The sequence below is a fragment of the Corallococcus sp. AB032C genome, from assembly GCF_003668935.1.
GTDB lineage: Bacteria > Myxococcota > Myxococcia > Myxococcales > Myxococcaceae > Corallococcus > Corallococcus exiguus.
Genome location: NZ_RAWP01000072.1, coordinates 1 through 52,467, shown reverse-complemented (window position 1 = coordinate 52,467; position 52,467 = coordinate 1). Strand labels below are relative to the sequence as shown.

Genomic DNA, 52,467 nt, shown 5'->3' with positions numbered 1-52,467 from the left:
CGCTGGGACGCCGCCGGCCGCCCCGGAGCCCCGGGCGCCACGCCCCCCGTGGGCCCGGTGGAGACGGGGCTCCTGGCCCAGCTGGCCCCGGCCGTGGTGCCCCAGGTTCACTGGCTACCCGGGGGTGGCGCGGTGCGGATCCTCGAAGGAGGGCCTCCCGAGGGCGCCCGCTCCACGGTCGTCTTCCTCCACGGACGTGGGAACGCGGCGACCCACTGGTTCCCGTACCTGACGGCGCTGGCCCGGCACCACCGGGTGCTGGCCCTGGACCTGCCCGGTTTCGGTCAGTCCACCCCGGCGGACGTGCACGTGAAGTCCGCGGAGGACGCGGTGCGCTTCTTCACGGCGCCCGTGGAGGAGGCGCTGGGGATGGTGGCGCCGGGGCCCGTGGCGGTGGTCGGCCACTCGCTGGGCGGACTGGTGGCGCTGGAGCTCGCGCTGCGCGGAACGGTGCCGGTGGAGCGGCTGGTGCTGGTGGACGCGATGGGCCTGGGTCCGGAGATGCCGCGCGCCTCGCGCCTGTTCTTCCGGGCGGGGCCGGAGCGGCTGGCGCGCAACCTGGGCCCCTGGGCGATGGCCCGGATGCTGCCGCCGCCTCCCACGCCGCTGGGAGAGAAGCTGGGACAGCTGGGCTACGAGCTGTTGAGCGTGCCCGGTGGAAGGCCCGAAGCCGCGCAGGCCTTCAACGCGCTGGTGCCGCTGACGGGTCCGCTGTTCCACCGCCGCGAGCGGCTGGGCGAGGTGAAGGTCCCCGTGCTGCTCATCTGGGGCGAGCGCGACGAGACGCTGCCCGTCTCACTGGCGGACGAGGCCGCAAGCGGGCTTCCCCTGGCCCGGGTGGTGCGCGTGGCGTGCGGACACAGTCCGCAGTTGGAGCATCCCGAGCGCGTGCTCCCCGAGCTGAAGGCCTTCCTGGACGCGGAGCCCTCCAGCCCGTGAGCTGGCGCGGTGTCCCCGGCGTCACTTGAACCGGGTACAGTCCCCCGCCGTGCCGAAAGACTTCCTCGACCTTGAGGCGACGCCGGAGCGGCTGCACGCGCTGGCGGACGCCGGAATCCTGAGACCGGACGCGTACGGGCGTGCGCTGCACCTGGCGGTCGCCTCGCCGGAGCGGCCCGCCTGGCGCGCGTTCCTGTCCACGACGTTGATGGCCCTGGGCTCGCTGCTGGTGCTGGCGGGCGTGGTGTACTTCTTCGCCTTCAACTGGGCGGAGCTGGGGCGCTTCTCGAAGCTGGGCCTCATCTGCCTGGGCATGGCCGGGGCGGCGGTGGGCGCGTGGCGGCTGGGTGACCGGCCCGCGGGCCAGTTCGCGCTGCTCGCGGCCGCGGTGCTGGTGGGCCCGCTGCTCGCCGTGTACGGACAGACGTACCAGACGGGCGCGGATCCGTATGAGCTGTTCATCGGCTGGGGCGTGCTCATCCTGCCGTGGGTGGCGCTGGCGCGCTTCACGCCCCTCTGGATGCTCCAGCTCGTGCTCGTCAACACGGGCGTCATCCTCTTCTGGGGCCAGCGCATGACGCGCTTCAACGCCTATGAGGCAAGGCTCGCGCTGGTGCTGGGGCTGCTCAACGGGTTCGCCTGGGCGACGTACGAGCACTTCGCCAATCAGAAGGTCTCCTGGCTCCAGGGGCGGTGGATGCCCCGCGTGCTGTCCATCATGACGCTGTTGCCGCTGGTGACCCTGGGCATCCTGTTCATCCTGAGCAATCGCGAACGGTCGCTCGAGGCCGGCTTGTCCCTGCCGCTGGTGGTGGGAGCGCTGGTCGCCATCTACGCCCTGCACCGGCACCTGCATGGCGAGCTGTTCCTGCTCACCATGGGCGCGCTGAGCCTCATCACGCTCGTCACGACGGCGGTGGGCTACTTCCTCCTGGAAGTAACACACGCCGACGAGTTCACCCTCTTCGTCCTGCCCCTGGTGCTCATTGGCGAGGTGAGCCTGGCGGTGTACTGGCTGCGCCGCGAGTCGCAGGCCACCGGCGTTTCGGAGGAGACCTGATCATGGCCCTGCGACCGACCATTCAAGACGTGCTGGCGGGGCTCAAGGCCGAGGGCCACGTGGACGCGGAGGTGGACGCGCGCGCCCGCACCGTCCTGGAGATCCGGCAGAAGACGCTGGGTGCCTCGCCCTGGTTCGTGAAGGCGCTGGCCGGCGGTGGCGCGTGGCTGTCCGCCGCCTTCATGCTCAGCTTCTTCGCCTGCGTGGGCCTCTGGAAGGAGGAGGTGGCGCTCACCGGCCTGGGCCTCATGCTGGCGGTGGCGTCGGTGTTCCTGCGCCGGAGCACCCAGGGCCCCTTCATGGAGCAGCTCGCCCTGGCCCTGTGCATGGCGGGCGTGGGCGCGTTCCTCCTGGGGCTGGGGCAGATGGACCAGAGCACCCCCACCATCGCGTTCGCGGGGGCGGTGGCGTCCCTCGCGCTGCTCGCCGTGTTCCCGGACCTCATCCTCTACTTCCTGGCGACAGTGGGGCTCTGCGTGTCCGTGGGCGTGCTGGCGCTCGATACCGTGAGTGGCGCGGGCGTGGACGTGTGGATGCTCCTGTGCGCGGCGGCGCTCTCCGGCATCCTGCTCTTCGAGCCGCTGCTGCGGCGTGGGCAACTGGGACCTCGCGTGGGCCCCATCGCCTTCGCGCTCGCGTGCGCCGTGCCCGGGTGGCTGCTGTTCCGCAGCTTCGAGAGTTCGCAGGAGGGCTTCCGCTACGTCTTCCGCTTCGAGAGTGCGTTCGTGCCGAGCGCGTACCTCTCCATCCTGCTGGCGCTCCTCGTGGGGTGGACGGGGTGGCGGGTGCTGCGCGAGCTGGGCCTGTCCCAGGAGCAGCGCGTCTGGATTCCCGCGGCCGGCGCGCTCGTGCTGCTCACGGTGATGACGCTGAACACGCCGGGCGTGCTGGTGGCGGTGCTGATGCTGACGCTCGGCTTCCACCGCCGCAGCCGCGTGATGCTGGGGCTGGCGGTGGCGTTCCTGCTGACGTTCGGCGCGTACTACTACTACGACCTGCGCATCACGCTGCTGGCCAAGGCGCTCGCGCTCACGGGCAGCGGCCTGCTGCTGCTGGGCGTGCGGCAGTTCTTCCTGCGGCGGCAGCCCGCCGTCCTCACGGAGGCCCGATGAAACGCGGCGCCGTCATCTTCGGTGGGCTCGCGCTGGTGTTCGTCGCGCTCGCCTTCCTCGTCGTGCAGAAGGAGACCGTGCTCGCGCGGGGGCAACCCGTGCTGCTGCGGCTGGCTCCGGTGGATCCGCGCTCGCTCATCCAGGGCGACTACATGGTGCTCGACTACGCCATCAACCAGGGCTGGCGCGAAGGCCGCGAGCAGCCCCAGGAGGACGGCAACGTGGTGCTGCGCCTGGACGAGCACAACGTGGGCGAGTTCGTGCGCTACGAGACGCAGGCGGGCACCTCGCTCGCGCCCGGCGAGGTGCGCCTGCGCTTCCGCATCCGCAACTCGCAGATGCGCCTGGGCGCGGAGGCCTTCTTCTTCCAGGAGGGCCACGCGGAGCGCTACGCGAAGGCGCGCTACGGCGAGCTGCGGGTGACGGACAACGGCACCAGCGTGCTCGTGGGCCTGCGCGACGAGAACTACCAGCCGCTGGGCAGCGCCATCCACTGAAGGCGCGCCCCTGGCGTCAGTCCGCGTCCTCGTTCTCCAGCAGGTCGGAGAACGGGGAGCCCTCCTCGCCCAGCGCCTTGTAGAGGCCGTCCACCTTCTCCAGCTCGCGCTTGAGCGCCTTGTGGTGGTTGCGGTTCTTCACCAGGCTTTCGCGGCCCAGCATCCGGAAGGCCTCGTCGCGGCCCATCTGGCGGATGGCCGTGCCCAGCACCAGCCCGCGGAAGCCGTCCGCGTAGTCCAGGTCCAGCGGCGTGCTGCGCCTGCGCGCCTCACCGACGAAGGCCTGCGCCGCGGCCCGCAGCGCTTCCGGCAGCGGACGACCGCTGCTGGGGGACTGCTCGTAGTCCAGCGCGCGCGCCACGTGCTTCTCGTGGAGCACCAGGTCGCCCGTGCCGGCCGCGTGCTCCACCATCGCCAGCGTGTACGCACGCCGCACGATGTTGTCGAGCTGCCGCAGGTTGCCCGGCCACGAGCTGGTGGTCAGCATCACCTCCGCCTCCGGCGCCAGCCGCGCGGAGCCCTCCGGCATCCGCTCGCGGTGACGGCGGTTCACCATGTACCGCGCCCAGAGGGGAATCTCGTCCTGCCGGTCCTGCAGCGGCGGCATGCGCACCGGCAGCACGTTCACGCGGTAGTACAGGTCCTCGCGGAAGCGGCCGGCGCGCACCTGCGAGTGCAGGTCCGCGTTGGTTCCGATGATGAAGCGCACGTCCGCGAGCTTCTCGCCGGTGCCCTCGCCCAGCGGCCGGTAGCTGCGCGACTCCAGCAGGTGCAGCAGGCCCGCCTGCGCCTTCAGCGACAGCTTGTCGATTTCGTCGATGAACAGCGTGCCGCCGTCCGAGCGGGCCACCACGCCCGGCGCGTCGCGCACCGCGCCGGTGAAGGCGCCCTTCTTCCAGCCGAAGAGCTCCGCCATCTGGAGGTCCTCCGGCACCGTCACCAGGTCCAGCGTCTCGAAGGGCTTGCCCCGGCGGCCGGAGCGCTCATGGCACCAGCGCGCCAGACGCGACTTGCCCGCGCCCGTGGCCCCGCTCACGAGGATGGTCTCGTCCTGGAGCGCGAAGGTGCGCAGGATGGGCAAGAGCTCCGCCATGGAGCGGCCCACCACGGGGAGGAACTCGTCCACCTCCGGCGTGGCCACCGGCCGCTGCGGCAGCGCGGTGAGGTACGGCGCGGCGATGTCCGTGAGCAGCTGGAGCAGGTCTCCGGAGTCGCGCCAGACGAACTCCTGTCCCATGGCGGCAAGGCAATCCGCCTCCAGGGAGATCATGCCCTCCATGCCCGCGGGCGTGCGCAAAGGCAGCACGCACACGTGCGTCGCGTGGCGGCCCAGGAAGCGCTGCTTGCTCTCGTTGCTGTGGAAGCCCGCGAGGCCCGGGTCACCCGTCACCGGCGCGTCCGGCGCGTGCGGCTGCACCGTGCCGATGTTCACGTCGATGGACACCGCGCACCGGTGCTCCACCACCGCGCGCCAGGCCGTGGCCGAGGTGAAGAAGGGCATCTCGACGCCCGCGTCCGTCACTTCGCGCGCGCCCACGTCCAACGCCGCCAGCCGGCGGTACGCCTCGCCAGGACGCAGGTGGACGATGCCGCGCAGGACCCGAGCCCGGCCCGCGTAGCGGCTGGCCGCCACCGCGGCGTCCGCCACGGCCAGCATCCGGCGCAACGTCGACGCTGCCGCGGTTTCGAAGTCCCTGGAATCCCTGAGCGCAGCCATGAGCTGCGCCAACTCGTCTTGCATCCCCATCGCCTCCCGTGCGGAAGCCGCGCCACCGCCGACCGGCGAAGCCGTCCAAAAAGCAGACGCGGACTCTATCGGAGATGACGGGGAGGTGCGGATTCAGATGGAGAGCGCGGAAGGAGCGGCCCCTCCTTCCGCGCTCCGGGTGCATCTGGATGCGGTACACGCCGTTGCCGGCGTATGGGCGGGACGCATTGCGGATGCCGTGCCAACAGGGTAAGTCCAATGATTCCGCGGGGTCACGATGAACACCCCACTCAACCTGCGTCCCGTTGGAACGCGAGCGCGTCCGGACAGGACGCAAACCCCTGACGTTTGAGCCCCAATGCCTGACGGACCGCGCCTTCTGAACGGGCGGGCAGCCGGGTCATTCCATACCAATCAGGCCTTGGAGGACGTGTCCGGCTTCAGCACGAAGACGCGGTCCAGGCGCGGGCTGCCGCGGCCCACGGGCGAGTCCAGGTCGTAGTCGAAGTCGAACGTGGCCGCGACGCGCAGGCCGGACTTGCGGAACAGGCGCTTCACCTGGGCCTCGTCGTACGTGCGGAAGAACCACGTCGTCTCGATGAGCCAGTCCTTGTCCGGGCCGGTGACGCGCAGGCGGTTGCGCATGGGCGAGCGGCGCAGGCGCTGCTCCGGCAAGCCCTCGTGCGTGTTGCACACGACCTTGTCCGCGCCCACCTGCCCCACCCAGCGCTCGTGCTCAGGGCCCGAGCGCTCGTAGTCCGTGAGGTGGAAGCCCAGCACGTAGATGCCGTCTGGATTGAGCAGGCGCCGGGTGCCGGTGAGGTGCTCCACCGCGGCCTTCTCGCTGTCCAGGTAGCGGAAGGTGGAGACCAGCGTGTGGGCCAGGTCCACGCGGCCTTCCAGCGCCGGGTCGAAGAAGTCCTCCATGCGCGCCTGGGACAGCTTCACGCGGCGGCGCTCCGCGGGGGACAGGCGCTTGCGCGCGTGCGCGAGCATGGCCTCCGACAAGTCGTAGCCCGCGACCTTCAGGCCTCGGCTCGCGGCCTCCTCCACCAGCCGGCCCGCGCCGCACGCGGGCTCCAGCCACTGGTTGCCTCCCGTGCCGAAGCGCCGGCTCAGCTCCTGGAGGAAGTCCGCCTCGCGCACGGTGTCCGTGCCGAAGATGGCCTCGTAGTACTCCGGGTGCTCGTACCAGTCCTTGCGTCGTTCCATGGTGCCGTCAGTGCTCCGTGTGTCCCAGGACGCGCGCGAGCACGAACATCACCAGCAACCCCGCTGCCAATGCCACCAGGTTGCGCCCGGGCTTGTCCCTGCCGTGCTTGTTCACGTGCGGCAGCAGGTCCGACACGGCGATGTAGAGGAAGGTGCCGGCGGAGAAGGCCAGGGCCTTGGGCGCCAGCGACTGGAAGCTCAGCACCGCGTCGAAGCCGAAGTAGAGCACCGCGCCCACCGGCACCATCAGGCCGTACAGCGCGGTGTACGCCAGGATGGTGCCGCGCTTCTTGCCCTCCGCCTGGAGGATGGACGCGAGCGACAGCGACGAGGGAATCTTGTGCGCGGTGATGGCCAGCAGCGCCATGGCGCCCACGCCCTCCTTCACCGAGGAGCCCAGCGCGATGCCGTCGAAGAGCGTGTGCGTGGACAGGCCCAGGAACGCGCTGAGGCCCAGCGCATGGCCATGCACGTGCTCCGCGCAGTCTGGCGGCTCCTCGCAGGCGTGGGCCACGAGGTAGCGCTCCAGCACCAGCACGAAGAGGAAGCCCATGGGCACGAGCGCGAAGGCCCACCAGCCGCCGCCCTCGTACGCCTCCGGGAGCATGTGGAAGAAGGCCGCGCCGAACATCACGCCCGCCGCGAAGGCCAGGAACGTCACGAGCCGCGTGGAGCGGTCATTGAAGATGACCACGCCCGCCCCGGCCAGCGCGCTCGCCACGACGATGAAGGAGTACAGGAGGACTTCGGCTACGACCGGCGACATGGGGCGCGCACCCTACTCCCAAAATGACGTCGTCAGTAGCTTCGCACCACCAGCACCTCCACCCGTCCCGGCTTCACCTCCACCAGGTGTGTGGTGGGCCGGCCCGGTGCATCCACCTGGACGGTGTGCTTTCCCGGAGGAAGCCGGAAGCGCGCGACCTGGAACTCCGCCGGCAGTGAAAGCCAGGAGCGCAGGTCCGCCTGGTTGCCCGCGTTGAGGACCAGGAAGGTGAGCACGCCCAGCTCCTTGCTCTTCGTGAGCGCGCCCACACCCGCGGCCACGCCCGCCTTCGCCACCGCGCCCGCGAGCTGCTTCGCCAACATGCGGCCGATGCGGTCATTCAGGTGCACCTGGGCCACGCGCGACAGCGACGTCACCGTCACCGCCTGCTCCGCCTGGTTCTCCACCGACACGCGCACCGGCGGTGTACCGCCGCGGTCCCGGTACACGGGCACTTCAATCAGGTCTCCGGAGTCGCCGTAGTCGCGCGATGCCCGCTCCTTCTGCGGCGACAGGCCCGCCTCCACCACCACGACGAGCTGCCCTTCACCGGGGCCCACCGCGTCGTGCGCCACGTTCGGGAACTTCTTGGAGAGCGTCTCGTAGGCGTCGTCGCGGCCCGTCTTCTTCGCCAGCCGCAACAGGGGCTCCACCAGCCCGCCCAGCCGGGGCTCCAGCTCGTACGCCTTCATGTAGTCGATGAAGGCCGAGTCCCACTCGCGCTGGTCCTCGTACAGCACGCCGCCCAGGTAGCGCGCGATGGCGAGCTGCTCGTACGGCTTCTTCTCCTCGGTGATCATCTTCTCGATGCGCTCGTTGACGCGGCGGACCTCCACGAGCGCGTCCTCGTCGCGGTTCAGCTCCGCGTAGTTGAGCGCCTGGAGGACGGAGATCATCAGCTTCTCGAAGTCCTCCCCGCGGTAGGCGCGGCGCCGCTCGCTGCTGAGCAGCACCCCGGCCTCTTCGCTCACGGAGGTGATGTCCAGCTGCGACATGAGGTCATCCGCCTGGGCCAGCACCTTCGTGCTCTCCTCCCACTGCCCGGCCGCGTGCAGCACCATGCCCTTGTCCAACAGCAACAGGAGCTGGTCGCGCTCGGGGGCCTCCTTCTGCTCGCCGTCCAGCTCACTCAGGGCGCGCTGATAGTCGGAGGACTGGTACGCGGAGCGCGCGGACGCCGTGCGCGCCACGTAGTCGCTGGCGCAGCCCGTGCCCAGGACGCTCAGGGCGCTCAGGGCCACGATGAACAACAGGCCCCAACGCCCCCCCGCCGGGGAAGCGGCGGGGACGCGCGGGGCCTGGGATGCGATGTCGGGGAGGTTGGCCACGGCGGACGGCTACCAGCTCACGCCCTGCTTCTCGAACTTCTTGCGGATCTGCTTCTCGTCCGTCCACGCCAGCGTACCGGTGCGCACGTCGTTCAGCTTCGCCGTCATCTTGTAATAGACGAGCTTGTCGCGGCCGACCTCCTGGATGATGGAGGCGAGGTCGCCCGTCATCAGGAAGTCCACCGACGCCTGCTGGCCCGGGGCCTTGGCGGCGTTCGGGTTCACGTAGCCGGACTGCTGGTACTCGTACTCCTCCGCGATGTCCTGGCGCGCGGCCTGGTCCACCAGCGCGAAGCGGCCCGTCTGCGCGAGCGCCGTTTGAATCTTGTCCGCCAGCGAGCGCATGTCGATGTGCTCACTGGTGCTGTTGCGCAGCTTACCCACGAGGACGATGGGCAGGGTCGCGCCCTGCGGCGGGGGCTGCGCGAAGCGCGGGGCGTTGGCGAGCGACTCGGCCATCTTCTTCGCGATGAGCTGCAGGTCGTTCTCGTTGAAGCGGTCGCCCAGCATCTCGATGGTGTTGGGGTCCTCGTAGGTGCCGCGCGTGAAGGCGCGGGAGCCTCCACAGCCGGCGAGCGACACGGCGACGAGGGCGGACAGCAACAGGCGGCGGGTGTTCATGGTCGGGTCGACTCCTAGTTCCATTCGCATTCGAAGCGGCTGCCTTCGAAGTTCCACTTGTAGGCAAGCACCGCGTCGCGGCGGTAGCCGGCCGTCAGGCGGCAGAGGCTCTGCAAGGACGCGCGCGGATAGTCGAAGGTGTACGTCTGCGCCTTCGCGCGCTCCTGCGGGGTGAGCTGAGAGGGGTGCGTGAGCGTGGGGCTGGCGCTGGCGGCCACCATCACGCGGTGCGCGCCGTAGGTCTTGAGCGGCACATTGCCCGCGAGCTGGATACGGCGCACCGTGCGCGCCACCATGATGTCGCTGCGGTCCACCATGGTCTCGTGGCTGTTGCGGCGCTGCAGCAGCTCCGGGAGGTTGGCGGAGAACACGCGGGTGATGTCCCCGTCGTCCACGAAGAAGTAGAGGAACGCCTCGCGCGCGGTGCGGCTCTCCCCGGTGAAGTCCAGCGTCACCAGGATGTCCAGCTGCCGGTTGGGCGCCAGGCCATGGCGCGACACCGCCGCCAGCACCGTCTTGTCCACGCCCGCCTTCTTCAGGCGGATGAGGCCGTCCGCGCTCGCGTCGCAGGCGCAGCGGCGCTCTTCAATCATCTTCACCAGCTGCGCGGGCTCGAAGCCGGCCTGCGACAGCTTGGTCAGCTCCTCGTCGGTGAGAGGGAGCTGGTCCGACCGCTCATAGATGCGCGGCAGCTGGTTCGGGTCCCACTGGATGATGTTGTAGGTCTGCACGTCCCCCGACGGGAACGGCAGTGCCACGGACGGCGAGGCGGCGCGAGGCGCCTGGGCCGTGGTCAACGCGACAGCGGCTGCGAGCAGTTGAGCGATCATGGCGTTTCCGTCAGAACCGGTATCCGACGTTCATGAACAACCGGTTCGTGACTCCTCCTCCCCCAATGGGGATGTCCGGCGAATAGTGCAGTCCCATGAGCACGCGGTCGCGGCGGTCCAGGAAGATCTCCGCGCCCACCTGCGGCGAGATGGCGAAGCGCAGGCCCTCGCCCTCCGGGATGACGATGGCGCCCGCCTTGAGGCCCAGGGTGAAGGACACCGGCCAGCCCCAGCTGCGGAAGGTGGGGCCCACGTTGCCGATGAAGCGCCCGCCGTCGAAGACGTAGCCGCCGCTGACGTCCAGGCGGTACCAGTCATCGCCCCAGAGGGACACGGTGGCGCCCACGAAGAGCGGCGGACCTTCCGGCGCGCCCGGGGGGTTCTCACCGGAGTTGATGGCCGCGCCCCAGTCGAACTGGAGCGACACGCCCCGGCGGTTGTCGCCGTAGCCTCCCGTGCCGTACTCCGACTCTTCAGGCCCGTCGGTGCGGCCCCGCTCCTGGGCGCTCGCGGTGAGCGGCGCGGCGACGGCCAGGAGCGCCAGGGCTCCGCACAACGTGACAGGACGCTTCATCTGTTGGACTCCCCAGCTTGGGTGCGAATGCTCTCACGGGCGTCTTACGCCGCGTGGGTCGACATATTCATCGCGCGGCGAGCGTCCGTGCAAGCGCCCGTTTTCCCTGGGGCTCTCACAGGCGCTCTTCTTCAGGACCGGGGCTCCGGAGCGCCCTGGGTCGCCTCTTCCTGGTCGTCCCGGGAGGGCGGGGGCTGCGCGGGGCGGGATTCGCTGCGCACCATGGGCAGCCACTGGGGCTTCGAGCGAAGGAAGACGACCAGCCGCTCGCGCACGAGGAAGCGCAGGTCGCCCAGCTTGCTGGAGTTGGCCGCGCTCACCAGGGCGCGCACGGTGAGGGTCTTGTCCATCACGTCGAAGACGACCAGCGTCTTCACCCGGCCATCCCACAGGGCCTTGCCCTCGTTGGCGAGGATGCGGTCCAGCTCCGCGCGCAGCGCGTCGATGTCCGCCATGTAGTCCACCTGGAGGATGACGGTGCCCATGATCTCCGGGCTCCCCTTGCTCCAGTTCTGGAACGGCTTGTCCAGGAACTGGTTGATGGGGATGACCATGCGCCGCTGGTCCCAGATGCGCAGCACGACGTACGTGAGGGTGATCTCCTCCACCGTGCCGAACTCGCCCTCCACCAGCACGTTGTCGCCAATGCTGACGGGCTGGGTGATGGACAGCTGGATGCCGGCGAGCAGCGAGGACAGCGACTTCTGCGCGGCGAGACCGATGGCGAGGCCGGCGATACCGGCGGAGGCCAGCAGCGACACGCCCACGTTGCGCACCACCTCGAACTGCATGAGGAGCAGCGCGGCGGCGATGACGTAGGTGGCCACCTCGAAGACGGCGCGCAGCACGGCCAGCTGCGTGCGCAGCGAGCGCGCGCGGGGGTGGACGCTGGACTCGGAGGTGACGCGGCTCTGGACGTAGGCCTCCGACACGCGGAGGAAGCGCAGGATGAACCACGCCACCGCGACGATGGTGAGCGAGTAGCTCACCCGGTCGCTCAGCAGCTTCAGCTTGGGAGGCAGGAGCAGGAACGAGGTGCCCAGCGCCAGCAGGATGGCGAAGAAGGGCAGCCGCAGGGGCCCCCGGCCCGCGCTGACAATCTGGTCGTCCCATGTGATGCGCGTCCAGCGCGCCACCCGCAGCGCGGCGGCCAGCAGGAGCTTCTCCAGGAGATAGGAGAGGACCCACGCGCTCAGGAGCGTCACCACGAGTCCCAGCCACTGCCACAGCTCCAGCCCCAGCACCGTGCGGTCGAAGAAGACGGCCGGGAGCGTTTCGGTCAGCAGCGGGCCGTACTCCTCGAAGAGCGGGTCCACCATCTTCACGGTGGACTCCGACACCACCCAGATGGGCGTGCCCTCCACGGTGAACCGCTGCAGCCGGATGGGCACGCTCTCGCCCTTGAGCGGGATGGCCCCCAGCGACGCGAAGCGTGAGTTGGGAGGCTCACCCTCCGGCGTCTTCGGCAGGGCGGACGTGTCCACCGACAGCTCGCGGTCCAGGACGAATTTCAGCTTCCGCGCCAGCTGGGCGCCCTGCGCGGGCTGCTCGTCAACTGGCAGGTGGTCCAGGTAGAGGTAGTGGGCGGCGCGGGCGTACTCTCCGCGATGCACCGCGTCCAGGAAGCCCTGCGCCGTGGCGCGAGGCGACGTGCGGTCCAGGTCCTGCGGGACCTGCCCCAGGCCGTTGTTGAGGGCCAGGACGGGGAGGCCACCGAGGACGCACCCCAGGAGAAGAAGGGCCACCAGGACCCGGGAGGCATGGCGCATCATGGCCGCCTCCTTACCCTTTTTCGGGCCGGCCGCCCGGGAAAGACGGTGGGTGTTTCCGAGCCCGCCCGGCCGCTGGGAAGCCCAGGGTCGAGAACAGAAAACCCGTGCTGGAACGCGATACGGGAAAGCATTGGTGCGCCGCTGGGTGGTGGGCTAGAACCGACCCCCAAGGAAGGTCGCCGTGTCCGAAGAGAAGCGAAGAATCCTCCTCATTGACGACAGCGAGATCACCCTCGCCATGGAGAAGGCCGTGCTGGAGGCCCGGGGCTATGAGGTCGTGGCCACCTCCACGCTCATGGAGTTTGAGAAAACGCTTCAGAGCTGGCGGCCGGACCTCATCCTCACGGACATCCACATGCCCGAGGCGAAGGGCACGGACATCTGCCGCACGCTGAAGAACGAGTACAACACGCAGGACATCCCCATCGTGTTGTTCTCCAGCCTGCCGGACGACGAGCTGTCGAAGCTGGCCGAGCAGGTGGGCGCGGATGGCTCGCTCTCCAAGGTGAATGGCCTGGAGGCGATGGGCGAGAAGATCGACGAACTGGTGCAGAGCATCCTCTGGTGATGACGATGCGCGCGGCCGTCCTCGCGGTGCTCGTCAGCGCGCTTCTCACCGGTTGCAGACGCCAGGAGCCGCGCGCCCCGGAGAGCGGCGCGGGCAGTGCTCCTGGACAGCAGCAAGCCTCCTCCCCTCCTCCCGCCGCGCCTCCGGGCGCCGTGCTGTTCATCTCCGCGGACACGCGTGGATACCTGGGCCCGTGCGGCTGCAGCGAGAACATGCGCGGAGGCATCGGCCGGGCGGCGTTCCAGGTGCAGCAGGCGCGTCAGGGCGGCCAGCCAGTGCTCTACATCGACGGCGGCAACAGCCTCTTCGGTGAGACGCACCTCAAGGCGGATCAGGTGCCGCAGGAGGAGCGCAAGGCGAAGGCGCTCGCGGACGCGTTCCGCACCATGGGCATCGCCGCGCGAGCCACGGGCGAGCTGGACGACACGCGAGGCGCCGCCTTCCGCCAGGGCCTGGGTCTGCCGGAGATACCGACAGGCGGCGTGAAGGTGCTGGACGCGGGGACGCGCAAGGTGGGCGTGGTCGCGGCGGCTTCCGGCGAAGCGCTGGTGAAGGCCAGCCAGCAGGCGCGCGAACAGGGCGCGGACTTCGTGGTGGGCCTGTTGGACCAGCCGCTGGAGGACGCGCAGGCCGCCGCCGCGTTGCCGGGCCTGGCCGCGAACCTGGTGGTCGCCACGCACAGCGCCAGTGAGTTCTCCGCGGAGGAGAACCGGCTGGTGCGCTCCGACGTGCCGGTGGTGGCGGTGCAGAGCAAGGGGCGCTCACTTCTGCGCGTGGACCTGACGTACGCGCCGGCGAAGGGGCCCTTCACGCCGCAGCGCTCGCAGGGGGACGTGGAGCGGGAAGTGACGGCGCTGGAGCAGCGCATCGCGCTCCTGGACAAGGAGATCGCCCTGCCCGGCATCGACCCGAAGTTGAAGGCGCTGAAGCAGGGCAAGCGCGACGAGCTCGCGGCGCGCAAGCAGGGCTTCCTCACCGCGCCGCCCGCGCCCGCCGCGGACGTCAACGGCTTCGCGCTGCGCTTCCTGCCGCTGGAGTCGAACCTGCCCAGCGCGCCAGACACGCAGGCGCTGGTGAAGGCGTACGACGCGGACGTGGGCCAGCTGAACCTCGCGTGGGCGAAGGCGCACGGCCAGGACTGCCCGCTTCCGGAGAAGGGCCAGGCGGGCTTCGTCGGCAGCGCGGTGTGCGCGGACTGCCACCCGGACGCGACCGGAGTGTGGGAGCGCACGAAGCACCACCACGCGTGGGAGACGCTGGAAGAGGTGGGCAAGCAGCACCACCTCAACTGCGTGGGCTGTCACGTCACCGGCTGGCAGAAGCCCGGCGGCGTGTGCCGGCTGGACAAGGTGGAGGGCCGCGAGGACGTGGGCTGCGAGAGCTGCCACGGTCCGGGCTCCAAGCACGTGGACTCGCCGAGCCCCGCGACCATCGTGGGCAAGCCGGGACAAGCCGTGTGCGTCACCTGCCACAACACGGAGAACTCGCCGCACTTCGACTTCGCCACGTATCTGCCTCGCATCCTCGGTCCCGGCCATGGCGGAACGGTGAAGAGCGGGCAGGCAGGCGAGCCACCGGCGAAATAGGGTCGCTCGCTCCTACGGTGGGTCCTTCCCGGGGGCACACCACGCGACTTGTTGTTTGACTGTCAAGAAAGCTGGCGAATACTGCGGCCTTCGCCTGCTTCTGGGCGACCTCGCCTGGCGTTCCCATGCCGCTTTCTCTGCTCCTGCTTGCCCTGGCCTCGGTTCCCTCCTCGCAGGGCGTGGCGCCGTCACTGGTGCCGCCGCCCGGCGTGCGTGCGGTGCCCTCCTCGCAGGCTCCCTCGCTGACGGCGGATGGCAGCCTGGCTACGGCCCCCGCTCCCATGGAGGAAGGCGAGGAGACGGAGGAGGTGGAGAACGAGTCCGCCGAGTTGGAGGAGCTGCGCGCGCTGGAGGGCGCGACGCTGGACCCGGAGGCGAAGCCGAACGCGGAGATGATGCAGTCGCTGCGCCGGCTGGGCCTGACGAACCCGTTGCGGCTGCGAATGTTGGACGCGCTGGAGGAGCCCACCTTCCGCGAGGACGACACCGCCCCGCCGCTGGCGCGCATCACCGACCTGGCGAGCTTCGATATTTCGCAGGTGAAGGACCGCTACGACATCCCGGTGGACATGCAGCCGCGGGTGGCCGAGTACATCCAGTTCTTCCAGGGCCCCGGCCGCAAGTGGTTCCGCAAGTGGATGGCGCGCTCCACGCGCTACCTGCCGGTGATGCAGCCGATCCTGGAGTCGAAGGGCCTGCCCCGGGACACGGTGTACCTGGCGATGATCGAGAGCGGCTTCTCCGCGAACGCGTACTCGTGGGCGCACGCGGCCGGGCCGTGGCAGTTCATCTCCAGCACGGGCAAGCAGTACGGCCTCAAGCAGGACTTCTGGGTGGACGAGCGGCGTGACCCCATCAAGGCCACGCACGCGGCGGCGGCGTACCTGAAGGACCTCTACGGCGAGCTGGGCCACTGGTACCTGGCGTGGGCCGGCTACAACACGGGCTCGTACCGGGTGCGCAAGATGGTGACGCGCTACGGGACGAACGACTTCTGGGTGCTGGCGGAGGAGCCCGGGCTGGCGAAGGAGACGAAGCACTACGTGCCCAAGCTCATCGCCGCGGCGCTGGTGGCGAAGAACCCCACCGCGTTCGGCTTCTCCGAGGAGGAGTTCCAGTACGAGTCCACGCTGGAATTCGACGAGGTGAAGCTCACGGACGCGACCGACCTGGACGTGGTGGCGCGCTCGGCCGGGGTGAGCGTGACGGACGTGCAGGAGCTGAACCCGGAGCTCAAGCGCTGGTGCACGCCTCCGGCGACGGCCTCGAAACCCTACACCCTGAAGCTGCCGCGCGGCACCACGACGCTCTTCGCGGAGAACTTCAAGAAGCTGTCACCGGCGGACCGGCTGACGTTCCGGGTGCACACGGTGAAGAAGGGCGACACGCTGTCGCAGATTGCCCAGAAGTACGGCACGGCGCCGGAGGCCATCCTCCAGATGAACCGGCTGAAGACCGCGCGAGTGCTGAAGGTGCGCTCGGAGCTGGTGATTCCGGTGCCGGCGAGCGGCCGGGGTGGCAGCGGTGACGCGGGCATCAGCGGCGCGCTGGCGTCGAAGGTGGCGCAGGCGCGGCGCAGCGGCGTGGTGGCGACGCGGCCGGAGGACGAGGTTCCGGCGGGCACGCCGCGTGGCCCGGTGGCGGCGGGCCCGGTGAAGACGGAGAAGGTGGATGGCAAGACGCGCGTGACGTACGGCGTGCAGGAGGGCGACAGCCTGTGGCTCATCGCCAACCGCTTCCAGGTGTCGGTGGACGACCTGAAGAAGTGGAACAACCTGCCCAAGCGCAACCGCACGCTGTCGCTGGGCACGCTGCTCGCGGTGTGGCCGCCGGAGTCCAAGGGCGCGGCGCCGGCGAAGGTGGAGGAGCGCGGCGGCACCATCGTGGTGGCCACCGCCGTGGCGAGCCAGGCGCCCGTGGGCCCCAAGGGCAAGGTGCACACGCTGGCCGAGGGCGAGACGCTCTGGTCGGTGTCCCAGCGCTACAACGTGTCCGTCGAGGACATCATGAAGTGGAACCACATCAAGGACCACCGCACGGTCCCCACCGGCAAGCTGCTGTCGCTGAGCGCGCCGTAGCGGAACAGGGGCATGGCGCGACGGCCGGGACCTTGCAGTCCCCGGCGCCATGCTCGCATCCGCACTGCTTCGAGAGTCACCGCTTCTTCCCTCTGAAACGCCTGGCGCGAGCGAATCCGCGCCGGCCCTGTCCGTCCTGCCCCGTGGAGTCGAACGTCCGGGGGACAGGACGGTCTCCGGAGGCAACTCGCTGACGCGCTTCAGCGGGCCCGGTCCGGTACCGCGAGGGCTTTCCCTCGCCCCACCGTCCGACGGAGTGTCCGGCCCTGAGAAGCGTGCACGCGACATCGTGGCAGGAACGGCGGCAACCCTCGTCGCGCGAGCCGAAGAGGCGACGCGTGCGGTGACGGCTGGGGGCCTGGGCGTCATGGAGCCTCCAGTCGACTTCGCGGGCGCGGCGGTTCCGGTGGCAGGCGGACTGGAGCATCCGCGCTTCGCCGGGTCGCCTCAGCTCACGGACGTGGCGTCCGGCGCGACGGTGCTCGGCACGGGCTCGAAGGGCGACGGGCTGCGCGCGGTGCAGGGCTCGCTCATGGACATGGGGTTCGCGCTGTACGGCGGCGCGGATGGACGCTACGGCCCGGATACGGCGCGCGCGCTCCGCAACTTCCAGGTGCATGCGGGCCTGCGCTCCAGCGGCGTGCTCGACACCGTCACGCTGAAGGCCCTGGAGGCGCTCGCTCCGGCGCAGGGCTCACGGGGACAGTCGCGCGCCCTGCCCTCTCCGTTCTACGCGGGCCAGCCCGTGCGAGTGGTCATCGCGCTGCGCGAGCACCGCACCTTCCTCTTCGACCCGGAGGGGAAGCTCGTGGACATCTTCCCCAACGCGGTGGGCACCGCCGCCACGCCCACGCATCCGGGCCTCAAGGTCGTGCGCGCGAAGTTGGATCAGGTGGCCACCGAGAACGCGGGCGCGCGGTTGTGGAACGACCGGCACGTGTTCGGCGCGCGGCTGCTGGACCTGTCCTGGGCGGATGGACGCCGCAGCGGCGAGGAGCTGCATGGCACCAGCGCCCCTGCCCTGCTCGGGGGCGACGTGTCCCACGGCTGCATCCGCCACGCGAACGAGGACATCCTCGTCATGCATGACGCGCTCGCCGTGGGCGACCGCATCGCGGTGGTGGAGACGCTCCAGGACCCGCACCTGGGCGTCCCCGTCACCGTGGGCTAACGACGTCTACTGCTCTTCCAGGAGCATCTTCAGCTCCCGCACGCGCTTGCTGATGAAGTCTCGGTCCAGCTTGCGGAAGTTCTCCGGCAGCAGCGCCCGGCTGGTGCACTCCTGCACCGCCACCAGGTTCTGCATTTCAATCTCCAGCGGGTAGCTGGGCGGCACGAAGTCCGCCAGCACCGCGGCCAGGTCGTCCTTCGTCACCTGATCACGTCCGTCCGCCAGCGCGCGGAACTTCGAGCGCACCATCACCGCCTCGATGTCCGCACCGCTGAAGGCGCGCACGCCGCCGGGAATCAGCGCGGCGAAGGACTCCACGCCCTCCACGGACACGCCGGTCTTCTTGCTCATCGCCTGGAACAGCTCGTTCCGCTCTTCATCCGTCTGCGGATAGAAGAGCGCGAGGTGCTCCTCCGCGCGGCCCTGGCGCTTCAAGTCGATGGGCAGCAGGTCCGGCCGCGCCGTCAGCAGGAACCAGACAATCTTGCCGCGGTACTGCGTGTTGCCCATGAAGGACGCGATGGAGCCGAAGATGCGGCTGCTCGTGCCGGAGTCCCCGCCGGAGTCGCGGTTGCCGAGGAAGGTGTCCGCCTCGTCGACCATCACCGCCACCGGCCACAGGGCCTTCAGCAGGTTGAAGATCTTCTCCAGGTTCGATTCCGTCACGCCCTGCCACTGGCTGCGGAAGTTCAGGAACTTCACCACCGGGATGCCAATCTCCCCGGCGAAGCAATTCACCATGAACGTCTTGCCCGTGCCCACCGGCCCGCTCACCAGGTAGCCCATGGGCATGACCTCGATGCGGCCCTTCTTCAACGCGGACGCCGCCTGCCGCAGCATCTGCTTCGCGGGCGCGTGCCCCGCCACCGCGTCCAGCGTGTGCGCCGGCTCGATGAACTCCAGCAGGCCGTGGCACTCCGCCTGGATGAGCTCCTTCTTCTTCTCCTTGAGAAGCTCCGGAGTGATGCGCACCTCCCGCTCCAGCGCCTCCGTGAGCACGCGGTCCAGGTTGATGCGCGACAGGCCGGCCGTCATCTTCGCCAGGCCCGCCACCGGCACCTCCGACACGGACTGGAGCTTCTTGCCCTCCAGCTTGGAGCGCACGTACTCCAGGCGCTCCTCCTCCGTGGGCAGCGGCAGCTCGATGGGCGCCACGTACGGGTTGCGGCTGATGCGCGGCGACACGTCCGACAGGTTCTCCGCCAGCAGCACCACGGACACGTCGCCGGCCAGGAACTGCGGGTCGTGCGCCCACTTGTCCAGCGTGGCCACCACGAAGCGGTCCTCCGCGGACAGGTGGCTCATCTCCCCGCCGGGCACCAGCGTCTCCGCGTAGTCGATGATGAGCGCCATCGAGCGGCCCTCGCTCAGGCGCATGCGCAGGAAGTTCTCCAGGATCTGGAGCGCCCGGCCCGGGTCGCGCGGCATGACCTTGGCGTAGTCCGTGCCGTACATGGCGTCGTAGCCCGTCATGGCCCGCGCCAGGTCCTTCTGCGTCTCCGGCGTCGCCGAGCGGATGCCCGACGAGCGGTCGTAGAAGAGGACGTGGTCGCGCCCGCCGAACAGCTCCTCCGACAGGAACGTCTTGAGCGTCCCGAAGCCGCGCCCGCCGTCCTCCAGCTGCAGCGGCTGCAGGTCGCGCACGGCCCCGTACAGAAGGAAGGTGCTGACCGTCTTCGTGTAGTACTTGCGCGCCAGCTGCTGCGCCCACCGGGGCAGATCCGCCAGCGGATCCGCCTTGTTCACCTTACGCACCTTCGTCACGGACATCCCTCCGGCGCCGCTCCCCCCAGGGACATCCGGGGGGAGGACCCCCAGGCTACCTCTTAAGTGTCAGGACCGCGGTGCCGCTAATCGCGGCAGCGCGCCTGCTTCTTCAGGGTTGCATCCACCTTGACCGTGGAACCCGCCGGGGACGGCGTGCCCACGGATACGTCCTCGTCCGCGTAGCATTTCGCCTTCAGCGTGAGCTCGCGCGTGCCCCAGGGCACCCGGACGGTGGCCGGGGTGACCGCGCCCAGGTCCTTGTTGCCCTGGAAGATGGACGCACCTTCGGGCGTGGACTCGATCCGCACCTCCACGGGCGCGCGCTCCAGGTTCGCCACCACGTCCAGGCCGTTGTTGTTCACGGCCATCTTCTTGATGAAGGGCGCGTAGCCGGCGGCGGTGACCTCCACCAGCGGGGCGTCGTTGCTGAGCGAGAAGTCACGCAGCACCTGCTCGCGAACGCCCTGCTTCCGGGCGACCTGGTTGTCGATCTTCACCTCGGCGTCTTCCGGCTGGGTCTTGAAGACCACGACCACCGAGCGCGCCTGCCGCTTGAGGACCACCGGCACCTGCGTGGCGTTGGTGCCCTCGGACACCATGACGGACTGGTTGAAGGCCTCGTAGCCCGGAGCGGTCACCACCACCAGCACGTTGCCCACGGACATGGGCTTGAGGGCGAAGCCGTTGGGGGGGAACTTCTCCGGAAGCCCCGCGTTGATGGACACCATCGCGACGTCCTTCGCCTCCAGCGTCTTGAGCTCCACCATCACGTAGCCCTGCGCGGGCTTGCTCGGGGAGAAGACCAGGGCCACGCCCACCAGCAGGAACAGCGACGCCAGACCCACGGCGCCGTAGAGCAGGCGCTTGTCCATGCCCTTGAAGCCCAGGCCCCGGGCAGGAGCCTCCTGCTCGGGCGCGTTCCTCTGGCGGCCTTCCTTCGCGGGCGGACGCGGCGCGTTCCCGTTGTTGAGGACGGGGGGCGCGGGCGGACGCGGCAACGGTTCCGGCAGCGGGTCCGGCCGGTGGAGTCGCTGCGGCGGACCGTCGTTGCCCCGGTTCGGCGTCGGACGGGGCATGGGCCCGTCGTTGGCCATCAGCGTGGGCACGTTGGTCAGCGACGGACGCGGCGGCGCGGCGCTCAACACCGGCGCGCTGTTCTGCGACAGGCGCGGCGGCGCCGGCGGCTGGGGCGGCGACGAGAGCGGCGGGATGACGGCGGTGCGGCCCGCCACGTCCTCTCCGTCGTCGTCGTCGGGCGCGGCCGGGGACTCCAGCGGCGTGACGGCGCGGCCAATGGCGGCACCCGGCTGGGTGGTGGGCTCCGGCGAGTCGTTGAAGACGGCGTCGCGGTCCACCATCTGCGTCGCCAGCTCCTCGTCCTCCTTGGGCGAGGGCGCGGCGGGCGCGGCGGTCAGCTTGGGCAGCGCGGCGAGCGTGGGCGAGCGGCGCGCGCCCTGCCCGTTGTTGGCGCCGGAGTTGGAGGCGCGCGGCGGCGGCGCGGACACGGGCTCCACGGCGGGCGCGGACGGCGCCACCGCCGGGATGTTGGTCATGCTCTGCGTGGGCACCGGGGACGGGCCGCTGTAGCCCGCCTCGATGGCCGCCAGCATGCCGTCCGGCGCGCGGATGTCCGCGTACTCGGCCAGGCGCTGCTTCTCGCGTTCCACCTCTTCGGCGAACGTGGACTTCATGTACTGCATGAGGTCCTTGCGGCCGAAGATGGAGTCGCTCGTCAGCAGGAAGCGCTGAAGGTCGTCGCCCAGCTCGCTGGCGTACTGGTAGCGCTCCTCCACGTCCTTCGCGAGCGACTTGAGGACGATGCGCTCCAGCGCCTCCGGGATGCGCCGGTTGTACGTGGACGGCGACGGCACCTCCGCCTTGCGCACCTTCTCCAGCACGCTGAAGTCGCTGTCGCCCACGAAGAGGCGCTCGCCGGTGAGCATCTCGTAGAGGCACACGCCAATGGCGAACACGTCCGAGCGGCGATCCAACGGCAGGCCGCGGATCTGCTCCGGGCTCATGTAGCCGAACTTGCCCTTGAGGATGCCGGCCTGAGTCTTGGTCGCCTTGCCCGCCGCCTTCGCGATGCCGAAGTCGATGACCTTGACCTCGCCCTCGAAGGACACGAGCACGTTCTGCGGCGAGATGTCGCGGTGGACGATGTTGAGGTCGCGCCCCATCCCGTCCTTCTTGCGGTGGGCGTAGTCCAGGCCCTCGCACATCTTCGCCACGCAGAAGGCGACCAGCGGCACCGGCGCGGGCTCACCCTTCTTCCGACAGCGGTCGAAGATGGCCCGCATGTCCTTGCCGGGGATGTACTCCATCGAAATGAAGTAGCTGCTGGCGATCTGCCCCAGCTCGTAGATCTGCGCGATGTTGGCGTGGGTCAGCTGGACGCTGATCTTCGCCTCATCGATGAACATCGAGATGAATTCTTCATCCTCGGCGATGTTCGGCAGGATGCGCTTGATGGCGACAAGTCGCTCGAAGCCACTGGCGCCGAACTGTTTGCCACGCCAGACCTCCGCCATGCCGCCGATGTTGACGCGGTCCAGGAGGAGATACTTCCCGAACGGGATGGGTTGCCGCTTCGGTTGAGAGGTCGTCACTGTGTGTGGGGGTCGAGTCCTTGCAGGGAGCCTATCGATCGCGGCTCCAAAGGGTCAACCGCGCGCGCGGACCTATTTCCGCCCGCTTGCTCCCCAGGCGACCCAGACTCAGGGCAAAGGGGACGTCGCCGCGCCCCCATCCACGGTGGGGATCTCCAAATCAATGCCCGGCAGGACGTCATTTTCCTCGGGATCCGCGGGGATCTGTGCACGCACGACGGCGACGCGCGGCTCGCCCCGCTGGGAGAGCACGGCGGGCGCACCAAAACGCACCTCGGCGGGCAGCCCCACCAGCGTCACCCAGGCCTGTTTGCCGTCCCGGGCCACGCAGTAGAGCAGCGTGCCGGCCCGGGTGCCGGGCGCATCACGGGCCGGGCCCTCGCAGTCCGTGCGCACCTGGAGTGTATAGGCCGGCACCGACGACCCGCGCTCCAGGTACGGCGGAGAGCCCAGCGCGTCCACCAGGGGCTGTAGCACCTGGGATCGCGAGGGCACGGACTCCACCGTGGCCAGCTTCTGGGCCTCGCCCTGGAAGCGCTGCAGTGCCACCGAGGCCATCTCCGGCGGGTCCAGCGGCGTGCGGCTCTCCGCGAGCACCAGGTCCACGAAGAGCGCCACCACGAGCAGGATGGGCAGGAGCCGGTAGCCCTTGAAGCCCTCCGGCTTCTTGCGCAGCAGTCCGGCGAGGAACACAGCCAGGCCCGCGCCCGCGAGTCCGAGCACGATGCTCGCGCGCACGGCGGACGGCGGCGTCAGGAGCGCGGAGACCTCCTCGGTCCGGGCGCGCAGGGCATCCGAGAGGTCGCCCCCGTAGATCCACCCGAGCGCCCCCAGGCACAGGACGTTGGTCAGGAGCGACTTGCGAGAAGGGCCGCTCATCCCGCCAACGTCCTCGCCGGATCCGTGGCGGCGGCGCGGCGGCTGGGGAAGTACGCCCCGGCGAGCGCGGCCACGAGTCCCAGCAGCACCCCGCCCAGCACCACTGCCGCGGGGAAGGAGAAGAAGCTCTCCGGCTTGAAGGGGAAGTTGGGCAGGTAGCCCTTCGCGAGCCGGTCCACGATGAAGGCCAGCACCAGCGCCGCCGCCGTGCCCGCCGCGCCGCCCAGCACGCCCACCACGCCGGCCTCCGCCAGCACGATGGCGCGCACGTCCGCGCGAGAGGCCCCCACCGCCTGCATCACGCCAATCTCCTTGGCCCGCGCGCGCACGGACGAGGACATCGCGTGAGCGATGTTCACCGCCGCCAGCACGCAGATGAGGATGGAGAGCAGCGCCAGCGCGGACGTGGTGAGCGCCACCGCCGCGCCCGCGTTCTCCGCCAGCCGGCGCTCCTGATCATCGATTTCGAAGCCCATCCCCTTCACCGCCTCCACCAGCTCCGGGACGCGTGAAGGGTCCGCGGCCACCAGCGTGACGCCGGAGTAGCTGTCCGCGTCCGCGCCAGAAGCGCGGTTGATGCGCACCGCCGTGTCCAGCGGGATGGTGATGCCCGCGAGCATGGCCCGGTCGGACGCGCCCACCACCTGCGCCTGCTGCGTGGTGCTGGGCCCGCCGGACGTGGCCGCCACGTAGGAGCGGTTGAACTCCACCGGGAAGCCGAAGCCGATGAGCATCTCCGCGGACAGCTGAGGCAGCTTGCGCGCGGGCGCGAACGTCTTGTTGTACAGCTCCAACAGGCGCGTGGAGATGAGCGCGGGGATGGCCTTGCCCTCCCCCGGGTCCTTGAAGTCCTTCGCCTCCGGCAGCCCCACGTCCTTCTGCACCAGGCCGGGGTCCACGCCCACCGCGAGCACCTCCATGCCCATGCGCAGGCGCGAGCCGAAGAAGACGCCGTCGTAGCGAGTCACCGCCGGCACGCGCACGTTCATCTTCCGGTACGTCGTCTCCACGCCGGGCAGCGCGGCCAGCCGCTCCACCGCGGCCGTGTCCAGCTTGCCGCCGCCCAGCAGGCCCAGCGACACCGCCGGGGGCACCACGTCCACCAGCCGCGCGTCCGTGGGGAAGATGCGCTCGCGGATGACGCTCCCCACGCCCAGGCCCAGGCCCACGAAGAACACCAGCGCGCCCACGCCCATGGCCACGCCGAAGGCGGAGAAGAACGCGCCCTTGCGTTCACGCGCGAGGGACAACCTCACCAGTCGCGACAGTGCGTCGAACCTCACGGGGCACCTCGCGACGCCAGGGCTTCCGACGCGGGGGATTCCTCCACCAGCCGCGCGTCCTTGAGCCGCAGCACCCGCCGCGCCACCGCGCTCATGCGCTCCTCGTGGGTGACGGTCAGCACCGTGAGCCCTTCCTTGTGCAGCTCCTGGAAGAGCTGGATGACGCCCGCGCCGGTGGCCGCGTCCAGGTTGCCCGTGGGCTCGTCGCACAGGAGCAGCTTCGGGCCGCCGAAGAGGGCCCGGGCAATGGCCACGCGCTGGCGCTCGCCGCCGGACAGCCGCACCGGCGCGCGGTCCTGCTTGGAGCCCAGGCCCACGCGCTCCAGCAGCTGGCTCGCGCGCTTGCGTCCGTCCGCCGTGGCCGGACCGAAGTGCGAGGGCAACAGCACGTTCTCCAGCGCGGACAGGTTGGGGATGAGGTGGAAGGACTGGAAGACGAAGCCCACGTGCGTGTTGCGGAAGCGAGCCAGCTCCTTGTCGCGCAGGCCGGTGAGCTTCACGCCGCCCACCTCCACCTGCCCCTGGTAGTGCACGTCCAGGCCGCCCAACAGGTGCAGCAGCGTGGACTTGCCGCTGCCGGACGCGCCCACCACCGCGACGAAGTCCCCAGCCTCCACGTCCAGCGACACGCCGTCGAGGACGCGTACGCGCGAGCCCTCGCCGTCCTCGTACTCCTTCACGACATCTCGCGCGTGGATCAAGGCGTGGCCGGGGTCGTGGTGGTGGCGGGCGCGGGCGTGAGCCGCAGGGAGACTTCCGCCTGCAGCGCCTTGTCCTTGCGAGACAGGGCCATCGTCACCGCGCGCAGGTCGTCCGTGGCGTCCAGCCAGCGCACCGTGGTGGCCTTGATGGCGAAGCCGCCAATGCCCCACGCGGCGGAGGGCAGCGCCTTCACCGCGTCCGCCAGCCGGCGCAGGTCCAGCAGCACCACCAGCGCGGCGTCCTTGCCCACCGACTTCAGGTCCTCGGACACGGGGCCGGTGCCGGCCGGCTGCGCGAAGGAGGCCAGGGTGGACTCCAGGCGCGCCTTGGGCGCCGCGAGCAGCAGCTTGCCGTCCTTGGACAGCGCGAAGTGCGCGCCTTCACCCGCGCGGTACGACGTGAGGTACGCCTTCTGGCCGCTCACGTCCGTGGGCTCCACCTTCGCGCCGAAGCCGCCCGCGAAGCCGGGCACCTTGTCCAGCGTGGCCTGCCCCTTGGCCACGTCCTTCACCTCCGCGAGCGCCACCAGGTTCACGAAGCGGAAGGGGTTGGTGCGCCGCAGGTCGAGGTCCGGCATGCCCGAGGACAGGTTGACGTTGGGCGACAGCGACAGCGCGAGCACCATGCCCGGCTTGAGGTTGTCCAGCACCTCCGTCTTCACGTTGAAGCCCGCCTCCTGCACCGCGCGCGTCACCTGCGAGCCGGCCAGGTACGGCCACACGCCGTCCAGCTGCGCCGGGTCGCCGCGGAAGCGCGCCACGAAGAAGCTGTCCTGCGGCAGCCAGCCCGCGAGCGACTCACCGCCCTTGGGCTCCAGCGCCGCGAGCGACGCCTGCGTGTCCGGCCACGGCGCGTCCGCGCGCAGCGTCAGCGCGCGCTCCTCGACGTGACCCGTGAAGGTGATGCCCTGCACGCTGCCCGCGGGCAGCAGGCCCATGCCGCCCGGCAGCCACACGTGGAAGTCGCGGTCGCCGGAGAGCCGCTTGAGGGACGCCTCCAGCACCGGCTCCTTCGCGATGGACTGCTCCTCCGGCAGCGCCGCCAGCTCCGTCAGCCGCGCCACCGACGCGCCTCCGCCCAGGAGCACCAGGTCGTGCGGGAGAAAGAGCATGCCCAGCATGGGCGTCGTGGAGCCCGGACGGTTGAAGGTGACGAGCCGTCCGGCGTCCACCTTCGTGTCCTTCTCCTCCGAAGCGCCCAGGCGCGTGCGGGCGAAGGTGGCGAAGGTCGTCTTCAGCTTGTCCGCGTCCTTCACGCCAATGACGGACACCGCCTGCATGCCCCCGAAGAAGGCCGCGCCCGCGCCGCGCTTGGGGTCGATGCCCGCGTCCTCCAGCGCCTTCCGGCTGCGCAGGTCCACGCCCACCTGCCGCATCACCGCGGACACGTAGCGCTCCGCGGAGGGGAAGTTCTGCAGCTGCGCGACGAACGAGGCCACCTTGAGGTTCTGGAAGCGCGCGAGCTTCTCGCCCAGCGTGCCCAGGTCGTCGATGACGACGGCCGCCTGCGCGGTGCGCGGCAGGTAGCGCGACACGCCCCGGGGCGAATCCGCGGGCCCGGCCGCCTCCTTCCCGCAGCGCGAGCAGCCGGCGAACACGACCAACAGCAGGACCAACGGGAGGAATCCAACGCGGCGGAGCATGGGCGGCAGGACAGGATGCCTGCGGCGGAGAGTCAATCTATTCGTGCTCCGGCCCAGGCCCCCGCCAGTGCCGCAAGGTGCCACGGTGAACAGGTGCCCGTCCGGGCCCGTGCCCGCTCTACCGCACGCGGGTGCCGCCGTGCGGCAGGGGTGCGGAGGTCTCCTCGGTGAAGTCGAGGAAGCGCTCCATCTGGCGCACGGTCTCGTCCGTGGCCTCCGTCTCCGCGGAGAGCACGTCCAGCTGCCGGTTGACGCTCTCCGGGTCGCGGATGGCGATGGACTGCTCGTGCGTCAGCCGCATCAGGTCCTCGATGCCGGCCAGCTGGTGGCTCACCACCTCGCGGCTCTCGCCCGCCTGCTCGAAGCGCATCAGGCGCTTGCGCTGAATCTCCACGCGCTTGCCCTTCACGTCCTTGAGGCGCGGGTTGGCTTCCCCGGCGACCTCCGACTCCAGCGCCGCCACCTCGGAGGTCAGGTGCTCCCGGTCGGACCCGCTGAGGTACGTGCGGTACTGGTTGAGCGCGGAGATGAGCCGCAGGAAGGACGTGAGCAGCGCGTCCAGCTTGGGCTCGCTGTCCGCCGCCAGCACGCGCCCGCCGGGCAGCTTGCGGTAGTTGGCGAGGATCTTCTCCTTCAGCCCCACCAGCTGCTGGTAGTGGTCGCGCTGCGACGGCGCCAGGTCCGCGAGCAGCGAGTCCACCGCCGCGCGCGCGGCCTCCGGGTTGTCCGGCTGCTGCGCCCGCACGGCGCGCTGGAAGCGCTTCATGGACGACACGACGGCCAGGTAGACGCCCTCCACGCCCAGCGCCACCATCATGGGCAGCGGCTCCTGCGTCACGGCGCTGGACATGGCCGCCGTCGTCAGCCCCACCAGGTTGGCCGGCAGGAGGAACGCGGCCTTGATGTAGTTCGGTGTCTTCGCCACGTCCGACTCCCCTTCCCTCTTCCGGCCCGCTTCAGGGCCCCCGCGCCTCGGAGACGTACTTCAGCGCGCCCAGGTCCCGCGTATCCTCCGCCGGAGGGGGCGCCGTCCCGCGATTGAGCTTCTGGAAGAGCGCCGCGGCGCTCTGGAAGAGCTCGTCATAGGTAACCGGCGCCTCGCCGGAAAGTCCGAAGAAGGCCCGATTGTCCGCCAGCGTCGCGGGCGGAGCGCTGCGGATGGCCTCCGAGGGGTCCCCCAGGTAGGGCGCCACCTCTCCCAGAAGCCGCGCCCCGGCCGCCGGGGACTTGAGCACACCCTGCCCCGCGTCCAAGAGCCCCCGGAGCACCCGCCGCACCGCGTCCGGGTAGCGCGCCGCGAAGTCGCCCCGGGCCACCAGCACCGTGGCCAACAGGTGCGGCGCGTCCGCCGTGGTGGCCAGCACCTTGCCGCCCCGGTCGCGCGCCGCCAGCTCCACGTCGCCCCACAGCCCCACCACCACGTCCGCCCGCCCCTCTCGCAAAGCCCGGCCCGCGTCCAACGTGGAGGGCAGGTCCACCCAGCGCACGTCGGAGGTGCGCAGCCCCGCGCGCGCCAGAATCCACAAGGCGAAGTAATGCGACGAGCCGCCCGGATACACGCCCACCCGCTTGCCTCGCAGGCTGGCCAGGTCCGGCACGCCCACCGCCGCCATGGCCTCCTGGCCCCGGCTGCGTCCCACGAGCAGCACCGTGCGCGGCGCCGCGTCCCTCAAGGTGGGCGCCCACGACGCGAGCCGGTCCACCGAGAGGGCCGCCATGTCCACGCCGCCGTTCTCCGCGCCCACGGACAGGGCCTGCTTCAGCTCCTCCTCGCGCGCGAAGAGCACCGCGCGGGCGTCCAGCGCGTAGGCCGTCTTGAGCAGACCCTGCGCGGCGCCCGGGGGCGTGGCGGGGTTGTCCAGGGTGGTGGCGCCGCCGGCGGCCACGAGCAGCGCGGAGGCCGAACCGCGCGGGGTGAAGCCGATGAGCACGGGCCGGAGCGGCACCGATGCCACGTCCGCCACCGGGGCCGCGACGCCCGCCGGGAAGTCGCCCGGGGACAGCCGCACCGCTTCACGGGTGGAGGGAAAGAAGCGCGCCTGCAGGCGGTCGAGGTAACCCGCCCGCGAGGCGAACACGTACCCCGCGCCCAGGACACAGAGCGCGAGGAAGAGAAAGAGGCCGGGTCCGCGGTGCAGCTTCATCCGTGTGCGCCGGCCCCTTTCATGGGGGGAGACCTACTTGATCTCCACCTTCTTGCCGATGGTCTTTTCCGGACCGGCGCCCACGTCCGACACCGGCGCGGGGCTGTCCATCAGGCCCATCTCCATCTTGAACTGCTTCACCAGCTCGTCGCCCTGGATCTTCTCCGCCTCTTCCTCGATGGCCGCGGCCTGGTGGTCCACCGACTCCAGCGCCATCTGCATGCGCGCCTCGTTGATGGCCGTCTTCTCCTGGACCTTGCGGAGCATCTCGTCGTGCGTGGAGTCCACGCCCGCGACGGTGAAGGACTCCATCGTGTCGGCGACCTTCGCCTGCCACTTGGCGCGGCGCGCGTCCCGGACGGCGTTCATCGCCTCCTGCGTCTTCCGGTCCTTCTCGCGCATGAACGCCTTCTTGACGTTCAGGGCCTTCTCGTAGGCCTGCTTCGCGATGTCCAGCTGCTGCTGGTTGCGCGCGAGGGCTTCCTTCTCCCCCTGGAGCTTGGTCGCGTAGGTGCCGGCCAGGTCGTCACGGCCCGCCTGGATGGCGGCCTTGACCTTGGCGGTCAGCTCCCGCACGTCCTGCTGGTACTTCATGTTCTCCTTCTCGAGCAGCGTCACATTCGCCCGGACCATGGCGATGGACTCGTTCATCTTGGGGACCTGATCGTTCAGGTCACGGATGTTCTGCTCGAGAATCAACTCCGGATCCTCGATGGAGGAGACGAAGAAGCCCGCGAAGCTCCGCATCGCTCTCTTGAATCGCTGCCACATGTCGGCTCTCACCTCCGCCTGTGCTTAATCCCAGTCACCTTACACGAACTCCGACGCCCACAAGCATCCGGCCGCAAGGCGCGTGTCACCGTGACTACGCCCGCCCGGAACGGATGATTGCTCCGGAACAGCCACCGCCCGCCAGCCCGGCCGGGTCCAGGGCCACCGGTCCGGCCCCCGTTCGCCACTCCCCGTCCCTTTAGGGGGCCACCCGGGGTCGCGAAAGACGCTGTGGCCATGAACTTGCCGGGTGGGGAGGAAGCGGGGAAAACGAACGTGTCGCATGGACCCGACTCCTCCCGTTGCCTTTGAAGACGAGCTCGCGCGGGTGGTGGCCGCCCAACGGCGGCGCGTGCTGGGCGCCGGGGCGGCGGTGCGGCTGGTGGGCACGGTCGTGTTCTTCGCCGTCAGCCTGGGGCTGTGGCTGACGGGCGCCCGGGACTGGGCCCACTACCCGCCCCTGCTGCTCTGCTACGGCGGCGTGGTGGCGCTGCTGTTCGCGCTGCGCGCCAGGCCTCTGACGAAGCAGCTGGGCGTCGTGCAGTCGCTGGTGGACGTGGGGCTGGTGTTCGGCCTCCAGCAATTGGCCCTGCCGGTGTCGCCCTTCCCCGCGGGCGTGGCGGGCTTCAGCCTGGGGCTGTTCGCGCTGGTGGTGGCGCTGTCCGGCCTGGAGCTGATGCCCTGGCTCGTCTACGGCGCGGCGGGCCTGGCGTCGCTGGCCCAGGCCGTCCTCATGTACCAGGCGGGCGTGAGCCCGGGCGCCATGGCCGTGGCGGCGGTGACGCTGGTGCTGGTGGCGGCGGTGAGCCACTACGGCACCGGGCGGCTGAGGCAGCTGGCCATGGACCTGTCGCACGCGGAGGTGGCCCGGCAGCTGGGGGCCCGCCGCACCCACGAGGTGGAGGACGCCCACCGCACCATCGAGCGGATGCTGTCCGAAGCCCACGCGCGCAACGCCCAGTTGGAAGCGGTGCAGGCCCACCAGGAGCAGTTGATGCAGTTCCTGGTGCACGACCTGCGCTCGCCGCTGTCCGCCGTGACGCTGTCGCTGTCGTGGATGGAGCAGGAGCTGCCCATCGGCACGCCAATGGTGGAGTCCGTGCGCACGGGCCTGGCCGTCACCGCGCGCCTGGACCGGATGATCTCCGACCTGCTGGACGTGCCCCGCCTGGAGCAGGGCCGGCTGTCCCCGCGCAAGCAGGCCTTCCCGGTGGCGCCGCTCTTCGACGAGGTGCGCCGCTCGCTGGATGGCGCGGCCCGGCTGCGCAAAATCAAGCTGGAGCTGTCGTCCCCGCCGGGCTTCCAGCTGGTGGGCGACGCGGGCCTGCTCATCCGCGTGGTGGAGAACCTGGCCACCAACGCGCTCCGCTACGCCCCGTCCGGCGGGCGGGTGCGCCTGGAGGCTGGTGAGCAGGAAGGCTTCCAGTGGCTGGCGGTGCGCAACGACGGCATCGCCATTCCGCCGGAGGCGCGCGAGTCCCTCTTCGACAAGTACGTGCAGGGCCACCGCGAGAAGGAGGGCCGCCGGGGCTACGGCCTGGGGCTGTACTTCTCCCGGCTGGCGGCGGAGGCCCACGGCGGACGGCTGGCGGTGGAGGACGCGGAGGGCTGGTCCACGTCCTTCGTGCTGCGCATGCCCCGGGTACAGCCGACCTCGCAGCCGTCGCTGGATCCGACGGCCGCCTGGCGCCGCTAGGACGCCTTCAGCTTCGCGCGGGCGAAGAGCTTCGTCGCCTGCGTGCGGGCGTTGGCCAGCACCGTGTTCGCGTCCAGCGTGGTCAGCTCGCCCTCGCGCAGCACCAGCTTGCCGTCGATGAGCACGTGCGACACGTCCGTGGAGCGCGCCGAGTACACCAGCGGCCCCGTGACGTCGTCCGGCAGCGGGCAGAAGTGGAAGCCGCGCGTGTCCACCACGGTGAGGTCCGCGCGCTTGCCAACCTCCACGGAGCCCACCTCGTCCTCCAGGCCCAGGGCGCGCGCACCGTGCAGCGTGGCCATCTCCAGGACGTGCATGGGCGTCATCGCCACCGGGCCCACGCGCGGGTTGTGCAGCACGGACGCGAGCCGCATCTCGTGGAACAGGTCCAACGTGTTGTTGCACGGGGCGCCGTCCGCCCCCAGCGCCACGGGGATGCCGTCCTTCAGCAGCTCCGGCACGCGCGCGTAGCCCGACGCGAGCTTCAGGTTGGAGCCCGGGCAGTGGCACACCACCGTGCCGGACTCGCGCAACAGCCGCTGCTCCTCGCCCTCCACCCACACGCAGTGGGCCAGGGTGACCTGAGGGCCCGTGAGCCCCAGCCCGTGGAAGAAGGCGATGTTGTCCTGGCCCGTCACCTGGCGGACCACGTCCGTCTCCGTGCGGTTCTCGCTGGCGTGTGAGTGGATGCGCACGCCCTTCTCCCGCGACAGCCGGCCCACTTCCCGCAGCAGCTCCGGCGAGCAGGACAGGGCGAAGCGCGGCGCGAACGCGTAGCGCAGGCGGTTGTCGTGGGTGCCGTGCCAGCGCTCCATCAGCGCCAGGCTCTCCGACAGGGAGTCCGCCGTCGTCTCGCGCAGGCCGGCGGGCACCTCCGCGCCGGAGTCCATCATCGCCTTGCCGCCGACGAGCCGGAAGCCGCTGTCGCGCGCGGACTCGAAGACGGCGTCGTAGTGGTGCACGGTGCCCATGTCGAGCGCCGCCGTGGAGCCGGAGCGGATGAGCTCCGCGAAGGTGAGGTCCGCGCTGGCGCGCAGGGACGCCGCGTCGTGCGCCGCCTCCATGGGCCAGATGCGCTCCTTCAGCCAGTCCAGGAGCTCCCGCTTGTCCGCGTGGCCGCGGAACAGCGTCTGGCAGGCGTGCAGGTGGCCATGGATGAGGCCGGGCATCACCACCTGCCCTGCGAGGTCCAGGACGCGGCAGGCGCCCTTCACCTTCAGGCCCCGGCCCACCTTGGCGATGCGCCCGTCCTGCACGAGCACGTCCGCGCGAGGCAGCACCTCGCGGTCGCGGTTCATGGTGACGACGGTGGCGCCAGTGAGAAGCAAGTCCACGTGAGGGAGGTCCTAGAAGAAGGAACGGGTGAAGGCGTGGGGCAGCAGCTCGCTGAGCGGGTAGCGCGCCTCCTGCCCGTTGAGGGTGCGGCTTCGCACCGGAAGGTCAGGCCCGGCGAACTCCGCCATCACCTGGCGGCACATGCCGCACGGGGGACAGGGCTCCGGGGTGTCCACGACGATGGCCACGGCCACCGGCTTCTCGCGGCCCTGGGCCACGCCCGCGACGAACGCGTTGCGCTCCGCGCAGACGGTGAGGCCGTAGGTGGCGTTCTCCACGTTGCAGCCGGCCACGATGGAGCCGTCCGCGTAGAGCACGGCGGCCCCCACGGGGAACTTCGAGTACGGCACGTGCGCGCGCTGACGCACCCGCAGGGCCTCCTCGAACAGCCGCTCCCAGGGAATCTCCTCCGCCATGCCGCCCTCCTTCGCGAAGGCGCCGTCCACCGGCGCCCGCGTCCATCCGGGGATGCCCTAGCGGGCGCCCCGGGGTTCGTCATTGCTCTGGTCGTCCAGGTGCCGGGCGATGGCGAGCTCCAGCTCCACCGGCAGCTCCACGAAGCGCACGCGCACCACCGGGCCCGTCATGCCGGCCTTGGGGGGCAGCACCTCGCCGCGCACCTGCACCTCTTCCAGGGACGGGGGTAGCGCGAAGCGCACCTCCACGGTCTGGCCCGGGTCCAGCGCCTCGCCCACCCATCCCACGCCGCCCAGGGACAAGTCCCCCGCGCGGTCCAGGAAGGCATCCGCCCCCTCCCGCCGGACCTTCAGACGCATGGGAACGCGGGGCGAATCGCGCCGGTCCTCTCCTGCCCTGGAGTCCTGGTTCTCGTTCTGCTCGGACATCGCCGTCGTCTCCCTGCCGCTGCCGCTCTCGTATCCGACCTGGGTCGCGTTCAACCACCGCCCCCGGGTCCAGGCCGGCGCATCATACGCGGGCCCGTCTACCCAGTTGCTCCTGAAAATGCATCCCCCCCGGGTGGCGCAGGCGCCGCTCAGGCCCCGCTCAGGCTCCCGTGGCGCAGAACTGCTCGTAATCGATGAGCTCCACCTTCGCTCCCGGCGCGCACACGGGGCACTCCGGGTCACGGCGCAGCTTGAGCTCCTGGAAGCGCATGCCCAGGGCGTCAAAGGTGAGCAGCCGCCCCACCAGCGACTCCCCCAGCCCGAGCAGGAGCTTGAGGGCCTCCGTGGCCTGGAGCATCCCGATGAGCCCCGGCAGCACGCCCAGCACGCCGGCTTCCGCGCACGACGGCGCCAGCTCCGGCGGGGGCGGCGCGGGGTAGAGGCAGCGGTAGCAGGGCCCCTGGCCGGGCAGGAAGGTGGTCACCTGCCCCTCGAAGCGGAACACGGAGCCGTGGATGTTGGGCTTGCCCATCAGCACGCACGCGTCGTTGAGCAGGTAGCGCGTGGGGAAGTTGTCCCCGCCGTCCAGCACCAGGTCGAAGTCCGCGAGGATGCGCTCCACGTTGGCGGTGGTGAGCCGCTCCTGGAACGGCACCACCTTCACGTCCGGGTTGAGCGCCTCCAGGGCGGCCTTCGCGCTCTGGACCTTGGGCTGGCCCCGGCGCTCCAGGGTGTGCAGCACCTGGCGCTGGAGGTTGCTCAGGTCCACCACGTCCGCGTCCACCACGCCCAGCGTGCCCACGCCCGCGGCGGCCAGATACAGCGCCGCCGGTGAGCCCAGCCCGCCCGCGCCCAGCAGCAGCACCTTCGACTTGAGCAGCCGCGCCTGTCCCTCCTCCCCCACCTCCGGGAGGATGAGGTGGCGGCGGTAGCGCTCCTTCTGCTCGGCGGAGAGGACGACGGGCTTCTCCACCGGGAGGGCCGCGTCGCTCCAGCGGTTGTAGCCACCCGCGAGCGAGGACACGCGCGTGTAGCCCATCTCCCGCAGCGTGCGGGCCGCGAGCGCGGACCGGGTGCCACCCGCGCAGTAGAGGACCAGCTCCTCGTCGCGGGCCGCCTTCTCCTCGATGCGCAGCTCCAGGTAGCCCCGGGGGAGGTGCACCGCGCCCGGGAGCCGGCCGCCCGCGTATTCGTCGGCCTCGCGCACGTCCACGAGCTTCACCTTCGCGCCCGACCCCAGGAGCTGGTGGACGTGCTCATGGGAGACCTCGCGGATCTCCTTCTTCACTTCCGACAGCAGGTCGCGGAACGTGGAGGCCATGGGGATTGCGTAACTACTCCAGACGCTCCAGCACCAGCGGGCGGGCCGCGGGCGCCTGGTCGCCGAACTGGTAGGCCGCGAGCAGCCGCGCCTTCACGCCCTCCACCGGACCGGCGTCGTTGTAGTGCACCTGCACCAGGGGCTCGCCCTGCTTCACCGTGTCGCCCACCTTCTTGAGCAGCGTGAAGCCCACGGCCGGGTCGATGCGGCTGTCCACCCGCTGCCGCCCCGCGCCCAGCGCCACCGCCGCCAGCCCCACGCCTTCCGTGTGGATGCCGGTGACGAAGCCATCGCGCGGCGCCACCACGTCCGTCGTGGCCTTCGCCGTGGGCAGGAGCGAGTAGTCGTCGATGGAGCGCGGATCGCCGCCCTGCGACTGGACGATCTCCTTGAGCTTCTTGATGGCGCTGCCGTCCTCCACGGAGCGGCGCAGCATCCCGCGCGCCTCTTCCACGGTGGCGGCCTTCTTGCCCAGCACCAGCATCTCCGCCGTCAGGGCGTAGGTGATTTCGGTGTAGTCGTCGGGCGCCTCGCCGCGGAGCATGTCCACGGCCTCGCGGACCTCCAGGGCGTTGCCCACCTGGCGGCCCAGGGGCTGATCCATGTCCGTGAGCAGGGCCACGACCTTGCGGTTCATCTCCGCGCCCAGGCCAATCATGGTGCGGGCCAGCACGCGCGCGTCGTCCGCCGTCTTCATGAAGGCGCCGCTGCCCACCTTCACGTCGAGCACCAGCGCGTCGATGCCCTCCGCCAGCTTCTTGCTCATGATGGACGACGCGATGAGCGGGATGCAGTCCACCGTCGCCGTCACGTCGCGCAGCGCGTAGAGCTTCTTGTCCGCGGGGGCCACCTGGGCCGTCTGGCCGATGAGGCAGCACCCCACCTCGCGCACCAGCCGGCGGTAGTCCGCGGTGGACAGGTTCACGTTGAAGCCGGGGATGGACTCCAGCTTGTCCAGGGTGCCGCCGGTGTGGCCCAGGCCGCGTCCCGAAATCATGGGCACGGGCACGCCGCAGGCCGCCGCCAGGGGCGCCAGGCTCAGGGACACCTTGTCGCCCACGCCTCCGGTGGAGTGCTTGTCCACCTTGATGGCCGGCGTGTCGGAGAGGTCCAGCACCTCACCGGAGTGGAGCATGGCGCGGGCCCACGCCCCCAGCTCCCGGGAGTCCAGCCCCTTGAAGAAGATGGCCATGCACATGGCGGCCATCTGGTAGTCGGCCACGGTGCCGGCGGTGTACGCCTGGATGAACGCCTGGATGTCGGACGGGTCCAGCTTTCCGCCGTCGCGCTTGGCCTTGATGAGCTCGTAGGGTTGCACGGGGCAAGGCCATAGCAGGAAGTCCCCTCCCCATGCACCCCTCGCGGGAAGGGAAAGCCCCGGCTGCATCTGGTAGATAGCGGGCCCCATGATGCTCCGCCGACTCCACGTGCTCGCCCTGGCCGCGCTCCTGTGCGCCTGTTCCAAGAAGTCCGAGGACGCCCCCAAGGCCCCCTCCCAGACTTCCACCGCCACGAAGCCCCCCGAGGGAAAGCCCGTCGTCGTAGGGCTCGTCATCGACGTGGGCGGCCGGGGTGATCACTCGTTCAACGACGCGTCCCTGCGCGGCCTGGAGCTGTGGGCCGCCGGCAAGAAATACGAGGGCGGCAAATACGTGGACGCCCCCGCTGGCGAAGTGCGTCAGTCCATCTCCTCCGACCTCGCGGCGCTCGCACCGGAAGTGAAGCCGCTGCCGGTGCAACCGCTGGTGCTCCAGAGCAAGGCGCAGGAGGACTACGCCCCCAACCTCCAGCTGCTCGTGGAACAGGGCGCGAAGCTGACCATCGGCAACGGCTACCTGCTGGCCAACGCGGTGCGCGACGTGGCCACGGAGAACCCGGAGGCCAGGTTCCTGCTCATCGACAGCCAGCTGATGGACGCGCAGGGCAAGCCGAAGTCGCTGCCCAACGTGCGCACGGTGCTGTTCAAGGAGCAGGAGGGCAGCTTCCTGGTGGGCGCGCTGGCGGGGCTGGTGACGAAGACGAACAAGGTGGGCTTCGTGGGCGGCATCGAGGTGCCCCTCATCAAGCGCTTCGACGTGGGCTACCGCGCGGGCGTGCGCACCACGAACGCGAAGGCGGCGGACGCGCTGATGGCCGTGTACACGGGCAGCTTCAACAGCGTGTCCGCGGGCAAGGAAGTGGCGCAGGACCTCATCGCCAAGGGCGCGGACGTCATCTTCCACGCGGCGGGCACGGACGGCCTGGGCGTCATCCAGGCGGTGAAGGAGGCGCGCGCGGCGGGCAAGACGGTGTTCGCCATTGGCGTGGATTCTGATCAGTCCCACCTGGCGCCGGACGCCATCCTCACCTCCATGGTGAAGCACAGCGACCTGGCCGTGTACCAGGCGGCGAAGGAGCTGGTGGACGGCAAGCTGACGGCGGGTGAGCAGGTGCTGGGCCTCAAGGAGAACGGCGTGGGCATGGCGGACGTGCGCGTGGAGTTCCCGGGCAAGGCGGAGGCGCTCCAGAAGGTGGAGGAACTGCGGCAGCAGATCCTCGCCGGGAAGATTGTCGTGCCGGGCACCCAGGCGGAGCTGTCCTCCTTCCAGGTCGCGCAGCCCTGATCTCCCTCCAGCACATCGCGAAGCGCTTCGGGTCGTGCGTGTCCCTGGAGGACGCGTCGCTGGACATCGTCCCGGGGGAACTGCTCGCCGTGGTGGGCGAGAACGGCGCGGGCAAGTCCAGCCTGATGAACGTGCTGTACGGGCTCTACCACCCGGACGCGGGCACGTTCCTGATGGACGGCAAGCCGGTGCGCTTCAAGAGCCCGCGCGACGCCATCGCGAAGGGCATTGGCATGGTGCACCAGCACTTCATGCTCGTGCCCTCGCTGACGGTGGCGGAGAACGTGGTGCTGGGCCGAGAGCCCACGAAGCGCGGCCTGCTGGACCTGGACCGCGCCTGTGACGAGGTGGCGGCCACGGCGAAGCGCTTCGGCTTCCAGTTGGATCCGCGGGCCCGCGTGGACACGCTCACGGTGGGCTCGCAGCAGAAGGTCGAAATCGTCAAGGCGCTGCACCGGGGCGCGCAGGTGCTCATCCTGGACGAGCCCACCGCCGTGCTCACGCCGCAGGAGTCCGACGAGCTGTCGCAGGTGATGCGTGGGCTGGTGGCGCAGGGCCGCACGGTGGTGCTGATCAGCCACAAGCTGAAGGAAGTACTGGGCGTGGCGGACCGCGTGGCGGTGATGCGCCGGGGCCGCACCGTGGCGGAGGTGCGCGCCAGCGAGACCACCGTCTCCGCGCTGGCCTCGCTGATGGTGGGTGAAGGTTCAAAGGGTGCCGCCATGACCGGCGTGCCCGCGACGGCGGTCGCGACCAGCGGTCTTTCGGGCACCGGCACTACCGGCGCGACGGTGGCAGGGCCTCTCGCGCCTGCTGAACCGGGCGCGCCCGCGACTTCGACGGGCCCGGTCATGCTCGAAGCGAAGGACCTGCGGGCCACGGGTGACAACGGCCGTCCGGCGCTCCAGGGCGTGAGCCTCACCGTGCGCGCGGGCGAAATCGTCGGCATCGCAGGGGTGGACGGCAACGGGCAGCGCGAGCTGGCGGAGGTGCTCACGGGCCTGCGCAAGCTGGACGGCGGCGAAGGCACGCTGCTCGGCGGTCCGCTGGCGGGGCTGACCCCGGCGCTGGCGAAGGCGCGCGGCGTGGGCCACGTCCCCGAGGACCGCCTGGCCCGCGCGGTGGTGAAGGCGATGACCGTCGAGGAGAACGTGGCCCTGGGCCGGCACCGCCAGCCGCCGTTCGCGCGCGGGCCGTGGGTGGACTTCAAGGGCCGCCGCGAGCGCACGAACCAGCTGCTGAGCGCCTACGACGTCCGCCCGAACGACCCGGTGGTTGCGCTCCAGGCGCTGTCCGGCGGCAACCAGCAGAAGGTCGTGGTGGCGCGCGAGCTGGACGCGGATCCGAAGCTGCTCGTCGTCGTGCAGCCCACGCGCGGGTTGGACATCGGCGCGGTGGCGCAGGTGCATGAACGCCTTCGTGACGCGAAGGCGCGGGGTGCGGGAGTGGTGATGGTGTCGCTGGACCTGGAGGAGGTGCTGTCCCTGTCCGACCGCGTCTACGTCCTCTACGAAGGCCGCGTGACGGGGCACTTCCCGCGCAAGGACCTGGACGAGCGCGAGCTGGGCCGTCGCATGCTGGGCGCGGAGGGAAGCCATGGGTGAGCGGATGCGGCAGGTGCTGCCGTCGGTGCTCTCCGTGCTGCTGGCGCTCGCGGTGTGCTGGTTCCTCATCGCCATCACGCGCGACGTGGACACCGCCACGCGCGCCTATCTCCAGATGCTCTGGGGCGGCGTGGGCAACTGGCCCGCGTTCCTGGACGGCGGCAGTGCCACCACCGTGCTGCGCCCCCTGGGCGAGGCCGCGATGAAGGCCGCGCTGCTCACCCTCACCGGCCTGTCCGTGGCGGTGGCCTTCAAGGTAGGCCTGTTCAACATTGGCGCGCAGGGACAGATGATCTGGGGCGCGCTGGCCGCGGCGCTCGTGGGTGCGCACGTGTCGCTGCCGGGCCTGCTCCACGTCCCGCTGGCCCTCATCGCGGCGGCGCTGGCGGGCGCGGCGTGGGCGAGCATCGCCGGCGTGCTGAAGCTCAAGCGCGGCGTGCACGAGGTCATCTCCACCATCATGCTCAACTGGGTGGCGGTGAGCCTGGTGGACAACTGGCTCGTCATCGGCCCGCTGCGGGCCGTGGCGGAGGGCGCGTCGTCCATCACGGGCACCGCTGAAATCCTCCCCACCGCGCAGCTGCCCCGGCTCCTGGGTGACAGCTCGCGCCTCAACCTGGGCTTTCCGCTAGCGCTCGCCGCTGCGTTCGGCGTCTGGGTGTGGCTGACCCGCTCGCGCTCCGGCTACGAGACGCGCGCCGTGGGCCTCACCCCGGAAGCGGCCCGCGCCGCCGGCATCCCCACGCTGTGGCGCGCGGGCGGGGCCATGGCGCTCGCGGGCGCGCTGGCGGGCCTGGCGGGCGCGGTGCTGGTGCTGGGCACGGAGGGCCGCTATCCGGGCTCGCTGGGCGCCCCGTACGGCTTCGACGGCATCGCCATCGCGCTCATCGGCAACAACCACCCACTGGGCGCGGCGCTGTCCGCGGCCGTCTTCGGCGTGCTGCGCGCGGGCGGCACGCGCATGCAACTGCTCGGCGTGCACAAGAGCTTCCCGGAGCTCATCCAGGGCTTCGCGCTGCTCTTCGTCGCCGGCCGCATGGTGTGGCTCGCCCTCCTGGAGCGGCGCCAGAAGCGCGCGCAGGCCCAGGGCCCGGCCCAGGCCGGAGCGGAGGTGCCCCGTGTTTGAGGTGCTCCACTCGCTCCTCTTCTCCACCCTGGACGCGGCCCCCGCCCTGGTGTTCGCCGCGCTGGGCGCCATGCTCTCCGAGCGCGCCGGCGTGGTGAGCGTGGGCGTGGAGGGCATGATGCGCACCGGCGCCTTCTGCGCGGCCGTGGCGGCGCTCGTGATGCCCACGCCGCTCGCGGTGGGGGTGGGCATGGCCGCGGGCGCGGGCATCGCCTCGGTGCATGGCTTCCTCAGCATCCGCTGGCGGTCGGATCAGGTCGTCTCCGGCATGGCCCTCAACCTGGTGGCCATGGCCGGCGGCACCTACCTGCTGGAGTCGTTCTTCGGCCCCAACGGCACGCCCTCCATCACCCAGCTGTCGCGCTGGAACATCCCGGGCCTGTCCCAGGTCCCGCTCCTGGGCGCGCTGTCCGGCCACGCGGCGCCCACGTACCTGGCGCTCACCCTGCCCTTCCTCTTCCACCTGCTCCTGTCGCGCACGCCGCTGGGCCTGCGCCTGCGCGCCGTGGGCGACAAGCCGCACGCGGTGGCCACGCTGGGCCTGTCCGTGCCCGCCCTGCGCTGGGGCGCGGTGCTGGGCGGCGGGATGATGGCGGGCCTGGGTGGCGCGGTGCTGTCCACCACCGTCCTGGACCGCTTCGAACAGCACACGCCCTCCGGCCTGGGCTTCATGGCCCTGGCCGCCATGGTCTTCGGCCGCTGGACGCCGGTGGGCGCCTTCGCCGCCGCGCTCTTCTTCGCCGCCGGCAACGCGTTGAGAATCGGACTGGCCTCCAGCGCTCCCTGGCTCCTCGACCTGGTTCCCCAGGGCTTCCTGCTCGCCCTGCCCTACCTGTTGACCCTCCTCGTCCTCGCGCTCCAGGGCCAGCGGGGCCACGCCCCCGCCGCGCTGGGCACCCCGTTCGAGCAGGAATCCCGCTGACCATTTTGAGAGGGAACGGGTAATTAACGACCCGGGTCGGGTTTTACTTTTGGTCAGGTTCGACCTGCCAAATCTGAAGCGCTCACCTGCCCTGATGCGTCAGGTCATCCTTCAGCGGGCCGCCAACCCCCTGACCTTATTGGATCACGCTTTTCCGTCTTTCCAGTGTGGGCTGATCTGCCGTTGGGTGGACGTCCGGCATGCCGCTGGCATGGAGTGCGACCATGTCGGATTGCGTAGCGGACAGCGAGCAGGCGCAGGATCCAGGCCTGAGCGTTTCCGGGACGCGGTCCCCCGGGTTCAGGGCAGCGCCTTCGGGCGTTGCCCGGCCCGGTTTCCAGGCTGGGGTGGCATGAACATGCAGACGACGGGAACAGGCTCGACGTCACCCCAGCGCCCGCGGGTCATCGCGGTCGACGTGGAATCCGGCGGAATCGAGCGGGTGCGCTCCATCCTGACGCCGGCGGGCTACGACGTGCTGCCCGCGCGCGGGACGACGGCCGCGCTGGAGGCGGTGTCGCGCCACTCCGCGGACCTGGTGCTGCTGGACGTGGAGCGGGCCCGCACGGTGGGCCTGGCCGCGTACCGGCGCCTTCGCGAGGAGCTCTCCCCGCCGCAGTTCCCCATCCTCATGCTCACGCCTTCCGCGGACCGCCAGACGCGCCGCGAGGTGATGGAGGCAGGTGTGGACGACTTGCTGACCACCGAACCGCTGGACCCGCTGGAGCTGAAGGTGCGCGTCCACACGCTGCTGGAGCTCAAGGCGCACCGCGAGCAGGGCGGCGTCCAGGAAGTGCTCCAGGACCCGCGCACGCGCTGGGTGAGGATGGAGCGCCTGGCTCGCGTGGGCACGCTGGCCGCGGACCTGGCCACGCAGATGGACCAGCTGGGCGTGGGCCTTCAGCGGGCGCTGGAGCACGTGCGCGCCCGCGCCGCCCAGGGGCTGCCGCCGGACTCGGAGGAGCTCCTCAAGCTGGGCGTGGCGGGTGAGCAGATGCGCCTGCACGGCCAGCACCTGCTGTCCCTGGGCCCCTCGGGCCCCAAGGACATCCAGCGCTTCGACCTGCGGGAGGTGGTCCCGGAGGTGGTGTCGCGCCTGCGCGCCGCCGGGCGCCTGGGCCGCGCGGACGTGCGCGCGGTGCTGCCGGAGGACCCCATCGCCGTCGTGTTCAACCGCCGTCAGGTGGAGCAGGTGGTGACGGAGCTGGTCTGCAACGCGGTGGACGCCGTGGAGGACGTGAAGGACCGGCCGCGCGTGGTGCAGGTGGGCGTGGAGCTGCCGGACATGTTCGGCGAGTTCGGCCCCCAGCTCTTCGTGAAGGACACCGGCATCGGCATCTTCGAGGACGAGATGCAGGCCATCTTCTCGCCGTACTACACGACCAAGGCCCCGGAGAAGAGCGTGGGCCTGGGCCTCACGGTGGCGCGCACCCTGGTGGAGAGCATGGGCGGCAAGCTGACCGTGAAGAGCCGCGTCAACCTGGGCAGCACCTTCACGGTGGAGCTGCCCGAGCAGACGTCGTCCTGGTAGCTGCTTGAAGCCACCACACGGGCGGGGAACGCATCCCCGCCCGCGTGACGCCGGCTAGAAGCGGTAGGCCACGCCCGCCAGCGCTTCCATCGTGAAGTAGCTGTCGTCGAAGCGCGGGACGATGGAGGGCCCCAGCCGCAGGTTGAAGTTCACGTTGAGGTTGTTGTTCACGTAGTACTCCAGGCCGCCTCCGAAGAGGATGGGGATGACCGGCCCGATGCCCTCGCCGAAGTAGACGTTGAACGGCACGTCGATGCCGGCGTTGATCATCAGCGCGCTACCCACCGGGATGCCCACCACGAACGCCACTGGCAGCGCCATGCCGAACATCGTGTTCCCTCGGGGGAAGTAGACGAACGGCCCCGGCTGGAAGGTGATGCCGAAGGCCACCTTGTCCGTCCGGGCGATCATCACGCGCAGCCAGCCCTGGAGCTTGAGGCCCGCGTCGGACGCGTCCACCAGGCCCTCACGGCCCCAGTTGAAGCTGAACTTGCCGCCGATATCGACGGTGTCCGAGCCGCCGTGCAGCAGGCCCAGCGACAGGCCCGGGTAGCCAATCTGCGCGCTGAACACGTTGCGGCCGGAGCCGACGGTCTCCGCCGCCAGCAGGGACCACCCCTGACCGCGAGCCATCGCGGTGCCGGGGATGGCCAGGAGCACGGCCAGGAGGAAACCAGGAATCAAGCGCTTCACGAGGTTCCTTTCAGCGAAGGGCCGCGGCACGGGAGCCACGACCCGGTGGGTTGAGTTGAAGGGTGATTCAGGACTCAGGACCTAGGACTCAGGCCGGCTGTCCGCGATCACGGGCCAGCACAAGAAAGGCGTCGATGAGGGCGGCCAGCTTCGCTTCCGCGCGCTGGCGGGCCTGTGGGAGCGGCTCGCCGGGGGCGGGCGTCTCCTTGTGCTCGAAGTAGTATTTGATCTTCGGCTCGGTGCCGGAGGGGCGCAGGGTGACGCGTCCGCCGCCCTCCAGCACGAAGGCGACGACGTTGGACGGAGGCAGGCCGCCCTCGCCCTTCTCGTAGTCGCGCACGGCCGTCACCGGGGTGCCGCCGATGTTCGCGGGCGGCGACGCGCGGAAGGCCTGCATGATGGCGCGGATGGTCTGCGCACCGGCGGCGCCGGGGAGCGTCACGTTGCGCTGGGCGCCCACGTGCAGGCCGAAGCGGCGCTGGATCTCCTCCAGGTAGCCCAGGACGGTGGTGCCGCGCGCCTGGCACCACGCGGCCATGTCCGCGACGACCAGGGCCGCGCCCACGCCGTCCTTGTCGCGCGTGGCGGTGCCCACGGTGTAGCCGAGCGCCTCCTCGTAGCCGAAGACGAACTGCGTGCCTTCCTTCGCCGTGCGCTCCAGCGCGCGGTTGGCGATCCACTTGAAGCCGGTGAGGACCTCGTCGTACGCGGCGTCCAGCCCGCGCGCGATTTCGCCCAGCTGCGTGGAGGACACGATGGTGGTGACGACGTGCGGGCGCGCGCGCTTCGTCCCCTGCGTGAGGACGTAGTGGCCCAGGAGCACGCCCACCTCGTTGCCGGTGAGCAGGCGCAGCTTCCCGGAGGCATCCCGCGCCATCACCGCCAGCCGGTCCGCGTCCGGGTCGTTGGCCAGCACCACGTCCGCCTTCACGCGCTCCGCGGTGGCGATGGACAGGTCCATGGCGCCCGGCTCTTCGGGGTTCGGGAAGCGCACGGTGGGGAAGCGGCCGTCGGGCTGCTGCTGCTCGGCCACCGGCGTGACGCGCGGGAAGCCCGCCTCCTTGAGCGCCAGCGCCGCCCACGCGCCGCCCACGCCGTGCATGGCGGTGTAGACGAGGGACAGCGTGTCGCTGCCCTTGCGGTACAGGCGCAGGTCCAGGATGGCGCGCAGGTACGCGTGGCCCACGTCCTCCGGCAGGTCGCGCCACAGTCCCTTCGCGCGCCCTTGCGCGGGCGTGAGCAGGGGGACTTCATTGGCGGGCTCCACCTTCGCGATGGCGTCCGCGATGCCCACGTCCTGCGGCGGGACGATTTGGGCGCCGTTGCCCCAGTAGACCTTGTAGCCGTTGTACTCGGGCGGGTTGTGGCTGGCGGTCACCATCACCGCGGCGGCGGCGTTGAGGTGCAGCACGGCGAACGCGGTGACGGGCGTGGGCACCGGCTCCGGGAAGACGTGCGCGGGGATGCCCTCCGCGATGAACACGGCGGCGGTGTCCTCCGCCAGCTCCTTGCTCAAGCGGCGAGCGTCACGGCCCACCACCACGCCGCGCGTGGTGACGTCCGGCACGGTGGCCTTGAGGTAGCGCGCCAGGCCCGCGGTGGTGCGGCGCACGACGGCGCGGTTCATCCGGTTGGGTCCGGCGCCCAGCACGCCGCGCAGGCCGGCCGTGCCGAACTCCAGGTCCTGCGCGAAGCGGTCCGCCAGGTCCGCCCAGTCCGACTTCGCGAGCACATTGGCCAGCTCCGCCTGGGTCTCCGGATCCGGATCCGCCTTGCGCCAGGCCTCCGCCCGCTCCCTGAGTCCGGTCGTGTCCATCGCGCGTTGCCTCGTGGTTGAAGAGGGGCGTTCAGCCCTTGTAATCGGTGAGGTGCTTGCGGCGCACCGGCCCCTTGGGGCCATCCTTGTTGTTCTGACACGCGACGCAGAACTCCGCGTAGGGCATGGCCTTCAGCCGGCCCATGGGAATCTCGTCGCCGCACTCCTCGCAGTCGCCGAAGGAGTCCGGGTCCTCGCGCAGCTTTCCCAGGGCCTTCACCACGCGCGCCAGCGTGCCGTCGGTGTTGCGGTTCCGGCTGGAGGCGATGGCCTGCATCATCTCGTTGAGGGGCTGCTCATCCTCGTCGCCGCCCACGCGCGCCTCGTCGGTGCGGTTGGGCTCGATGCGCATGGGCGTCTTCCCGGTCAGCTCCGCGTGGAGCGCGAGCAACTGCTGCAGGAAGTCCTCTCGCTGCTTCGGGGTCACGGTGCGTGCTCCGGCAAGGTCAGTACTGCGCGGTGGAGATCTGCCCGGTGACGATGGCCACGGACGCGGAAGCACCCAGGCGGTTGGCGCCCGCGCGGATGAGCTTCACGGCGTCCTCGGCGGAGCGCACGCCGCCGGAGGCCTTCACGCCCACGTCGTCGCCCACCACCGCGCGCATCAGCTCGATGTCCTTCACCGTGGCGCCGCCGGGCCCGAAGCCGGTGGACGTCTTCACGAACGCGGCGCCCGCGGCCTTGGACAGCGCGCACGCGACGACCTTCTCCTCGTCCGTGAGGTGGCCCGTCTCCAGGATGACCTTCACGGGGATGGGGTGGCTGGCCTCCACCACCGCGGCGATGTCCTGGTGCACGCGCTGGTAGTCGTGCGCCTTGAGCGCGCCCAGGTTGAGCACCATGTCGATTTCACGGGCCCCCGCGCGGATGGCCTCACGCGCCTCGAAGGCCTTCGCGGACGACAGCGCGGCCCCCAGGGGGAAGCCCACCACGGCGATGGGCACGGAGTTCGAACCGGCCAGCACGCGCGCGGCGGTGGCCACGTGGCAGCTGTTCACGCACACGGTGGCGAAGCCGTACTGGCGGGCCTCCTCGGCCACGCGCACCACGTCCTCGGCGCGCGCTTCCGGCTTGAGCAGCGTGTGGTCGATGTACGGGGCCAGCTCCGAGGCCTTCACGAGGGTGGCCGGGTCCACGCGCGCGGTGGCGGTCTTCACGCCGGGCGGGCGCGGGGGCTCCGGGTTCAGGATGGCGGCGGGCGCGGGCGGTACCGCCTCCTGCTGGACCTTCCAGGCATGCAGACGATGACGGGCCTGGTCGACCAGCTCTTCCAGGACGGTGAAGAAGGCTTCGGCGTCGGACGGCATGCCGCGCCCCTTAGCCCACTCCCGGCCCTCGGGGAAGCGCTCGCGGGAGGTGGGAGTGCCCGATCAACGCACGGGGTGCCGCGAAGGGGAGCGGGGCTGTAGAGTTCCATCCCGTGAAGGTCTTCGCGCGGCTGCTCGCACTCCTTGTCCTCTTCCTCGCGGCGGTGCCGGGCCACGCGGCGGCTCCGGCCTCCGCGGCCCTGCCCTCCCCTGCCCCGGGCCGGCTCTCGGTCTACTTCCTCGACGTGGGCCAGGGGGACGCGGCGCTCATCGTGTCGCCCACGGGCAAGACGGTGCTCATCGACGGAGGGCCTCCGGAGGCCGGCACGCGGCTGGCGGCGCGGCTGCGCGAGCTGGTGAAGGGCCCGTTGGACCTGGTCATCCTCACCCACCCACACCTGGACCACCTGGGCGGGCTGCGCGCGGCGGTGAAGGCGGTGGGCGCCAGGCGCTTCATGGACCCCGGCTTCGACCACCCGAGCGAGGCGTACCGCGACCTGCTGGACTTCGTGGGCCGCGAGGTGGGCCAGGTGATGAGCCCTGAGCCCAACGCCAACTCGCCCCAGACGCTGCTCACCGTGGGCCTGGGCGAAGGCGTGGCGCTCACCGTGCTCTGGCCGCGCGTGCCCCAGGAGCCGTTCCTCGCGAGCACGCGCTCGGACCCGAACGCGAACTCCATCGTCACCAAGCTCACCTATGGGAAGACGGCGTTCCTCTTCACGGGTGACTCGGAGCCGCCCACGGAGGAGGTGCTGCTGCAGAAGCCCGTGGACCTCACCGCCACGGTGCTGAAGGTGGCGCACCACGGCGGCAAGCACTCCTCCACCGCGGCCTTCCTGGAGCGCGTGAAGCCTCAGGCGGCGGTCATCTCCTGCGGCGTGGGCAACGACTACGGACACCCGAGCCCGGAGGTCCTGGGCCGCCTGAGCGACGTGCGCGCCCGCGCCTTCCGCACCGACCAGGACGGCGAGGTGCTGGCGGTGAGTGACGGCACGACCGTGACGCTGCGCTCGACGAAGGGCGCCTCCGGGGCCACCAGCCTGTCCGGCACGCAGCAGGCGGGGAGCCCGGTGGCGCTCGGCCCCATCGAACCCACGCCCCACGGCCGCTCCAGCCGCTCCACGGCGAAGGAACCGGAGCCCGGCACGTCCCGGACGCGGAAGCCGGTGGAGCCCACGACGCCCACGGGCACGTCCGAAGCCACGGGCGAGCGCTACGTGTCGCTCAAGGGCAGCAAGGTGTTCCACAGCGAGAACTGCAAGACCCTGAAGCGCTCGAAGAACGAGCGCACCGTCTACCCCAGCCGCGCCGACGCCCTGCGTGAGCGCCGCCCCGCCGAGGATTGTCATCCATGAAGGCCCGCATCGCGCTGGGAGTGGGGCTGCTGCTCGCCTCCCTGGCCTGTCAGCAGCAGCCGTCCGCGCCACCCGCGCAGAAGCCCCCGGAGAAGTCGCGCTACTTCGGCGGCGCGCCGGACGGGAAGCTCCACGTGTACTTCTTCGACGTGGGCGCGGGGGATGCCGCGCTCATCGTCACGCCGCGAGGCAACACGGTGCTGGTGGACTCCGGCCCCGCGTCCGCCGAGTCGCACCTGGTGAACCGGCTGCCGGAGCTGCTGCGCCGCGAGCTGGACCTGGTGGTCCTCACCCAGCCGGATCCAAAGCACCACGGCGCGCTGGAGGCGGTGCTCAAGCGCGTGGGCGCGCGGCGGCTGATGGAACCGCAGCTGCCGGACACGTCGAAGGCCTACGACGCGCTGCTGACGGCGGTGGGCTCGCGAGGGGTCCAGATTCTGTCACCCGCGCCGCCGTCGTCCGCGCCCAAGGAGCTGGTCCGGCTGACGCTGGAGGACGGGGTGAACCTCACGGTGCTCTGGCCCCGGGCGCCCGCGGAGCCGCTCTTGAAGGAGGCCCCGGACGCGGAGGGGCGCAACGCGGCGAACTCCATCGTGCTGCGCCTGACGTACGCCGACACGTCGGTCGTCTTCGCGGGCGGCGCGCGGGGGGAGACGGAGGCCCGGCTGCTGGAGCGAGGGCTCTTGTCCTCCGCCACGCTGCTGAAGGTCGCCTCGCCGGGCGTGGAGGGGGCGAACTCGCAGGCGTACCTGGAGGAGGTGCGGCCGCAGGCGGCGGTGATCAGCGGGGATGACAGCCAGGGGAAGAACCCGAAGGTGAAGGAGCTCCTCGCGCGGCTGCGCGGCGTGGATGCGAAGGCCTTCCGGACGGACGTGAACGGAGAGGTGCACGCGGTGAGCGACGGCAAGCAGTTCGAGCTGTCGCTCCAGCGTCCGACACCGGGCGAGCCCGGCGGCACGCGGCGCGTCTTCCCGGGGTTGGATCCGCGCCCGGCGCTGGTGCGGACGGCGAAGCCCGCGCCCGTGGTGAAGCCCGCGCCCACCGAGCCGCCCGCCATCCGAACGGAGCCCGCGCGTGTCGCCGAGACCCCGCGTGACAGCAAGGCCCGCGTCAGCAACGTGACGGACGTGGATGACCTGCCCATCGCGCGCAAGGGCACGCGGACGGAGGCGGCCCCTCCCAAGGCGGTGCGCTCGTCCACCAGCACGTCCACGTCCATGACGGGCAACTACATGGCGAGCAAGAACAAGCGCATCTTCCACAAGTCCACCTGCCGGAGCGTGAGGCTCATCAACGATGAGAACCTGCTCACGTGGAGCACGCGTGACGCAGCATTGAAGTCGGGCCGCAAGCCCGCGGGAGACTGCGACCCGTGACGAAGAAGACGAAGCCCCGGTCCAGGGCCACGGTGGACCGCATCGAGGACGACGTCGCCGTGCTGGTGGTGGACGGCCAGCAGGTGACCCGCGCGCTGGACACCCTGCCCTCCGGCGTGCGCGAAGGAGACGTCGTGGACCTGGAGACAGGGACGGTGGACGTTGAAGCCACCGACGCCCTGCGCGCTGACGTCCGCGCCGCGAGGGAACAGGCGATGCGCGGCAAGAAGCCGCCCGCGGGCGACTTCGACCTCTGAGCCGGAGCGTCCTGCTCGACGTGCCGGAGTACCCGGCCGGAGCAGGACGTGGCGGGAGGGCCTGCCCACCGCGTCGCGCGGAAAGCAGGCCCACCTCACGCGTGGGCTACGGCGTGGAACCTTCCGCCGCCGGAGCCGTGGCCTCGCCATCCGCCGCGGTGCCCTGCGGAGGAGCCGAGGGCTCGGCGGCGGCCGGAGGAGGCGCCACGGGTTCGGCGGCGCGCGGAGCGGGAGCGGCCTGACGCGGAGCCGGAGCGGGCGGAGGCGCCTTGCCGGTCACCTTGTTGACCATGTCCGCGAGGGCGGGAGGCAGCATCCCCGCCGCCGACAGGCCGAACAGCGCCACCGCCGGCAGGACGATGAGCAGCACCAGCACCAGCGCCACCACCTTCAGCGGGCTGCCACGGCGGGCAGGAACCACCGGACGCTTGCGCGCGGCCTTCGAGTCCTGCGCCTGGCGCGCGTCCTCTTCCTCCTCCTCGTCGTTGCGAGGGTCTTCGCGCGTCTCGTCCTGGCCGAGGTCCTCCTCGTCCGAGCCGTCGCCCCGGTTGCCGGGCAGGTCCAGGTCGGAGAACAGCTCGTTGAGGGGCGCGCCGCTCGCCGCGGGGGACTCCTCCACGGGCGCTGCCACCGCGCGGCGCGGGGCGGGCGTGGGCACCGGGGCAGGCGCCGCACGGTTGTTGCCGTAGAGCGTGCCTTCGTCCTCGTCGCCGTCGCGATCGAAGTCGCCGTTGTTGTCGTCCTCGGACGGGCCGGGCTCGTTCTCCGCGTAGAAGGGCTGCTGGGGCTCCGGCTCGCGGCGGGCGGGCGGGGCGCGCGGTGTGGCGACCGCGGGCGGCGGCTCCGGGGGCGGAGGCGGAGGCTCCGGCGCCGCGGCGGGCGCGAGCAACGCGGCCAGCTCCGGGATGTCCGAACCGCGCTTCCAGTCCGGCATGCCCTGGCGCCAGAAGAAGCTGCGCGCGCTGATGGTGCCCGCGGCCATCCAATCAGCCACGGCCGACTCGTCCAGCGGGCCCTCCTGCTTGTTGCGCACCATCACGAACCACGGTGCCCCGGCCGTCTGGCGGGGAGGCGCGGTGCGCGTGGGCTCATCGTCCCAGGGCGTCTGGGGGGCCGACGCAGGAGGTTTGGCCAAGGGCGTAGGAACTGCCGCGGCGGACACCGGTGCCGGAGCGGAGGCTGGCGCGGGCGCGGCGGCGGCGCCACCTCCCGCCAGCGAACGCTCCTGGGCCCGGATGCGCTCCACGTCGGCGAGCGACACCACGCGGGTGCTCTCCTCCTCGGCGGGCCCTTCCACGGTGACGACGTTCTGGCAGTTCTTGCAGCGGACCTTGACCGTCTTGCCGCGGACCTTCTCGTCCGCAATGGAGTACCGCTTCTGGCAATTGTCGCAGGTGAAGTTCAAAGGGGGCGTCCGGCTCTCGGGGGAAACCGGCGGGGATGCTACCGCCAGAAATCTCCCGCGCAAACACACGGTTGACTCTGTTCTTCGGCCCATCTATTCAGCCGCCCTCGGTTTCACTCCAGGCTTCTACGAGGGTGGCGCATGCCGGCGAAGGATCTCGGGACCAAGCACTCGTGCTTCAAGTGCGGGACGAAGTTCTACGACATGAAGAAGCCGGACCCCATCTGCCCCAAGTGTGGGGCGGATCAGCGGGAAAACGTGGTCGCCAAGCCCACCGAGGGCCGGCGCGGCCGTCTGGCGGCAGCTCCGAAGGTCATCGAGCCCGAGCCCGAGGAGACGCCCGCGGCCGAGGAGGACGAGGAGAACCTTGAGACCTTCGGTGAGGACGAGGACGCCGAGTCCACCACCGAGGCCGCTGACGACGACGACCTGTAAGGTCGCCCTCACGCCTGCATCATCAGGGGTCCCCCGAGCTGTTCGGGCGGGCCCCGTTGCCGTTTCCTGCCCCTGAGGCCGCCACCGACCCGGAAACGGCCTGACCGGAGACGGGGGTCCCTCCCCAGGGGCCCACACCGCTCCGGGGTGTCATTTCTCAGCTGCCGCCCAGGCGCTTCAGCTGCCGCTCAGGCGCTCATGAGAGGACGCCAGCGACAGCTCGGTGAGCGCGCTCTCGATCTTCTCGTAGAGGTTGGGCCCCATCTCCTGCATGCCCACCGGCCGGGCGTCCTTGCGGCGCGCCCCCATGGGCAAGCGCTCCACCTCCACGGCGACCGTGGATTGCTTCCTGGTCTGATGCATCGCGACTCCCCCTCAGGCGGAAGTGTTGGCTTCCGAGAAAGCAATTTTGCCACCAAGACAGAAGTCTGAACAAGGGGCGTGCTTCCCGGCACTTATACGGAACCCCTGGCCCACGATTTCGTTGCCTCGGGGCCAGACGCGACAACGCTGTCAGGGACGCCCTATTTCCCCGAGCCGGCCTGACGCAGTGCTTCCACACCCCAGCTCTGATCGACCTGGACGGTCTCCCCCGCGCGGACGGTGACGGTCCGGGACGCTTCGGGGAGCCGGTCGTGCCAGAAGACGAGCGTGTGGGCCCCTTCCGGGACGCGCATCCGGAAGCGTCCGTCCGGGGTGGTGGTGGTGAAGTACGGGTGGTTGAAGGTGCGGACCACCGCGCGCATCCAGGGGTGCACGTCGCAGCGGACCTGGACGGTGCCCGGTTCGGCGGGCAGGGGGCGGCGCAGGGTCATGCCCTCCAGGGGCATGGCCACGTTGAAGACAGAACGGTTCGTCCCGGACTGGGCGCGCACGTTGTGCACCAGCGGGTCGGAGTTGCGCAGCAGCAGCTCGCCGCCGGCCTTCGCCGCGAGCGCGGGCGGTTCGTAGTGACACTGCTTCTGGTCCAGCACGGGCTGCGGCGCGGGCGTCTCCGGTTCAGCGAGCGCGGCGCCGTCCTGGAGCGACACCACGGCGTAGGCCAGGGCCCCTTCGCCCCCCACCACGAGCGAGCGGTCCTCCGCCTGGTCGCCACACACGCTGGCGACGGTGGCGGTGGTCGGCGCGCTGGGGGCCTGGGGAGGCGTCCCGGTCAGCACCACCCGCCCCTCGATTTCGCCCCACTTCACCGGCCCGGAGGGGCGCGGCGCCGCGCCCCTC

At 70.8% G+C, this 52,467-nt stretch carries 47 protein-coding genes; 18 read left to right on the top strand and 29 right to left on the bottom strand.

Annotated features, from left to right (window positions below; all coding sequences use genetic code 11):
* Positions 1-48 precede the first annotated feature (48 nt).
* Genes D7X99_RS27505 through D7X99_RS27490 form a run of 4 tightly spaced genes read left to right on the top strand, consistent with a single transcriptional unit; the run spans position 49 to position 3,608 of the window.
* Positions 49-939 (top strand): alpha/beta fold hydrolase, encoded by an 891-nt coding sequence (locus D7X99_RS27505; RefSeq protein WP_121780374.1) that lies wholly within the window; start codon positions 49-51, stop codon positions 937-939.
* 49 nt (positions 940-988) lie between these two features.
* The gene (locus tag D7X99_RS27500) at positions 989-1,999 is read left to right on the top strand and encodes a DUF2157 domain-containing protein (RefSeq protein WP_121780373.1); all 1,011 of its coding nucleotides are present in this window, start codon (positions 989-991) and stop codon (positions 1,997-1,999) included.
* 2 nt (positions 2,000-2,001) lie between these two features.
* A complete protein-coding gene (locus D7X99_RS27495; RefSeq protein WP_121780372.1) occupies positions 2,002-3,111 on the top strand; it encodes a DUF4401 domain-containing protein in 1,110 nt (369 codons plus the stop codon).
* The gene (locus D7X99_RS27490; RefSeq protein ID WP_121780371.1) at positions 3,108-3,608 is read left to right on the top strand and encodes a GDYXXLXY domain-containing protein; all 501 of its coding nucleotides are present in this window, start codon (positions 3,108-3,110) and stop codon (positions 3,606-3,608) included. Before D7X99_RS27495 ends, D7X99_RS27490 begins: the two co-directional genes overlap by 4 nt.
* Positions 3,609-3,624: 16 nt before the next feature.
* Here the strand turns inward: D7X99_RS27490 and D7X99_RS27485 are convergent, their stop codons facing one another.
* From D7X99_RS27485 to D7X99_RS27450, 8 genes are all read right to left on the bottom strand, one after another.
* A complete protein-coding gene (locus tag D7X99_RS27485) occupies positions 3,625-5,349 on the bottom strand; it encodes a sigma-54 dependent transcriptional regulator (protein WP_121780370.1) in 1,725 nt (574 codons plus the stop codon).
* 381 nt (positions 5,350-5,730) lie between these two features.
* Positions 5,731-6,528 (bottom strand): bifunctional 2-polyprenyl-6-hydroxyphenol methylase/3-demethylubiquinol 3-O-methyltransferase UbiG, encoded by a 798-nt coding sequence (locus tag D7X99_RS27480; protein WP_121780369.1) that lies wholly within the window; start codon positions 6,526-6,528, stop codon positions 5,731-5,733.
* A 7-nt stretch (positions 6,529-6,535) separates the two neighbouring features.
* A complete protein-coding gene (locus tag D7X99_RS27475; RefSeq protein WP_120578179.1) occupies positions 6,536-7,294 on the bottom strand; it encodes a ZIP family metal transporter in 759 nt (252 codons plus the stop codon).
* 32 nt (positions 7,295-7,326) lie between these two features.
* A complete protein-coding gene (locus D7X99_RS27470; protein ID WP_233613774.1) occupies positions 7,327-8,622 on the bottom strand; it encodes a COG3014 family protein in 1,296 nt (431 codons plus the stop codon).
* 9 nt (positions 8,623-8,631) lie between these two features.
* Entirely contained in the window at positions 8,632-9,243 is a 612-nt protein-coding gene (gene lpoB, locus D7X99_RS27465) for a penicillin-binding protein activator LpoB (protein WP_121780367.1), read from the bottom strand.
* Between the two features lie 14 nt (positions 9,244-9,257).
* A complete protein-coding gene (locus tag D7X99_RS27460; RefSeq protein ID WP_121780366.1) occupies positions 9,258-10,073 on the bottom strand; it encodes a hypothetical protein in 816 nt (271 codons plus the stop codon).
* 10 nt (positions 10,074-10,083) lie between these two features.
* The gene (locus tag D7X99_RS27455; protein WP_120578182.1) at positions 10,084-10,647 is read right to left on the bottom strand and encodes a hypothetical protein; all 564 of its coding nucleotides are present in this window, start codon (positions 10,645-10,647) and stop codon (positions 10,084-10,086) included.
* Positions 10,648-10,778: 131 nt separating this feature from the next.
* On the bottom strand, positions 10,779-12,419 hold the full coding sequence (locus D7X99_RS27450; protein WP_121780365.1) for a mechanosensitive ion channel family protein: 1,641 nt from the start codon (positions 12,417-12,419) through the stop codon (positions 10,779-10,781).
* A 181-nt stretch (positions 12,420-12,600) separates the two neighbouring features.
* On the opposite strand from D7X99_RS27450, the gene D7X99_RS27445 reads away from it, so the two are divergent.
* The 4 genes from D7X99_RS27445 to D7X99_RS27430 all read left to right on the top strand — a co-directional run bounded on the left by D7X99_RS27445 (position 12,601) and on the right by D7X99_RS27430 (position 17,822).
* Complete coding sequence (locus tag D7X99_RS27445; RefSeq protein WP_014398957.1) at positions 12,601-12,987, top strand: PleD family two-component system response regulator; 387 nt, start codon at positions 12,601-12,603, stop codon at positions 12,985-12,987.
* A 5-nt stretch (positions 12,988-12,992) separates the two neighbouring features.
* Entirely contained in the window at positions 12,993-14,573 is a 1,581-nt protein-coding gene (locus tag D7X99_RS27440) for a cytochrome c family protein (protein ID WP_121780377.1), read from the top strand.
* Between the two features lie 125 nt (positions 14,574-14,698).
* A complete protein-coding gene (locus D7X99_RS27435; RefSeq protein ID WP_121780364.1) occupies positions 14,699-16,651 on the top strand; it encodes a LysM peptidoglycan-binding domain-containing protein in 1,953 nt (650 codons plus the stop codon).
* Positions 16,652-17,018: 367 nt separating this feature from the next.
* Positions 17,019-17,822, top strand: coding sequence for a L,D-transpeptidase family protein (locus tag D7X99_RS27430; RefSeq protein ID WP_121780363.1), 804 nt, complete (start codon positions 17,019-17,021; stop codon positions 17,820-17,822).
* A 6-nt stretch (positions 17,823-17,828) separates the two neighbouring features.
* Here D7X99_RS27430 and D7X99_RS27425 read toward each other — a convergent pair whose 3' ends face one another.
* The 9 genes from D7X99_RS27425 to D7X99_RS27385 all read right to left on the bottom strand — a co-directional run bounded on the left by D7X99_RS27425 (position 17,829) and on the right by D7X99_RS27385 (position 29,619).
* On the bottom strand, positions 17,829-19,586 hold the full coding sequence (locus D7X99_RS27425) for an ATP-binding protein (RefSeq protein ID WP_169827078.1): 1,758 nt from the start codon (positions 19,584-19,586) through the stop codon (positions 17,829-17,831).
* Between the two features lie 86 nt (positions 19,587-19,672).
* Positions 19,673-22,198: a serine/threonine-protein kinase gene (locus D7X99_RS27420; RefSeq protein ID WP_121780362.1), complete on the bottom strand. Its 2,526-nt coding sequence runs from the start codon at positions 22,196-22,198 to the stop codon at positions 19,673-19,675.
* A gap of 108 nt (positions 22,199-22,306) precedes the next feature.
* Complete coding sequence (locus D7X99_RS27415; protein ID WP_121780361.1) at positions 22,307-23,077, bottom strand: hypothetical protein; 771 nt, start codon at positions 23,075-23,077, stop codon at positions 22,307-22,309.
* Positions 23,074-24,360 (bottom strand): ABC transporter permease, encoded by a 1,287-nt coding sequence (locus D7X99_RS27410; RefSeq protein WP_121780360.1) that lies wholly within the window; start codon positions 24,358-24,360, stop codon positions 23,074-23,076. Before D7X99_RS27410 ends, D7X99_RS27415 begins: the two co-directional genes overlap by 4 nt.
* Positions 24,357-25,061: an ABC transporter ATP-binding protein gene (locus D7X99_RS27405; RefSeq protein ID WP_120578189.1), complete on the bottom strand. Its 705-nt coding sequence runs from the start codon at positions 25,059-25,061 to the stop codon at positions 24,357-24,359. Before D7X99_RS27405 ends, D7X99_RS27410 begins: the two co-directional genes overlap by 4 nt.
* Complete coding sequence (locus D7X99_RS27400) at positions 25,058-26,704, bottom strand: hypothetical protein (protein ID WP_121780359.1); 1,647 nt, start codon at positions 26,702-26,704, stop codon at positions 25,058-25,060. The genes D7X99_RS27405 and D7X99_RS27400 overlap by 4 nt, the downstream gene beginning before the upstream one ends.
* A gap of 118 nt (positions 26,705-26,822) precedes the next feature.
* Complete coding sequence (locus tag D7X99_RS27395; protein WP_121780358.1) at positions 26,823-27,629, bottom strand: hypothetical protein; 807 nt, start codon at positions 27,627-27,629, stop codon at positions 26,823-26,825.
* A gap of 31 nt (positions 27,630-27,660) precedes the next feature.
* A complete protein-coding gene (locus D7X99_RS27390) occupies positions 27,661-28,848 on the bottom strand; it encodes an ABC transporter substrate-binding protein (RefSeq protein ID WP_121780357.1) in 1,188 nt (395 codons plus the stop codon).
* A 33-nt stretch (positions 28,849-28,881) separates the two neighbouring features.
* A complete protein-coding gene (locus D7X99_RS27385; protein WP_120581429.1) occupies positions 28,882-29,619 on the bottom strand; it encodes a PspA/IM30 family protein in 738 nt (245 codons plus the stop codon).
* Positions 29,620-29,902: 283 nt separating this feature from the next.
* Between D7X99_RS27385 and D7X99_RS27380 the strand changes: the two genes are divergently transcribed.
* Positions 29,903-31,315, top strand: coding sequence for a sensor histidine kinase KdpD (locus D7X99_RS27380; RefSeq protein ID WP_121780356.1), 1,413 nt, complete (start codon positions 29,903-29,905; stop codon positions 31,313-31,315).
* Here D7X99_RS27380 and D7X99_RS27375 read toward each other — a convergent pair.
* From D7X99_RS27375 to D7X99_RS27355, 5 genes are all read right to left on the bottom strand, one after another.
* On the bottom strand, positions 31,312-32,649 hold the full coding sequence (locus D7X99_RS27375; protein WP_120581427.1) for a 5'-deoxyadenosine deaminase: 1,338 nt from the start codon (positions 32,647-32,649) through the stop codon (positions 31,312-31,314). The genes D7X99_RS27380 and D7X99_RS27375 overlap by 4 nt on opposite strands.
* A 12-nt stretch (positions 32,650-32,661) precedes the next feature.
* Positions 32,662-33,066 (bottom strand): cytidine deaminase, encoded by a 405-nt coding sequence (locus D7X99_RS27370; RefSeq protein WP_120581430.1) that lies wholly within the window; start codon positions 33,064-33,066, stop codon positions 32,662-32,664.
* A gap of 57 nt (positions 33,067-33,123) precedes the next feature.
* Positions 33,124-33,549 carry a PilZ domain-containing protein gene (locus D7X99_RS27365; RefSeq protein ID WP_233613772.1) on the bottom strand — a complete coding sequence of 142 codons (426 nt, stop codon included), beginning with the start codon at positions 33,547-33,549 and terminating at the stop codon, positions 33,124-33,126.
* Positions 33,550-33,655: 106 nt separating this feature from the next.
* Positions 33,656-34,816, bottom strand: a complete 1,161-nt coding sequence (gene moeB, locus D7X99_RS27360) for a molybdopterin-synthase adenylyltransferase MoeB (protein ID WP_121780354.1) — start codon at positions 34,814-34,816, stop codon at positions 33,656-33,658.
* A 13-nt stretch (positions 34,817-34,829) separates the two neighbouring features.
* A complete protein-coding gene (locus tag D7X99_RS27355) occupies positions 34,830-36,134 on the bottom strand; it encodes a thymidine phosphorylase (protein WP_121780353.1) in 1,305 nt (434 codons plus the stop codon).
* Between the two features lie 91 nt (positions 36,135-36,225).
* Between D7X99_RS27355 and D7X99_RS27350 the strand changes: the two genes are divergently transcribed.
* From D7X99_RS27350 to D7X99_RS27330, 5 genes are all read left to right on the top strand, one after another.
* Positions 36,226-37,419 carry a BMP family protein gene (locus D7X99_RS27350; protein ID WP_121780376.1) on the top strand — a complete coding sequence of 398 codons (1,194 nt, stop codon included), beginning with the start codon at positions 36,226-36,228 and terminating at the stop codon, positions 37,417-37,419.
* 38 nt (positions 37,420-37,457) lie between these two features.
* Complete coding sequence (locus D7X99_RS27345) at positions 37,458-39,023, top strand: ABC transporter ATP-binding protein (RefSeq protein WP_121780352.1); 1,566 nt, start codon at positions 37,458-37,460, stop codon at positions 39,021-39,023.
* Complete coding sequence (locus D7X99_RS27340; RefSeq protein ID WP_121780351.1) at positions 39,016-40,149, top strand: ABC transporter permease; 1,134 nt, start codon at positions 39,016-39,018, stop codon at positions 40,147-40,149. The genes D7X99_RS27345 and D7X99_RS27340 overlap by 8 nt, the downstream gene beginning before the upstream one ends.
* Positions 40,142-41,071 carry an ABC transporter permease gene (locus D7X99_RS27335; protein ID WP_120598341.1) on the top strand — a complete coding sequence of 310 codons (930 nt, stop codon included), beginning with the start codon at positions 40,142-40,144 and terminating at the stop codon, positions 41,069-41,071. Before D7X99_RS27340 ends, D7X99_RS27335 begins: the two co-directional genes overlap by 8 nt.
* A gap of 352 nt (positions 41,072-41,423) precedes the next feature.
* Positions 41,424-42,602 carry a sensor histidine kinase gene (locus D7X99_RS27330; protein ID WP_121780350.1) on the top strand — a complete coding sequence of 393 codons (1,179 nt, stop codon included), beginning with the start codon at positions 41,424-41,426 and terminating at the stop codon, positions 42,600-42,602.
* 54 nt (positions 42,603-42,656) lie between these two features.
* Here the strand turns inward: D7X99_RS27330 and D7X99_RS27325 are convergent, their stop codons facing one another.
* The 4 genes from D7X99_RS27325 to deoC form a co-directional block, all read right to left on the bottom strand.
* Positions 42,657-43,295: a hypothetical protein gene (locus tag D7X99_RS27325; protein ID WP_169848860.1), complete on the bottom strand. Its 639-nt coding sequence runs from the start codon at positions 43,293-43,295 to the stop codon at positions 42,657-42,659.
* Positions 43,296-43,383: 88 nt separating this feature from the next.
* A complete protein-coding gene (locus D7X99_RS27320; RefSeq protein WP_121780349.1) occupies positions 43,384-45,111 on the bottom strand; it encodes a phospho-sugar mutase in 1,728 nt (575 codons plus the stop codon).
* 31 nt (positions 45,112-45,142) lie between these two features.
* Complete coding sequence (locus tag D7X99_RS27315) at positions 45,143-45,538, bottom strand: TraR/DksA family transcriptional regulator (protein WP_120579945.1); 396 nt, start codon at positions 45,536-45,538, stop codon at positions 45,143-45,145.
* A 19-nt stretch (positions 45,539-45,557) separates the two neighbouring features.
* Positions 45,558-46,418 carry a deoxyribose-phosphate aldolase gene (gene deoC / locus D7X99_RS27310; protein WP_120579946.1) on the bottom strand — a complete coding sequence of 287 codons (861 nt, stop codon included), beginning with the start codon at positions 46,416-46,418 and terminating at the stop codon, positions 45,558-45,560.
* Between the two features lie 113 nt (positions 46,419-46,531).
* On the opposite strand from deoC, the gene D7X99_RS27305 reads away from it, so the two are divergent.
* Genes D7X99_RS27305 through D7X99_RS27295 form a run of 3 tightly spaced genes read left to right on the top strand, consistent with a single transcriptional unit; the run spans position 46,532 to position 49,406 of the window.
* A complete protein-coding gene (locus D7X99_RS27305) occupies positions 46,532-47,773 on the top strand; it encodes a ComEC/Rec2 family competence protein (protein ID WP_121780348.1) in 1,242 nt (413 codons plus the stop codon).
* Positions 47,770-49,149, top strand: coding sequence for a ComEC/Rec2 family competence protein (locus D7X99_RS27300; protein ID WP_121780347.1), 1,380 nt, complete (start codon positions 47,770-47,772; stop codon positions 49,147-49,149). Before D7X99_RS27305 ends, D7X99_RS27300 begins: the two co-directional genes overlap by 4 nt.
* The gene (locus tag D7X99_RS27295) at positions 49,146-49,406 is read left to right on the top strand and encodes a DUF3006 domain-containing protein (protein ID WP_121780346.1); all 261 of its coding nucleotides are present in this window, start codon (positions 49,146-49,148) and stop codon (positions 49,404-49,406) included. The genes D7X99_RS27300 and D7X99_RS27295 overlap by 4 nt, the downstream gene beginning before the upstream one ends.
* A 106-nt stretch (positions 49,407-49,512) precedes the next feature.
* On the opposite strand, the gene D7X99_RS27290 is transcribed toward D7X99_RS27295, so the two are convergent.
* Positions 49,513-50,811 carry a GYF domain-containing protein gene (locus D7X99_RS27290; protein ID WP_121780345.1) on the bottom strand — a complete coding sequence of 433 codons (1,299 nt, stop codon included), beginning with the start codon at positions 50,809-50,811 and terminating at the stop codon, positions 49,513-49,515.
* Positions 50,812-50,952: 141 nt separating this feature from the next.
* Here D7X99_RS27290 and D7X99_RS27285 point away from each other — a divergent pair, with 141 nt between their 5' ends.
* Positions 50,953-51,246, top strand: a complete 294-nt coding sequence (locus D7X99_RS27285; protein ID WP_121780344.1) for a TIGR02300 family protein — start codon at positions 50,953-50,955, stop codon at positions 51,244-51,246.
* Between the two features lie 177 nt (positions 51,247-51,423).
* Here the strand turns inward: D7X99_RS27285 and D7X99_RS27280 are convergent, their stop codons facing one another.
* Both D7X99_RS27280 and D7X99_RS27275 read right to left on the bottom strand, forming a co-directional pair.
* Positions 51,424-51,609: a hypothetical protein gene (locus D7X99_RS27280; RefSeq protein ID WP_121780343.1), complete on the bottom strand. Its 186-nt coding sequence runs from the start codon at positions 51,607-51,609 to the stop codon at positions 51,424-51,426.
* A gap of 161 nt (positions 51,610-51,770) precedes the next feature.
* Positions 51,771-52,467: carboxypeptidase regulatory-like domain-containing protein (locus tag D7X99_RS27275; RefSeq protein WP_121780375.1), on the bottom strand; the 697-nt coding region annotated here is incomplete at its 5' end.

Coding starts and splice junctions, on each gene's coding strand:
- D7X99_RS27495 (WP_121780372.1), top strand. CDS start 2,002: ATGGCCCTGCGACCGACCATTCAAGACGTGCTGGCGGGGCTCAAGGCC.
- D7X99_RS27490 (WP_121780371.1), top strand. CDS start 3,108: ATGAAACGCGGCGCCGTCATCTTCGGTGGGCTCGCGCTGGTGTTCGTC.
- D7X99_RS27485 (WP_121780370.1), bottom strand. CDS start 5,349: ATGCAAGACGAGTTGGCGCAGCTCATGGCTGCGCTCAGGGATTCCAGG.
- D7X99_RS27480 (WP_121780369.1), bottom strand. CDS start 6,528: ATGGAACGACGCAAGGACTGGTACGAGCACCCGGAGTACTACGAGGCC.
- D7X99_RS27475 (WP_120578179.1), bottom strand. CDS start 7,294: ATGTCGCCGGTCGTAGCCGAAGTCCTCCTGTACTCCTTCATCGTCGTG.
- lpoB (WP_121780367.1), bottom strand. CDS start 9,243: ATGAACACCCGCCGCCTGTTGCTGTCCGCCCTCGTCGCCGTGTCGCTC.
- D7X99_RS27460 (WP_121780366.1), bottom strand. CDS start 10,073: ATGATCGCTCAACTGCTCGCAGCCGCTGTCGCGTTGACCACGGCCCAG.
- D7X99_RS27455 (WP_120578182.1), bottom strand. CDS start 10,647: ATGAAGCGTCCTGTCACGTTGTGCGGAGCCCTGGCGCTCCTGGCCGTC.
- D7X99_RS27450 (WP_121780365.1), bottom strand. CDS start 12,419: ATGATGCGCCATGCCTCCCGGGTCCTGGTGGCCCTTCTTCTCCTGGGG.
- D7X99_RS27440 (WP_121780377.1), top strand. CDS start 12,993: ATGCGCGCGGCCGTCCTCGCGGTGCTCGTCAGCGCGCTTCTCACCGGT.
- D7X99_RS27435 (WP_121780364.1), top strand. CDS start 14,699: ATGCCGCTTTCTCTGCTCCTGCTTGCCCTGGCCTCGGTTCCCTCCTCG.
- D7X99_RS27430 (WP_121780363.1), top strand. CDS start 17,019: ATGGAGCCTCCAGTCGACTTCGCGGGCGCGGCGGTTCCGGTGGCAGGC.
- D7X99_RS27415 (WP_121780361.1), bottom strand. CDS start 23,077: ATGAGCGGCCCTTCTCGCAAGTCGCTCCTGACCAACGTCCTGTGCCTG.
- D7X99_RS27400 (WP_121780359.1), bottom strand. CDS start 26,704: ATGCTCCGCCGCGTTGGATTCCTCCCGTTGGTCCTGCTGTTGGTCGTG.
- D7X99_RS27390 (WP_121780357.1), bottom strand. CDS start 28,848: ATGAAGCTGCACCGCGGACCCGGCCTCTTTCTCTTCCTCGCGCTCTGT.
- D7X99_RS27385 (WP_120581429.1), bottom strand. CDS start 29,619: ATGTGGCAGCGATTCAAGAGAGCGATGCGGAGCTTCGCGGGCTTCTTC.
- D7X99_RS27380 (WP_121780356.1), top strand. CDS start 29,903: ATGGACCCGACTCCTCCCGTTGCCTTTGAAGACGAGCTCGCGCGGGTG.
- D7X99_RS27370 (WP_120581430.1), bottom strand. CDS start 33,066: ATGGCGGAGGAGATTCCCTGGGAGCGGCTGTTCGAGGAGGCCCTGCGG.
- moeB (WP_121780354.1), bottom strand. CDS start 34,816: ATGGCCTCCACGTTCCGCGACCTGCTGTCGGAAGTGAAGAAGGAGATC.
- D7X99_RS27350 (WP_121780376.1), top strand. CDS start 36,226: ATGCTCCGCCGACTCCACGTGCTCGCCCTGGCCGCGCTCCTGTGCGCC.
- D7X99_RS27340 (WP_121780351.1), top strand. CDS start 39,016: ATGGGTGAGCGGATGCGGCAGGTGCTGCCGTCGGTGCTCTCCGTGCTG.
- D7X99_RS27330 (WP_121780350.1), top strand. CDS start 41,424: ATGAACATGCAGACGACGGGAACAGGCTCGACGTCACCCCAGCGCCCG.
- D7X99_RS27320 (WP_121780349.1), bottom strand. CDS start 45,111: ATGGACACGACCGGACTCAGGGAGCGGGCGGAGGCCTGGCGCAAGGCG.
- deoC (WP_120579946.1), bottom strand. CDS start 46,418: ATGCCGTCCGACGCCGAAGCCTTCTTCACCGTCCTGGAAGAGCTGGTC.
- D7X99_RS27300 (WP_121780347.1), top strand. CDS start 47,770: ATGAAGGCCCGCATCGCGCTGGGAGTGGGGCTGCTGCTCGCCTCCCTG.
- D7X99_RS27285 (WP_121780344.1), top strand. CDS start 50,953: ATGCCGGCGAAGGATCTCGGGACCAAGCACTCGTGCTTCAAGTGCGGG.
- D7X99_RS27280 (WP_121780343.1), bottom strand. CDS start 51,609: ATGCATCAGACCAGGAAGCAATCCACGGTCGCCGTGGAGGTGGAGCGC.